Raw genomic sequence first — 40,524 nt, 5'->3', positions numbered from 1 at the left:
TTCGAAACCCTCCGCGCCCACAAAGCCCCCTCACCTTCTGATGCAGGTGAGGGGGCTTTTTCGTGCCCTCCAGATACCGCTGAAAATCGGAGGGGGACAGTTTCCGGACAGTTAGGCCGATAGAGCGCCCCGTCGCGCTCGGTCCAATGCGTCCGCCACGAGGTCGAGGTCTCCGTCGAACAGATCGGCGTAGACGTCGAGTGTCATGGCTGCCGAAGCGTGCCCGAGCATGCGTTGCACGGCCTTGACGTGAGCACCCGCGGAGACTGCCAGCGACGCCGCGGTGTGCCGCAGATCATGGGGGGTCAATTCCGGGATGCCTGTCGCCGCCGCTGCGGTACGGAACCACGACCGCTGGCGTGGTCGGCGCATGAAACCGCCGTCGGTCCCGGGGAACACGAGATCGTGCCGGTCCTTGCCCTCGCACAGTTGGGCCAGGTCGTCGACGAGGAACCGGGGGATGGGGATGGAGCGGTCCTTCGCCGACTTCGTGGTCCCTACCAATACCTGGGAGCCGACCTCGACAGCGTTGCGTGAGACAACAAGCCGTCGACGTAGAAGGTCCAAGTCGGAGACGCGCAAGCCGATCGCTTCGCCCCATCGCAGGCCGCAGTAGGCGAGGGTCAGCACCAGGGCGGATCGGTCGCCGGCGGCGTCGGCCATCGCGGCGACCTGTTCGTGGGTGAGGTAGATCTTCCGTTTGGGGCGTTTGCGGGGCAGGTTCTCGATCTTGCGGGCCTTGTTGGTAACGATCTTCCGATCGCGTACCGCCCGGTCGAGGATGCCGGCGAGCACGGCGTGCGCCCGGATCACGGTCGTAGCCGACGATGGTTTCTTGACGATGATGTCGGGGTCGTTCGGGTCGCGGATCTCGGCGGTCATGTCGGCGATCCACTCTTCGACGTCGCTGATCTCGATCGAGGCGATGGGGGTGTTGCCCCATCGGGGTTCGACGTGGGTGCGCCAGGCGGAGTCCAGGCCGACGTAGGCGGACGGCTTGAGTCGCGATTTCTTCGCGGCGAGCCAGGTCGGGGCGATCTCGGCGACGAGGGTGCGGCCGTCGCGGGGGTCGACGTACTCGCCGTCGGCCTTGCGGACTTCGATTCTCGATGCCCAGTCGCGGGCGGCTTCGACGTTGGTGAATCCGCTTTTGCTGCCTTGGCTGCCGTCCGGTTTCATGTACCGGACCTTGTAGCGGGTGCCCTTTTTCGTGGCGTACGACTTGACGGTAGCCATCAGGCCGGGTGTTCCTTCCAGGTGGTTATTCAGTTGAGGCGGCGGGCGAGCTCGCGTTCGACCCATTGCCGTTCACGTGGGGTGAGAGTGGTCAGCCGGGTTTTGAGGACGTGGAGTCCGACCCAGAGTTCCTCGGCGGTTTCGTCATCGATGCGGCCTTGGCACCACAGCACGGCGTCGACGAGATCCGGTAGAGGGATCATGCGGCGTGCGGTGATCTCCTCGACGACCAGCTCTTCGCGGAGTGCGAAGTGCGGGTGTTTGGGGACCGGGCCTCGTTCGAGGTGGCTCACTTCGTGGGTGAGTGTGGAGCGTCGTTCTCGTTGCCTGGAGTGGCGGTGGAGTTCGATTCCTCGGGAGGTCAGGCGGCCTTGGAGGCCGAGGGGTGTGAGGTCGGCGAAATGGACATCGACGTGCGGGAAGTGTTCTCGTAGATGTCTCCAGGGGTGCCATTTGCGGTGCTGGGACATACCTGGGATTAGAACACCAGTTCGATGTCTTTTCAGGCGAACACGCCGATGTGTGTAGCAGGTTGCTACACGCCGTCTTCTGGGCCGGGTGGGTCGATGCCATCCCAGCGGTCGGCTGCCTCGTCTTCGATGTCCGCTTGGGTTCGGCCTTTGTGGGCTGCGAGGGTGTGGTCGGCGTTGACGAGGAACAGCCCTGTTCCCGCCGAGGGGTCTGAGGGTTTGTCGTCGCGGCCTTCGAGCATCCCGTCGATGACGCGCAGGATCGCGTCTCGTTGGCTGCGTGTAAGGCGCTGGGCTTTGCGCGGCAGGGTGAAGGGTTCGCTGATGGGTTCTCCGCGCAGCTCCCAGGCCTTCTTTACGGGGATGCCGAGTGCGTCCGCGATGAGTTCTGCGGTGCCTTCCTCGACGCCTTCGCCCTTTACGAATCGACTCACCCGGTCGGCATAGATGCCGGCGGCTGCGGCGATCTGACGCATGCTGCGTCCGGCGAACACTTCTTCCCATTGGGGCGGTAGTCCCGCTCGCTTCTTCGTCACGTCTACGAACCCTGCCTGTAGGTGTCGGTGTTGCCCAAGTTTGCGTGTAGACAACGCGTCTACAAAATACCCGGCACAACAGACAACAACCTGGGCGTTCGATGCGCCTACGGATTTCCGACTTGTAGACACGTGGGTCTACATGTTGTACTGTCGCAGACAACGCACAACACAGCGTCTACACTTCGAAAGGACAGCGATGCAGCAGTACGTAGATGGGAGATTTTGGGTGAAGCTCATCAGCTCGAAGGCATTCGCTCAGTACGTCCAGCACCGCGGTTTCACGGCCCGGTCACTGGCTGTTGCCACGGACAAGGAGCTCAAGAGGATGAAGGCGATGCGCGGCGACAAGCCGGCCGGTTGCTCTCGTTCGCTGATCGGGCACCTGATGTCCGGGCACCGGAACACGTGCCTGCCGCACACCGCCCGCGCGATCGAAAGGGTTCTCGACGCCCCTGAAGGCTCTCTTTTCGTGCCTCAAGTGTTGCCCGTTGTTCGCAACACCGCAGCATGATTCCTCGTCCACCGCGTATTCACAGGAGCACAACGTGACCGCAACTCTCACGCGTGAGATCCCCTTGTCCGTCGAGGACACCGCTCGGATGCTCGGCTGGAAAGGCCCCGGCACCCGCACGTCGCCGTCCTACGACACCGTCCTCAAGGCCTGCCAGCGCGGAGAACTGCCCGCCTATCAGCCGGACGGCCCGAACGGGAAGCGCAAGTGCCGCTGGATGATCCTGCCCGCCGACGCCATCGCGTGGCGCATGGGCAAGCGCCCGGGCCGGAAGTCCGCCCGATGAGCGCCGGAACGACCGCGGACTCAGCAACGAAAAAGACCGCCCCGGTGCAAGCGGGACGGCCTGACATCAACCACCTGGAAGGGATCGAAGATGCAGCGACAGCTTAACAGCGACGACTTGCTCGTCGCCATCGAGGGACTCTGCGAGTTCTACAACTGCCCGGAGACCGCGCCGATGCTCACCTCGAGCCAGAACGGATCCCGGCTGGCGAACCTCGCCGTCACCCCGCAGTTCTCCGGCCCGAACGTCTTCTACGGCCCGGCGTCCACCCTGCTGTTCTCCCGCGGTGCCACGTTGCGCCAGACGCTCGAGCGTCTGCACGACGCATTCGTTGCTGCGGCTCCGTCCTTCGAGATGCTGAAGGGGGCGTGAGATGTCGATCCTGACCCGCAAGCTCACCGAACACGAGCTCGCCGCCGTCGAGAACGAGGCCACCCCGGTGGCGCATGAGACGTTCTCGCAGATCTTCTCCGTCGACCGTGGACAGCTCGAGGTCCTCGACCCCTTCTCGGCCACGATCGCCGACGAGGGCGACGAGTACAACGAGCAGGCCGACGCACTGTACGCCGAAGGTGAGCGGTGCGCCGATACCGACGCGGACGCCCCGTCCGACGAGGATGACGACACCCCGCCGAAGCCGATGGGACTCACCCCGGCCGTCGTCGCCTGGATCGCTACGTACGGCGGCACCATCGGCACGCTGATCTACCTCGCCGGCGGTGGACGATGACCATCTTCGTCGACGTCTACACCCCGCCGAAGGGTCCGCACGGTCCCTGCACGTGCGGTGGTAGCACACCCGAGTTTCCGCAGCATGAGGGCTGGTGTGGCCTGCCCGAGCCGGTCGAGTCCGGGTCGTGGTGCTGCGGTTGGACCGACGGCGTGTGCGAGGGCTGCCCCGGCCGGTCGCGGATCTGGGGTGCCCGATGAGCGATCCAACAACACCTGAACTCCGCGCCGCCGAGTTCGCTGGAATCTTCATCTACGGCGCCCCCGTCCTCGGGGAAGAACACCTCATGTCAGGGCCACCCCAGGTATTCGCATCCCGTGACTTCACCCGCGAAGTCCGCGAAGCCCTTGCCCTTACCGACGAGCAAGCCGAGCGCGCCGCCGACTGGATCGCCGACAAGATGGAGCGATTCGGAGCTCTCACGGCTCGACCGGTCTTCGACCTTGAAGGCGTCGGGCCGCAGTGCTCATGGTGCTCGATGGTTTGGCCCCTGTGTGGGCATGACCAATCGACCGGAGTGCCCACGACTCAAGGCCGGGACGGTGGGTCATGAGCGGCCCGGAGCGGTACATCGCCGAGTCTGCGATCTTCGGGGATACCAACCTCGTCGACTGGACCATCGCACCGGCCATGCGCACGGTCGCGGCCAACGCCAAGAGCGTCGAGGAGGCGCGAGGCTTGCTCGAGATGCTCGGCCTGATCGAACCTCGGCCGAAGTCCGACGCCGAGCCGGTGGTCGCCTGCAAGCGGCGCTGCGCGAGCTGCAACCGACCCGGCCGGCATTCGAGCGAGTCGCTGCGGAAGTGGCCCGGGACTGTGGCGATCGTCGGCCGTGGGATGTGCCGCGCCTGCTACGACGTCGTGCTCAAGGAAGAGAAGAGGGCACGCGATGACGTGGCGTGACTGCACCTGCGCCCGCACCGTCTTCGGGCACGAATACGACTGCGCGGCCCTGTTCGCCGACGACAGCGCCGACTACCACGCCGAGCTGCTGCTCGACACAGACCGAGAGGACGCCGAGCTGTGAAGCCGGAGAAGTTGACCCAGGCGGATGTGCTGCGCCGCGCCCGGCAGCTGCACCTGAAGTTCCGCATCAAGCACGACGAGGACCTCGGCGCGTGGGTGGTGCTGGCGACGTCGAGCAATGTCGCCGAGCTGATCCGCGTCGGGAAGGCCGACACCTACGAGAAGGCCCAGGCGTTCGTCGACGAGAAGAACCGGCAGCTGCAGTCCTTGCTGCCCGGAATCGTGAAGCAGGTCCAGGACGAGGAGTTCCCAGGATGAGTGACATCGACACCACGGTCCGCAATCTGGCGGCCATCGCAGCAGCGAAGAAGCTGATCGCCGAAGCGGAAGCCCGCGAAAAGGCCACGTTCGAGAAACTGGTCGGAGTGGGGCGAGTGAACGCCTACACCGACCAGCGCGAGAAGCTCGGTTACGTCGTCACGCCGGAGTCGAAGCCGAAGCCGGTCGTCACGATCACCGACGAGGCACAGGTGTTCCCCTGGCTTGTCGAGGAGTTCGGTCCCGACGTCATCGAGGAGCGCGTAGTCCTCACCGACCAGGGCCGCGCATCACTCGAGGCGTACGCCCTGGAGGCACACAAGACCGCCGGTTCGGAGGACTACTTCGATCTCCCCGGAGTCTCGGTGTCGGTGACGCCGGCGCGGACTCTCTCGCCGAAGTTCATGCCCGAGAAGAACGTCGTCGAGCTGGTACGCGGCATGGCACAGCGGGGCGCACTTGACCTCTCGGAGGTCCTGGCGCTCGAAGGCGGTGAATCCTGATGGCCGCTCTCAGCTTCGCTCCCGCGACCAAGGAAGCGGCCAAGGCCCGCATCGCACTCGTCGGTCCGTCCGGGGCCGGCAAGACCTACACGGCTCTTGCGATGGCGACAGCCCTGTCCGACCGGGTCGCCGTCATCGACACCGAGCGAGGCTCCGCGTCGAAGTACGTGGGCCTCAACGGCTGGGCGTTCGACACCGTCCAGCCCGACACGTACAGCCCGCGCTCGCTCGTGGAGCTGCTCGGAGTCGCAGCCGGCGCCAGTTATGGCGTCGTCGTTATTGACTCTCTCTCGCATTACTGGGAGGGCGCCGAGGGGATGCTCGAGCAGGTCGACCGCAAGTCCGGCGCGAACAAGTTCACGTCGGGCTGGAAGGAGATGCGTCCCGAGGAACGCAAGATGATCGACGCGATCATCGCCTACCCCGGGCATGTCATTGTCACCCTTCGCACGAAGACCGAGTACGTGATCGTCGAGAACGACCGAGGCAAGAAAGAGCCGCAGAAGGTCGGCTTGAAGCCGATTCAGCGTGACGGGATCGAGTACGAGTTCGACCTCATCGGCGAGCTCGACGTGCAGAACACGATGCGCGTCACGAAGTCCCGTATCCACACACTGACCAACGCCGTGATTCCCCTGCCGGGCGAGGAGTTGGCCCGGCGGATCGACGAGTGGCTCTCCGACGGCGTGCAGGTGCCGACAGCGGCCGAGTACCGCAAGCGGGCCTTGGATCTCGCCGGTGACAAGACGGGCCTCCTCGAGCTGTACGGCGAGGTGAAGAAGCACCGGATGCTCGGCGCTCCGACGACCGACTCGGAAGGACGCCCGGGCGTTCTCGGTGAGCTGATCACGCACCTCGGCTCACAGGCTGCCGCGAAGCTCACCGCGGTCCCGAACGCCGACGCCTGAAAGACCCGCCAGGGGTGGTGTGTCGACGGAGTCCTGATCCGGCGCACCGGATGTGCGCACCACGCCACCCCTGGCGCACCTACCCGACACCACCTGGAAAGGAACGGCTCGATGCGAAAGAGCCCCAACCCGGCCCACATGAGCCTCGAAGAGGTCGCCGACGCGATCGGACGACGGCCGGACACGATCAAGAAGTACCGGATGAATCCGAACTGCCATCCGTTCTTCCGCAAGGCGTTCAAGACGGGCACCGGCCGGAACTCGCCGCTGCGCTGGTGGCGGCAGGATGTCGACGAGTACCTGCGCGCCGAGACCGGGCGTGGAATCGGAGGTGCGGCGTGATGCTCTCCCGGGATGAACTCGCCGACCTGATCGCCGATCGGCTGATGCCGGCCGCGGCGGAGCTGGTGATGGGGCCGGCCATCGAGCTGGCGAACGCGATCCTCCATCGCTACGCGGTGGTGAAGCTGCCGGAGTCCAGTCACATCGACGAGCACGGTGTGTCGTGGAACAGCGCGGACGGGCGTCCGTTGGCGACGGTGGCGAACGATGACGTGTGGGTGGGGGACGACATCCTCGATGCCGATGCGGCGGAGGAGGAGGGTCTCGCTTTGTTGGCGGCTGCTCGTGCTGCCCGCGCGTTCCAGGTGAGGCTTCCGTGAGCGCCGAGAAGGTGTGCGGAGTCGACGTGTTCACTCTCGCGCTGCCGTACACGTCGCCGCCGTTGTCGATGAACGACCGGAAGCACTACATGGCCCGGGCTCGTCTCACGCGGCAGATCCGGTCCACCACAGCGTGGCTCGCGAAGCAGCAGAAGGTCCCGACGGGTCTCGCGCGGGCCGCGGTGTGCCTGCACTACCGGCCGCGGGACAACCGCCGGCGCGATTCGGACAACCTGATGCCGGTGCTCAAGGCCGCGTGTGACGGCCTCGTCGATCACGGGCTGGTGTCGGACGACACCCCGCAGTTCATGACCAAGGCGATGCCTGTCATCCATCCCGCCGAGAAGGGCTCCGAAGGCTCTCTCTGGCTCACCATTTCGATCGGAGATTCCCAGTGACCAACCCAGTTCCCGTGACCCTGTTCGCGAAGACCACCGGCTGCCAGCAGTGTGTGTGGCGACGAAGAAGCACCTCGACCGGCAGGGCACGCCCTACGAGATCCGCTACGTCGACGACGACCAGGCTGCCGCCGACGCGGTGCGCCTGCTCGGCTACCAGGCCGTCCCGGTCGTCGTGGCCGGTGCATGCACTGGTCCGGCTTCCGGCCGGACAAGCTGAACGCGCTCGGGCGGCTGCACACGGTCGCCGCGGACATCGCCGCGCTCGATGCCGCGGCGGAGGCGTACCTCGCCGAGGAATCCGAATCGAGTGCGGCATGAAGACGCTCGTGACCATCGTCGGCATCGGCACGCTGTGCACCGCTGGGTGGCTGACCGTGGCCGCCATCGTGTGCGACATGGCCGGCACCGCACTCATCCACCTCGGAGAAGACTGATGACCACGAACGAACGCGCCAAGCGGAACCTCGCCGAGTTCAAGGAGATCTTCATCGCCCCCGGCGGTACCCGGCCGCTCATGTCCGAGCCTCCACGCTTCCGAGCATCGCGATCGTTCACCCGTGAGGTGCGCGACGAGCTTGGGCTCGATGAGGCCCAGGCTGAACATGCCGCCGACTGGATCGCCGACAAGATGGAACGCTACGCCGCACTGCACTCCCGGCCCGTGTTCGACATGGACGGCAACGGCCCGCAGTGCTCGTTCTGCTCGATGCCTTGGCCGTTCTGCGGGCACCACCACTTGTCCGGAGAACTCAGCGAAGAGGAGGGCGAGTCGTGACGACCACGGATAAGGCGGTGCTCGCCACGGTCCTGCCGTTCACCATCCTCGCCGGGATCATCCTCGGCCGGTTCCTGTTCGTCGCGGCGTGCCTGGTCCTGTACCGGGCGCGCCGCCGGCGCGAGGCCGTGTCATGACCGCGGCGGCGCTCATCCCGTACACCGCGGCGATGATCCTCGACGCGATAGCGCGTAAGCACTCCGACTGCGCGCTCGTTCGGGAAGTGCTGGTAACAGACCCCGATGCCGATCGTTTCGCATCGGCGGACGCCTGGGTCGCGGCAGGTAGGCCCGGCCGGATGCCGCAGTTCGAGCCGACGGCGCGTCGCATAGACGGGCTGCTGTTCGACGGTGGGCAGTCCCGTACCGCGATCGAGGTGAAGATCAGTCGCTCCGACTATCTACGCGAGACGGACGCGAAGCGCCGCGTATGGCGGGCGATTACCAACCGTTTCGTCTACGCCACGCCCGCAGGTCTTCTCCGCCCGGACGAGATCCCTGACGGCTGCGGACTGTGGGAGGTCGACGACGCAGGCCGCGTGACCATCGTCAAGCGCGCCAAGTCGAATCGGAATCCAGAGCCAGTCCCGCACCAGGTTCTTGTGGCGCTCGCGTATCGACTCAAACGAAAGGGGACGTCATGACCGCCGCCGAGGTGGGCGGCTGGGGTGACCCTGGTGCTGATCCGCCGCACGAGTGGGAGCGCACCCGCACGAGGCTCGAGGAGGCCGAGTGCGCGCTCGCTGGGCTGGTGTCCGAGAACAACGAGCTGCGGGCGATCGTCCGCCGGGTGCGGGAGTACGGGCAGCATCTGCACTTGATGGCCGAGGAGCCGACGACGGGGGTGTATCTCGCCAACACGTACGGCGGGATCGCGACGGCGCTCGAGCGGGCGATCGGGGATGTGCAGTGACGACCATCGGATCTCTCTTCTCGGGATACGGGGGTCTCGACCTGGCCGCACTGCAGCTTGTTCCCGGGTCGCGGGTTGTGTGGCACTGCGAGTGGGAGAAGGCGCCGTCCCGCATCCTCGATCACCACTGGCCCGGCGTGCCGAACCTGCACGACGTGACCCAGGTCGACTGGACTCAAGTCGAACCCGTCGACGTTCTTACGGGCGGATACCCCTGCCAGCCGTTCAGTGCTGCCGGCCGACGACAAGGAACCGAAGATGAACGACACCTCTGGCCGTATGTGCGGGAAGCAATTCGCCACCTACGACCACGATTCACGCTCCTGGAAAATGTGGCCGGCCACCGGTCTCTGGGGTTCGATCGAGTTCTCGGAGACTTGGCCGAGGACGGGTTCGATGCGGAGTGGACGAGTATTCGAGCGTCCGACATTGGTGCCCCACATCACCGCGAACGGCTGTTCATCCTTGTCCATGCTGCCGACCCCGGTAGCCCAGCCGTCGGGGAACTCCCCGGAAGCGCATCTTCGGAAGAAGCCTGGGAGGACGCAAGTTACAGACTTGGCGATCCTGGTGGAGAACGGTCTGATCGCGACTGGCGGGAGGGTTCTCCCGACGCCCCGAACGACGGACGCGGGGAATTCGATGACTGCGCCGTCGGCGATGCGTCATGTAGCGCAGGGGTTCGGCTCGCTTCCGGAGGTGATCGGCGCGAAGTTGCTGCCCACGCCCAAGACAAGCGATGCAGTACGAGGGGACTGCCAGAGCGAGAGGAGTCGGCGGTCTCCCAGCCTGATCTCGATCGCAGGGTTGATTGGGGTGCCTACGCTGCCGCTGTTCGACGTTGGGAACGCCTAACCCGACAGGCGCCGGCGCCTACGGAGCTGAATCGGAATGGGAAGCCGCGACTGTCGGCTGCTTTCGCGGAATGGATGATGGGCCTTCCTGCGGGGTGGGTGACTGATCCGAGTATTGGGATTACCCGCGCCGAGCAACTCAAGGCCATCGGTAATGGTGTGTGCCCTCAGCAGGCCGCAGCCGCGTTCTCCGGCCTCTTCCAGCAGGTGGCTCCGTGACCACCGAGTGCCCGGTGTGTCGTCGCCAGGTGCATGCGTCCGAGTACACGGGCCGGGTGCGCCGGCACGACGACACCGCCAACCGAATTTGCCCGATGTCCGGGCACACCATCCCCATCGACCAGCTCGAAAGGAAGGCCGCCTGATGGCCCGAAGTCACGGCCGGATCGACTTCACGATCTGGAACAACCGAGAGTTCCGCGCGCTCTCCGAGAGAGCGCAGCGCACGTACATGATGCTGTTCGGTCAGAAGGACGTGAACAACGCCGGCGTGCTGCCCCTGATGGAATCCAGGTGGGCGAAGTACAGCGAGTCGACGACCGTCGAGGACGTTCGCGATGGTCTACGCCAGCTGGAGGATGCCCGCTTCGTGTTCGTCGACGACGACACGGAGGAGCTGCTGATCCGTTCGTTCATTCGTGGCGACGGTGTTATCAAGCAGCCGAACGTGTTCAAGAACGCCCTCAAATGTGCCGAGCTGGTGGATTCTCCGAAGCTGCGGAAGGTGCTTGCTGGGGAGCTTCGGGGGCTTCGTCGGAGGGATGCGGGGGAGGTCGCGGACCGTCTGGATCCGAACCCTTCCGAAACCCTTCCTGATGCCGTCTCGAACCCTTCCGAAACCCTTCGCGAACCCTTGAACCCTTCCGGAAGGGTTCGCGAACCCCGCGGGGTAGGGGTAGGGGAAGAGGAAAGCTCTTGTTCTGCAGATGGAGATTTGGGAGGTCGCGGGCGCGCGCACGCGTACACACGCGAGGCCAGCGAACCCACCCCCCACTGCTCTCGGCATCCCGGAGGGACTGGCGCGCCGTGCCGCGCCTGCGGCGACGCCCGGAAGGCTCGCGCCGAGTGGGAGGCGGGACAGGCGCTTGCGGCAGCGCGTGCCCGTTCGGAGGCGGCTCGTGTGGCGGCCCAGGATCGCCGTGCCGCGATCGATGCGTGCTCCGTGTGCGACGGGGATGGCTACATCGGCACGGACCTGTGTACGCACGCTCAGGCCTCGGCGTCGCGGCCGTCGTTGAAGGCGCTGTTCGATCAGGCGCAGGCCGAGAAAAAACCGCCGAAGGCGGGTGTTGTGTCGTTGTCCACAACGGGCAACACTCGGCTATAGTCGACTTCCGACCACAAAAAAATTGCCCCGCCAGCGCTGGAACGCTGCGGGGCACGAACACCGAGGAGATATCTCGATGTCACTTCCAGAGGTTACCGGACGCGGGGGAACATCCCCATTCGACGCGATCCGACAGACCCGCCCCGACGGATCCGAGTTCTGGGCCGCGCGCGACCTCTGCCAGGTCGTCGAATACGAAACCTGGCGCAACTTCGCAGCCGCCATCGACCGCGCGAAGCTCTCACTACAGAACTCCGGCGAGGCCGTGACCAGCCACGTTGTCGGCGCCGACAAGCTGGTGCAGCGACCCCAGGGCGGCACAGTCCGACAAGAGGACTTCGAACTGTCCCGATTCGGCGCCTACCTGGTCGTCATGAACGGCGACCCCCGCAAGCCCGCCATCGCCTCCGCGCAGGCGTACTTCGCGATCCGCACCCGGCAGGCCGAGGTCGTCGAAGCCAAGCTCACCAGCACGCTGGACGTCTCCAAGCGGCAAATGGAACTCATGCAGCTCGCTCAGGGACTCATCGACCCTCGCCACCTCGAAGCGAAGGCCCGGCTCGTCCTGGCCCGCGCACTTGGTGAAGCACCGGAGCTCGACCCCGCGACGACACCGCTCTACGCGCAGACCTACCTCGAAGAGCGCGGACTGTCACGCGATGAGATCAAGTCCGTCTCGCCCGTGTTCGGGAAGCGCCTCAAGGCGATGTACCAGCTCGAGCACGGCGAGGACCCGAAGCAGTACCCCCTCGAAACGAAGTCGGGACAGATCCGCCAGGTCAACGCCTACACCGAAGCCGACCGCGACCTGTTCGACCGCGTCTGGGCGAAGTACTACGGCGGTGCCGCATGAGCGAGCACAGGTTCCCCGTCCTGGACTTCGACCGCTTCGATGACCCGGAACTGGGCGGTAGCCGCGACGTCATCGACGAGAAGTGGATCGAGCCCGCAGTCGACGAGACCGGCGAGTGGATCACCATGCCCGTCCGAACCGCATTCGACGCCGGCGGCCCGCGATTCGAGATCGGCCCGTACTCGCTCACCGAGTCGGATATCGCGACGTTGCACAACGCCCTTCTGACGCACATTCGTACCTTCCCGGGCGGATTCCGGCGCACGAGTGGGGGTGCGGTATGAGCATCCGAAACGAACTCGCCCAGGAGTTCTTACGCGCCGAGAAAGAGATCGCGATCTACGGACTCGTGGACTGGGGCAACCAATCCGAGAACCAACGGGACGCCTACCGCGCCGGTATCCGGGCCGTCCTCGCGAAGCTCGACGAGGTCACCCGATGACCCGGCCACTCGACGGACCGGTCCGCGGCGCCGTCTTCACGTTCCCGTCCGCACTCCTGATCTGGGCGCTCCTCATCGGCGGGTTGGCACTCATACTCGCCGCCACCTGAGACCCCGGCCCCGTGCACAGCTTCCCGCGCACGGGGCCGGACCCATCCCCACCACCGCGAGAAAGGACACCCCGGATGCCCGCCGCCTACACCGACATCGACGACGCCAACGCCCGAATCGACGCCCTCGAACACGAACTCGGCCAAACCGCCGAAGCCGCCCGCCAGGCACACAAGGCCAACGAGAAGCTGCGGGCCGAACTGATGGAGGTGCGGATGACGGCGCAGGCGGACCCGAGCATGTATCGGCCGTCGCCGGAGCGTGGCACCTACGCGGCCCCGGCAGGTGGGCAGTGACCAGCCGACACGACCTCGTCGACCTCATCCTCATGGCACTCGACGACCCACGGGCGACGTCCATCGAGCACGTATCGGCAACGGCGGGGCGACGCGCACGTGTCGAGAATGGCATCGACGCGATCCTCGACCGCTACGCCGTCGTCGAGCTTCCTGAGCCGGACATCGCGGAAGGGCTGCATCCGGAATGGAGCTACGACGACAGCCATCGGAGCCGCCGCGTCGGGCTCATGTCGGGGTCTGGTCACGAGATCGCGGTCGGCTCCGGGCAGTTCCACACGGTCGAGACCGCGCGAGCGCTCGCGGCAGCCCTCCTCGCAGCAGCAGATCGAGCGGAGGCGCGACGATGAACGGCTACCTCACCAAGGCCGAACTCACCAAGCTCGACGCCATCCTCAAGACCGTGCCCTGGCTCGCCCACAGGCTCGACGAAACCATCCTCCGGCAGGACCGCATCGGCGGCGCCCCCATTCCGTCTCTCGGCGGCAACGACAGCACCGAACAACCCCTCCCGTACAACGCCCACGCATCCGCCGTCCGCGACCAGCTCCGCAATGCCCTCGTCACCTGGGCGCGCCACATGCTCGAGCAGCGCGCCATGACCTACACCGGCGACGACACCACCGCCGGCATCTCCCGCTGGCTCCGCACCAACATCGACGCCCTCGCCCTCACCGAAGGCTCCGCAGAAGCGTTGCCCGACATCGACGCCGCCGTCCGCCCCGTCTGGCGCGTCATCGACCGCCCCGACGAACGCATCCGGGCCGTCACCGAACGCGACATGGAAGAAGCCCGCCGAGCCCTGCTCACCACCCGAGGTATCGCCGCTCTCGCACGCGAACTCGGTGCCGACTTCGCTCGCCTCACCCAGGACCGTGTCGAATCCCTGCACCGCGCAGGCCACATCGCCCCGGTGTGCGCCCCGAACGCCTTCGGGCACCTGTACCTGGTGGGGGATGTGCTCGATGCTCACCAGCGCGTGAAGACCCGTCGACGCGAGAAGGTGGCAGCGTGAACCATCAAATTGGCCGCACTGGAAAATGCGCCCACTGCGGGGAGCGAATATCGATTGTCCAATCAGCGTTTTTCGAAGCAGATGACGATCTCAACCCGATCCCGGGGACTACGAGGCTGAGCGATCCGTACTGGATTCACGACGGAGGTAGGAAGTTTTGCCAGATGACAGCCGCAGAGCCGCTGTAGCGCCACCAGATGCATCGGGGTGCTGCGGGATGACACGAAATGCATCCAGATGATGCTCTTATCCGGTAGGTCCTGTTAGGCTGACGCCGTCGGCGCGAGGAATCCCCACGGGGACTTCGCGCTTCGTCGTTTCCAGACACCCCAGTCGTCCATCCTCGAGTGCCGACCCCTCGCGCCGCTCGGATGGACCCGCCCCGCGTCCGGTTTCGCTACCTGGGAGCGCGGGGCGTCAACTTCCGAAGGAGGCAACCGTGAACGGTAGACACATCGGCACACGTTTACCTCCGATCCTGCGCGCGCACGTTGTGGCTCATGGCTGCGTGGACCGATGAGGAGAGCGACCGGCTCCGCGAGCTGCACGCCGATGGGCGGTCGCTGCATTCGATCGCTGAGGAGTTGGGGCGGTCGAAGCGAACGATCTCGGTGTGGGCCGGCAAGCTCGGGTTGAGTTTCGATCGGTCGGCGACGGCGAAGGCTGCGCAGGCGAAGCACGTCGACAACAAGGCTCGGCGGGTTGCGCTCGAGGAGAGGTTGCTCGAGGAGGCCGCGAAGGTTGTCGATCAGATGTGGAAGCCGACGATCGTCTTCAACTTCGGCGGCAAGGACAACACGTACGAAGAGCGTGAACTCGATCGTCCGACGTTCGGGAATCAGAAGGACATCATGCAGACCGCGGCGATTGCGCTGCGCGAGGCGAACAAGCTGCACGAGTTGAACTCGGGTGCGGACGCGGCCGGCGCGAAGTCCACGCTCGCTCAGATGCACGACGTCCTCGTCGATCTGGCTGCTGGTGTCAGCGCTGAGGACATCGCCTCCCTTGAACCACCGGAGAAATAGCCCGTGACCGTCGAGGTGCTCGACCCCATCGACCGACTGCCCATCTCCCGCAAACAAGCCCTCTCCGTCGGACTCGCCCAGGCCGATGCAGCCAAGTCGCAGATGAACCTGTGGGAAGGCGCCGTCCGCTCCGGCAAGACCGTCGGCTCACTGTTCGCCTACATGATGAAAATGGCGAAAGGCACAGGGGAAGGCGAAGCGGTCATCATCGGCCGCACGAGAGACACCGCCTACCGCAACCTCATCAGCCCACTGCAGAACGTCACCATGTTCGGCGACTGGGCCTCACAAGTGAAGTACAACCGCGGCGCCCCAACGGCCGAGATCCTGGGCCGCACAGTGCACGTCCTCGGCTCCTCCGATGTGCGCTCCGAAGGAATCATCCGCGGCATGACCATCGAAATCTCGTACTGCGACGAGATCACCCTGATGGCCGAAGAGTTCGTCAACCAGCTCATGGCCCGCCACTCCGTCGACAACGCATGGATGGGAGCAACCACCAACCCCGACGGGCCACGCCACTTCCTCAAGAAGGACTACATCGACCGCAGGCACGAACGCGGACACCGAGTGTTCCACTTCGAGCTGGAAGACAACCGCCGCTACCTGCCCGACGGGTACATCGAGAACCTCTCGCAGCAGTACAAGGGGCTGTGGCACGACAGGTTCATTCGCGGCCTGTGGACCATGGCGGACGGTGTCATCTATCCGATGTTCGACCCCAAGGTGCACGTCGTCGACACCCTGCCCACCATGCAGCGGGTCCTCGCCATCGGCATCGACGACGGCGTCAACCACCCCGCCGCCGGCATCCTGCTGGGTCTCGGCAACGATAACCGTCTGTACGCCATGGCCGAGTTCGCACCACCCGCCGGCACACCCGCCGACCGAACCCGACTGCTGCGACGCTTCGAGACCGAACACGGCACACCCGACTACCACTTCGTCGACCCCTCAGCAGCCGCCCTCAAGATCCAGCTCAACCGCGAAGGGTTCGTCAACGTCGCCAACGCGGCGAACAGCCACAAGAACATCGGCGTCGTCGCATCCCTGTTCTCCACACAACAGCTGTTGATCCACTCGAGCTGCACGAACCTGCTCAACGAGATTCCCGGCTACGTGTGGGACGCCAAAGCCGTCAAACGCGGCGAAGACCAGCCGGTCAAAGAGAACGACGACTTCTGCGACGCCCTGCGCTATGCGGTCGCCACATCCCAGTTCATGTGGCGCCACGCACTACCCACCCTGCACATTCCTCAGACACTCGAAAGTGAGGCAGCCGCGTGAGCAGCATCCGACCCGGCGTGGCATGGCCGCCCAAAGACATGGCGCCACTGTTCGCCCGAGTCGCCGAATGCCGCGTCCAATGGGAAGGCGCACCCGACCGCCTCGAGGACTTCTACGCGCAGCACCCCAACGGCAGCAACCCCGGCCGCATCCGGGCCGCCTGGAACGCCCTCTGGGGAAAGCCCATCCAGGCCGGACAGGACACCCCCGAACGGCTCCACGCACCCATTCCTGCCGACGTTGCCAGCCTGTCCGCGACCGCCCTGTTCGCCAAGCCGCCCACCATCCTCGCCACCCCCGAAGCGGGGGAGCAGGTGCAGGAGCGCATCGACGACATGTTCAACGCGCCGCGCTTCCACTCCGACCTGTACGCCGCCGGCGAATCCGCCTCCGCCCTCGGAGGCGTGTACGGGCGTGTCGTCCGTGACCGCAAGGTGCAGGACGATCCGTGGATCGAATGGGTCGACGTCGACCGCGCCATCCCCGACTGGCATCGAGGACGGTTGCGCGCCGTCACATTCTTCACCGAACTCGACGGCAGCGACTCACAGGACGTGTGGCGGCACCTCGAACGGTACGAGCGGGGCCGGGTCGTGCACGAGCTGTACCGCGGCACCAGCGGCAGCCTCGGGCGCCCCATGCCCCTCAACGAGCATCCGGCCACCGCCGGCCTCGATGTGAACCTCGCCGCCGACGGCGCATCCTTCGTCGACGTAGGGATCGATGAACTGCTCGTCGAATACGTGCCGAACAAGATCCCCAACCCGGAATGGTCCGCAGACCCCGCCCTGCGCAACATGGGCGCCTCCGACTGCGGAGCCCCAGACCTCGTGCCGCTGTACCACAGCATCGACAGCGTCTGGTCCTCCCTGATGCGCGACGTACGCCTCGGCAAGACCCGAGTGTTCGCCTCTGCCGACGTGCTGCAGCATGGCGGCGCCGGCACCGGACTGACGTTCAACGAGGATCAGGAGATCTTCACCCGCGTCGGCACCGGCATCGGTAAGGAAGGCGCTGCGGAGTCGATCTTCGAGTTCCACCAGCCCGAGATCCGTGTGCTCCAGCACGACCAGGTCGGCGAAATGCTGCTGCGTGAGGTGCTGCGCAAGACCGGCTACAGCCCCATGTCCTTCGGGCTGTCCGATCAGGTCGCGCAGACGGCGACGGAAGCGTCGGGCAAGAAGGAATCGACGGTCACCACGACCGAGGGCAAGGCCCGCCACTTCGGCGTGGCGTTGCAGCATCTGACGACGGCGTGCGCTCGCCTCGCCGGGGTGAGCCTGGTCGACCCCCTCGATATCGATTGGCCTCCGTTCGCTCAGGAGTCGGGTCTGGCGCGTGCGCAGACGGTACAGGCGTGGGAGACCGCGCGGGCCGCATCGACGCGCACCAAGGTTCGTTACCTGCACCAGGACTGGACGGAGGAGCAGGTCGACGAGGAGGCCGCTCTGATCGAGGCCGCGGGCGCGGTGGAGACGCCGGTGTTCGGTGGCGACGCACCGCCGTTCGGTGGTCAACCTGCCGGCGACGAGCAGCCCGAGGAGGAGCGGGAGACCAAGGAGACGACCGAGGAGGAGTAGTGGCGGCCGAACTTCCACCCGGCTTCAAGCTGAAAGTCCTGTACACCGGCAAGGTCGACGGACGTAGATGCGGGCTAGTAGGACTCATGAAGCCGAGGCGGTTCTGGCGCGGCTACAAGGCGGTAGCTCAGACCTCCACCGACGGCACCGAGCCGGACGGCGCCATCATCGAGCGCCTTCTCCGCGAGTACCGAGGCGAATCCAACTGGATCTGAGGAGGTGTAGCAGGTGGCACTCAACCCCGAAGACGCCCGCAACATCCCCGACGAACTCATCGCCCTCTACACAGCCGCCGAACTCGAACTCCTCACCGCCATGGCCCACGCCATCGCCAAGGGAATCGACACCGACGACTGGCTCACCATCCAAACCGAGCAGCAGCTCCTGTTCCGGCGGCACGCCGAACAACTCGCACGCCGACTGCAGAAACGAATGCCGCGGCTGCTCGAACAGGCCGTGCAGAACGCGGCCGAACTCGGTGAGGAGGCAGCCGATGCCGACGCCGACGAACCCGAGACGGACCGCACGCCGACGGCTACCGCGGTCGGCGCTGCTGGCGCGGTCGGGGCGCCAGCAGCACGCCGGCGCAACGCTGCCCGCACCGTCGCGCAGACGCAGCAGGCATGGACAACCCTGGCCCGAGCCACCCAAGCCCTCCCCGCGAACGCAGGAGCCCTGTACTCGCAGGTGGTGACGGAGGTTCAGGTCCGCAACCGCGAGATACCGCGCGCGGGCAGACCGACGGGCGGGATCCTCGGCGCACCGACAGCGACCGGAACGAGGCTCGATGCCGCGCAGCAGGCCCTCGACATCCTCACCAAGCGCGGCATCACCGGCTTCCGGGACAACCGGGGCCGCAACTGGTCACTGACCACCTACGTCGAGATGCTCTCTCGCACCGTAGTGAACGAGGCGATGCGCGAGGCCCACATCGAACGGGCACTCGAGCACGGCCACACGCTCATGGTGGTGTCGTCGCACTCGAAGCCGGCACCGCAGTGTCAGCCGTTCGAAGGGCAGGTACTCAGCTTGGACGGCAGTACGGGCACGGTCACGCTCGTGGACGCGACCACCGGACGGCCGATCCGCGTGCGCATCAAAGCCACGATGGACGAGGCCATCTCGAAAGGCTTCCGGCATCCGAACTGCGGACACGCCCTCAGCCGGTTCGTGCCGGGCGCATCCCGGACGTTCAAGACCGAGCCAGACCCCGAGGGCTACGCCGCCACCCAGAAGCAGCGAGCGATGGAACGCGCCATCCGCGACACGAAGCAGCGTGCCGCCGTCGCCATCACCCCGCAAGCCAAACGCGAGGCGAACGCCCGCCTCGGAGCGCAACGTGAAGCCATCCAGCAGCACGTCGATCAGCACGGCCTCGCCCGCCGGCCGCGCCGCGAGCAGATCAGCCGCGCTCGCTAGCCGGAGCTGCAGTTCGGGCAGGCATCGACCGTGTCAACGAAGCAGGAAATCCGCTTCACGCCGCGGGCCTCCTGCTCAGGGTTCGACCAGAACCCGTCGCATGTCCGACAGAAGACCACTTCCAGTTCCTCCGTGCCGCGCACCGTACGTGCCGGACCTGACACTTCCGCCCCTGGGCGGACACCCCGACACCGCGACGGTGCTCGGGGCGAACACGCAGCGCGACGCTGCACACCCACAAGGAGCCCACCAATGCGCCGCACCACCGCACTCGCCCAGATCCTCGGATCCGGACACGGAATCGACCCCTTCGCCACCACGGGCCGCTGGCCCAACCGAATGCACCCCCGCCGCGACGGCGAGGGACACGACGGCGGCGACGGCGGAAACACCGGCCAGGGTGACACCAGCGGAGGCGCAGACAACGAAGGCGACGGCAAGCCCGACGCCGACGGCGGTGACGACGAGAAGCTCGGCGAAGGCGGCAAGAAAGCCCTCGAACGCGAACGCGCCGCCCGCAAGGAACTCGAGAAGAAGCTCGCCGAACGCGACAAGGCTGACGAGAAAGCCCGACTCGCCAAGCTCGACGAGAAGCAACGAGCCGAAGCCGAACGCGACAAGGCCGCAGAAGAAGCCGAGAAGGCCCGCGCCGAACTCGCCGTCGAACGCGCCGCACGCAAGCACGGCATCACCGACGACAAGGACCTCGAACTCCTCGCCGGCGTCCCCGCCGACAAGGTCGAGGCCCTTGCAAAACGACTCGCCGCAGCGTCCAAAGGCAAGGACTTCGGAAGCGAAGCCGGAGGAGGCCGCAGCAACAGCTACGAAACCGACCCCCGCAAGCTCGCCGAAGCCGCAGCCCAACGCCGCGGCACCTTCTACTAGGAGACAGCCACCATGGCAAACACCATCCTCAAGGCCGCGCAGATCGTCGCGTCCGGCCTCGGCGTCCTCGAACGCGAGATCGTGCTTCCGCGCCTGATCGCCTCCGACGCCAACGTCTACTTCTCGCAGCGCTCCCCGGCCAACGACACCGTGTCGCTGCGCATCGCCGGACGCACCGTCGCCCGCGACTACGGATGGCGCAACGACCGCTCGACCGCCATCCAGGTCGACGACCTCAACGAGTTCAAGGTCGACGTGAAGCTCGATACGCACATCTACAACGCGATCGGCCTCACCGACGAAGAGCTCACCCTCGACATCGAGGACTTCACCAACCAGGTCCTGCTCCCGCAGACCCGCGCTGTGGCCGAACGCCTCGAGGGGAAGATCGCCGACAAGATCTCCGGCGCGGCCTACCCGACCGGCTCGGTCATCGACATCGCCACCTCGGGAGGGTTCTACAACGCTCTCGTCGACGGCCGGAAGGTCCTCAACGACAACAACGTGCCCGTCGCCGGCCGCGTGTGCCTCGTCGGCACCGGCGTCGAGCAGGTCGTCCTCAAGGATGACCAGTTCAAGAAGTTCGACCAGGCAGGCGACCAGAGCGCCCTCCGCGATGCAACCATCGGCCGCGTCGCGGGATTCACCGTCGTCACCTCGAACAGCATCCCCGAGGACGAGGCGTACGTCTTCCACCCCTCGGCATTCCAGGCCGTCTACCGCGCCCCGCAGGTGCCGCGCGGTGTCGCCTTCGGCGAGGCGCAGTCCTACGCCGGCCTCGCGATGCGGTGGATCCAGGACTACGACTCCGACCACCTGCGCGACCGCTCCGTGCTGTCGACGTTCTTCGGCATCTCCGTGGTGACCGATCCGGACGACTACACCGACGCCGCTTCCCCGACGTCGCTCAAGCGCGCCGTGAAGCTGACCCTGGACGCGACCCCGTGAGCGGGCGCGTAGAGGTGCCCCGGTTTACGAAGGGCGAGCCGGGATTCACCGCGAAGCTCAACCAGCTCGCCGACGCGGTCCGTCAGCTCCAGGACGCCATGCTCGAGCTCGGCGGCAACCCTGACGTCGGCGACGAGGCCACCGGCGACGCGTTCGATCCGTCCAAGCACGACGTCGACGAGGTGAACGACTACCTCGCCACCGTCGAAGACAGCGACGAGCTGAACCGCGTCCTCGAAGCAGAGAAGGCAGGCAAGGCCCGCAAGGGCATCCTGTCCCGCTGAGCCGGTGACGGTGCACCGCGCGTGCACCGTCACCACCAGGAGGCCACCGTGCTGATCTACGCCAACGACAGCGACTACTACGCCTGGGCCAAGCGTCCCGCCCCAGACAACGTGGACGCCCTCCTCCGGGAAGCATCCATCCTCGTTGCCGATGCCTGCCTCGCCGACCGCTACGACACCACCGATGCGGGGATGCCCACTGATACGAAGCTGCGTGACGCGATGCGCGATGCAACGTGCGCACAGGCAGAGCATTGGGCAGCCGCCGGCACCGACCCCCTCAAGGGGCCGGGCGGGCAGGACCCGCGCATGACGGTGTCCGCGATCGACGGGGCGTCAGTCAGCTACGACACGTATCTGACGGCTCCGGACCGGTTGAACTCGGTGAAGTCGCTGGCTCCGAATGCGCTGCGGATCCTGCGGTTCGCTGGGCTCGCATCGAACATGGTGCGGTCATGGTGAGTGATCCGCTGGCGGCGTGGTGGGCGTGGCCGGTGATGGTGGCCCGCAAGGTCGGCGATGGTCCATACAACCCGGAGTACGCCGATCCGGTGCGGGTCATGGGCAAGGTCACCGCGAAGCGCAAGAAGGTGCTCGCACCGGACGGCTCCGAGGTGATTTCCGAAGCTCGCGTCTCCATGCCGGCAACTACGCCGCTCATCCCACCGGGATCGCTGGTAACCCTCCCGCCGGAGTTCGGTGGCCGTGAATGCGAGGTGCTCGCCGAGCAGCTGCACCACGACGGCCTGGGCCGTACGCCGAACTTCTACTCGATCGACCTCACCTAGGAGGTGTCGTGTCCCTGAACTTCAACCTGGCGGCCATTCGCGCCGCAGCACAGCGGGGCCTCGACGACGCCGCCGAGGTCGTCAAGCAGGAGTCCATCGAGCGGACGCCGAAGGAAACCGGGGCGCTGCGCAACGACTGCTCCACGGCGTCCGGTGACGGTGAGGCGGCGGTGTTCTACTCGCTGCCGTACGCCGCTCGCCAGCATGAGGAGTTGGGCTACCAGCACGAGCACGGTCAGGCGAAGTTCCTCGAGAACGCCTGCATCGCCAAGCGGCAGGTGGTCGGGCAGGTTATCGCCCAGGCGATCAGGAGCGCACTGTGACCGATCTGTGTAAGCACCTCGTTCGGGAGTGCACCAACGCGATCGACGAGTACGAGATCGGCGGCAATGGGTTCCGGCTTCGGGAATGGACCTGCACTCACTGCGGGGTGATCGAGTACGACACCGTCGAACTCCCGGCGAAACGGATGGTCGCCTCATGACCACCGCCCGCGCGCCCGCCACCACCGCAGTCGAGGCAGCCCTCGCCGAGCACCTCGCCGCACTCGGCCTCGCCCGCTACACACCGAACGGCGTCTACACCGGCACCGGGCCACCCGCGGTCTTCTTCGGCGCGATGCCGGACAAGCCCGACGACGCCCTCGTCATCAACACCTACAACGACGACCGCAGCCGCGACGACCACAACCCCGACATCTACATCCAGATCCGGGGCCGACGCGCCGGCCGCGACCCGAGAGCCGTCGACGACCTCATGGACTCGCTGTTCGACGCGCTCCACGACGCCACCCACCAGCAGTGGGGGAGCGTCCGTGTCCTGCTCTGCCGCCGCACCGTCCGCGCCCCGCGCGACCCCGATGCGAACGGCAGATGGACCAGACCCGACAGCTACGTCATCACCCTCAATCCGTCCTAGGAGGACGACACCATGACTACCCCCACCCCGGTTGCAGCACCCCCGAACAGCTCCTCGCTCGCGACCGCACTGGCCCGCGACTGGGTCCTGCGCGTCCGCGAAGTCGGCGACGCCGACGGCGACTGGCTGTTCGTCCGTGGCCTGTCCTCGGTCTCCCCGATCTTCGAAGGTGCCGCCCAGGACGCCTCCGACATCGACGGCGAAGGCTTCGGCGCCCAGGTCGTCACCGGCCTCAACTGGCGCGTCGAAGGCTCCGGCAAGCGCAAGGGCGAGAACACCACCGGCTTCATCGACGACCCCGGACAGAACCTGCTGCGCCGCAAGGGCCGCCGCACCGGCATCGACAACATGGTCGAGTTCCAGATCTACCGGCGCGACGAACTGCCCGACGCCTACCAGGGGCAGGGCCCGGTGATCTGGACGGACACCGCAGCCGGCGACCCCAACGCCCTGCAGGAGTTCTCCTTCCAGCTGATCGGCAACGGCAAGCCGGAAGAGATCACCAAGCCCGCCCCGGCGACCCCTTAGTCGGCCCGGCGGCATACGTCACCACCACTGACCTCGACCCCGAACCGGACGCACCGGTCGGGGTCGAGGCAGTTGACACCGACACGATTGCCGACGGGCCCGAGACCACCGAGGAGGCGTAGGTGCAAGACCTCGACGCGCTCATGGATCCCGACCTACACCTGCCCATCGCCGGCACGGACTACCGGATCACCTGCAGCGCATGGCAAGGCTTACGCCTACACCGCCTCATCGCCTCCGGAGCAGTCCTGTCCGACGACGAGGAACGCGCCGAGATCCTCCTCATGCTCGGCGACACCTACCAGCAGATGGTCGACAACGACGTCCGCTGGCCCACCATCGTCCACGCCGCCCGCACCGCCATCCTGTGGTTCGGCCACTCCGAAGCCGCAGGCGCCGCCCTGTGGGAACGGCTCGGTACGCCGGGAAATCCGATACCCCCATCCCCGAAGCAGGCACGGATGGGGGAGCGGATCCGAACGATCTTTCGGCGCCCGGCACGTACGGACCGGATGATCCTGGCGGCGGCCCGTACGACCCCGCCACCGGCCTGCGCGAGTGGTACCGCGTCGAACCCGAGAAGCTGAAACCGGCCCGGGTCGAACGCAGCATCAACGACTGCCTGAACCACTGGAACCTCATCGAGCTCGACCTGCAGGACCTCGGCATCGACATCGAATCCGGGGTCCTGCAGGCCCGCTCCTGGCGATGGCTGCGCCTGCGCATCGAAAGCCTCGCCGCCGAACCATCCTCCCGCCTGCACAAGGCCCTACTGAGAGGCGTGTGAGTGGCGCTCAAGGACCTCACCGAAACCGGGTTCGACCCCGACCTGCACCTGCCGATCCGCGGCAAGCAGTACACCGTCCCGGCCCCGGACTACGAGACCGCCAAGGCGATGCGGGAGCAGACCACCGCGGAGGGCCTGCCGCCGGTCGAGCAGATCAACCAGGCCATCACGGCCCTGGGTCCGGCGTTCGACGAGATGGTCGCCGACGGCATCCCGTGGCCGATGATCCTGCACGCCGGCCGCACCACCATCCTGCACTTCGGGTTCTCCCCGGATATGGCCGAAATCCACTGGGCGATGGCTCACCTCGGCCGAATGGTCGACCTCGAACAGGTCTCCGAGCAGCTCGGGAACCTCGAGAAGGCGCGCCGCGCCGCACGAAAGCAGCAACCGAAGGAGTAGCCCCGTGGCATTGGACGTCGGCGAGCTGGTCGCCCGCCTCACCCTCGACGACTCCCGATTCATCCAGGGCACCCAACGCTCCGAACAGCAGTCCCGCCAAGCCACCCAGCGGATCTCGAGCAGCTTCCAGGACATCACCCGCGCCGCCCAGCGCGCAGGCCAAGCCGCGCAGGCCGTCGAGATCAACGACCAGCTGGAGCGCGAGGCCCGGCGGATTGCCCAGCAGATCCAGGAGCTCGAGCGCAACGCCCAGCGCGCCGACCAGTCCGTCGATGACATCGTCATGAACGCCAACCTCCTCAGCGAGGCGCGGCGGGCAGCGGACGAGATCGAGCAGATCCGCACAGCCGCACGCCAGGCCGCGGGCGCCATGGACGATATCGAGCTCGGCAACCGTCTGCAGGAGGACCTGCGAGCTGCGCAGAACGAACTCGACGACCTCTACCGGCAGGCAGGACAGGGCGGAGGCCCCGCGGGCGAGCAGGGCGGCAGCAACTTCCTCTCCGGGTTCTCCGACGCCATCGGCAACCTCGGCTCCAAGGCCGGCCCGATCGCAGGCTCGCTCATCGGTGTCGCCGCCATCGGCCTCGCCGCCGGTGCCGCACTCGCGGGGGCGATAAAAGACGGCATGGAAGCCGAGCTGCAGCGCGACCTTTTCCAGGCCCAGACCGGCGTCACGACCGCCCAGGCCCGCAAGTTCGCCCAGGCCGCGGGCGAGGCGTATGCCAACGTGTTCGGCGAGTCCGTCGAGCAGAACCTCGACACCGCCCGCATGGCACTGTCCACCGGACTCCTCGACCCAGGCGCCACGCAACGTGACGCCGAGGCGATGATTCAGTCCCTCGACGGCGTCTCCACCATCCTCGGCGAGGAGATCCCCGCCGTATCCCGCGCCGCGTCCCAGGCCATCAAGACCGGATTCGCTCAGGACGCCAACGACGCCTTCGACCTCCTCGTCAAAGGCTCCCAGATGGGCCTGAACGTCTCCGAGGACTGGCTCGACACCATCACCGAATACGGCACCCAGTTTCGGCAGCTCGGCCTCACCGGCGCCGAGGCGATGGGGCTCATGGGGCAGGCTGTGGCGGCCGGTGCGCGCGACACCGACACCGCTGCGGATGCACTCAAAGAGTTCGCGATCCGCGCCATCGATGGATCGACGGCCAGCCAGGAAGGTTACGAAGCCCTCGGCCTATCGGCGTCGGAGATGTCCGAGCAGATCGCCAAGGGCGGCGAGGATGCCCGCAACGGACTCGAACTCGTACTCACCAAGCTGCGCGAGATCGAGGATCCGGTCGAGCGCAACGCCGCCGCGGTCGCCCTGTTCGGCACCAAAGCCGAGGACCTCGGGCAGGCCATGTACGCCATGGACCTGACCACCGCGGTCGAGCAGCTCAACGACTACGAGGGCGCCGCCAAGCGGGCCATCGACGTCATGGGAGGTAATGCTTCCACCTCGGTCGAGGGTGCCATGCGCGCCATCTCCCTCGCCGCCGACGGACTCAAAGCCTCCCTCGCGGAAGCTTTCGGCCCCTACATCCAGCAGTTCGCCGACACCATCTCGAACAATCGGGCCGGCGTCATCCAGTTCTTCATCGACATCGGAAACACCGCCTTCGATGCGGCGGAGAAGGTTCTGCAGTTCGTTTCCGGCGGGATGCGCGGGCTCGGCGAGTTCGCCGAAGCGGGCTCACAGATGGCCGCCTCGTTCCTCGAATCCATCGCCGGGATGGTCGCCGGACTCGACGCCTTCATGGGCCCGTTCGACGAACTCATCCCCGGAATGCCCGACTTCGGGGACATGGCGGGCGATATCGCGAAGTTCGCCGACACCGCCCGCAGTGGCGGCACGTCGATCTCGGAGGCGATGAACGCCGGCGCCGACGCCATCGACACCAAGCTGATCCCGGCGCTCGAGTCGGGGCAGATCCGGTTCAACGAGTTCGCCGGGGATATGAAGCTCTCGGCTGCCTTCAACGACGAGATCCAGAAGGTGAACAACTCCATATCATCGTTTGGCGTCACAGCCGATGGCACACAGCTCAAGATCCAGAACTGGACGGGCTCGCTCGACCAGGCGAACTGGGCGCACAAGCAGATGCACGACACCCTCACAGCGATGCCCGCCGCGTTCGAGGCACAGAACCGCACCGGCCTCGAGGCGGGCGCCACCGTCGAGGAGTTGACCCGGCAGTACGCGGCGAACCGGGACCAGTTGATCCAACAGGCCATGCAGATGGGGCTGACGAACAAGGAAGCCGTGACGCTGATCAACAGCTACGGCCTCGTCCCTAACCTGGTGCAGACGCAGATCAGTCAGCCGGGGATGCCCGAAGCGCACTACGCCCTCGACGTCCTGCAAACCAAGGTGATCGACGTCCCGGACAGTAAGACCATCCACACGGAGGCGCTGACCCAGGACTCGATGGACAAACTGGCAGCCCTCGGCTTGAAGGTGGAGACCCTGCCCGACGGTACCGTCCTGGTCACCGCGGACACCGACGACGGCCAGAGCGCCATCGACAACTTCATCGCCCGGAACAACGGCAAGTCCGTCGACATGTACGTCGAGATCCAAGCGCGTCGGCGTGCCGGGGGCGTGGCGGATGACTTCGTCGGGCCGAGCATCTATGACGCAGGCATGGCCGACGGTGGAGTCCGGCAGCGCGCGAACGGTTCTCTCGATCAGGCGCACATCGCGCCCGGCCGCGGGAACGGCACCCTCGCCACCACGCCGCTCGGTCCTGTTCGGTACGCCGAAGGGGAGACCGGCTGGGAGGCGTACATCCCCGGCGCACCATCCAAGCGGGCCCGGTCGGAGCGCATCCTCGCCGAGACCGCGAAGCGGATGGGGTTCGGGCTACTCAAGCTCGACGACATCCTGCACATGGCCGACGGCGGCATCAACGAGGGTGGGTTCGACTCTCAGGCCGCGGTCGCGAAGGCCATGGCGCACGACGGGCAGCCGTACATCTATGGCGGCCTCGACTGCTCCGGATACCTCTCCGCGGTGTTCAACGCCGGCACCGGGCAGAGCGTCCGGTTCACCACCGACTCCGACTTCGAAGGCATGGGGTGGGTGCCCGGGTTCGATCCGGACGGGTTCTCGATCGGCACGAACAAGGGCTCCGGCACCAACGGGCACATGTCGGGCTACCTGTACGGCACGAACATCGAGTCGGACGGGTCGAACGGCATCCAGTACGGGCGCGGCGCGGACAGTCCTCTCGACTTCCCGTACGTGTACCACTGGCCCGGCGCCTCGGCCGCGGGGAATCCGCCGCGTGAGGAGATCGAGCGGTTCGGTGAGCAGGACCTGATCGACGACCTGAACGGCAACAAGAAGCCGCGGGTGAAGGGCTCCACCTCGACCGGGGTGGCGATGTCCACGGACGGCCAGCGGGTGTTCGTCACCAACTGGCCCGACAGCCTCGGTGGGAAGGCCGCAGAGAAGCCGGCAGAGGAGCGCCAGCCGATCTGGTCGGCGTCGATCCGGGCGTTCGATCAGGGCGGGTTCCGGGACGCGCACATCGCCGCGGACGGCGCGGACCTGATCCGCTACGCGGAGAAGGGCACGGGTGGGGAGGCGTACATCCCGCTCGCCCCGGCGAAGCGGGGACGGTCGGTGGGGTTGACCCGGGAGGTCGCGCACCGGTTCGGGTTCGAGCTGGTGCCGATGGAGAACGGCGGCCTCACCGGCTTCGGTGGGTACATCGGCGACAAGGGCTCCACGTTCGATGTGCCCCTCACTGCTGAGGGTTGGGCGGCGATGTCGCCGAACAAACGCCGGGCCACGATGTACAACCTCGCTGCCCTCGGGATTGGTGGGGCGTTCGCGATCGCGTCCGGGTTCGACGAGAACGGTGCGTTCACCGGCCAGTTCGACACCGGTGCCAACTCTCACCCCGGCCTGGAGAAGGCGTTCGGGGCGTGGGCGGACCAGATCAATGAACAGCTCGAGGCGATCAAGAAGGCCGCCGAGAACCCCGATCCGCTGCAGGTGCAGGTCGACATCGACAGCGGCTCCCGCACAGCACAGATCGAGATCACGAAACGAGGTTTGTAGATGGCGGGGAGGCGGTACGTCCTCGAATGCTGGGACGGGCAGGTGTGGGACTTCAATGACCCCACCTGCCCGCTCTCGTTGCGCACCGATCCGACCGGCATCGAGGGCGCCGGCTTCGCTTTCGACGACCAGAAGAACGTCGACCAGGCGGGCGTGACGATGCGCGCGCGCATGGACGATCCGAACCTCGTCGGCCTCGACGTGAAGATCGGACCCGTCCGCCCGGGCACAGGCGCTGTGGAGCTGCTGCGCAAGTGGCGGCACTCCCTCGGCCGAGGCAAGCAGATCCACCGCTTCCACACCATCACCGACTTCGGCGGTGACCGCTTCCAGGACGTGCGCCTCGGCAGCAAGCTCGAGCCGCCGAACCTGACCCTGATGAAGGACGCCGGGGTGATCCTGTCCGACCCGGTGACACTGCGGTCGGACGAATCCTGGTGGCGGCGCCGCCCCGTCGTGAAGACGTTCACCCCGGCCGAGTTCGCAGGCGCGTCGATCGACACGGACAGTGACGAGCCGGTGTGGCCGCACATCGTCATCACCGGCCCCATCACCCTGCCCACGATCGGCTGGCAAGGCGAAGCGGTTCCGCTGCCGACGATCGCGGCGGGAGATCGCTGGACGATCGAGACCGACCCGGACTTCTTCCAGATCAACGACAGCACCGGCGCGGACCGATCGTGGATCGGGCGCCGCTGGTACAAGCAGATCCCCGCCGGCCGTAGGACCGTGCCGCTCACCATCGCCGGCACCGGCACCTCCTCAGCAACGAAGGTGGAGATCACTGTGCCTCAATTGCACTGGGCGGCCCTATGACCATCGTCTACGAGCCCGGGTACGCCCGCCCCAACGCCGACGCTCCGGTCGGGTTCGACATCGAGATCGGCAACCCGATGGCGACGGCGTGGCGGCCCCTCGGCGGCTACATGTACGCCGATTTCGAGTGGGACTGGAACAAGCCGACCTCTGCCACCATCCGCATCAAGGGTGACCACCCCATGGCGGGGTATCTGGTGAACTGCCGGCGCACGGTCATCCACATCCGCACGGAGCGCAACGGCATCCCCTGGGATGGGCGCGTCCTGCGCGCGAACGTCAAGGGCAAGCCCGGACGCGAGATCATCACCCTGACCTGCATCTCGAACCTCGTGTGGCTGATGTCCGGACTGGTGTGGGTGAACAACACCCTGCCACCCGAGTTCCAGATCAACATCACGGGCAAGCAGAACGTGAAGTGGGGACCGTTCGACATGGTCTCCAAGCTGTACCTCGCCGAGGTGATGACCCGCCTGCGCAAGCCGGTCTACGGGAAACTCCCGGTGCGCCGGACCGTGCCGGAGCTGCCGGACCTCGACGACATCGACACCCTCGACGACCTGCTCGACATCGCCGCCGAAGCGCTCGACGAGATGTGCGTCCTGCAGGCCCGGGCGACGCAGCTCGACGAGCTGTTCGAGCAGACGGTGCAGATGCAGGAGATCGGCCTGTCCTGCCACCTGTGGTCGGTCGCCGACGGCAAGCCCTCGCCGAAGGTGTTCAACACCGACACGATTGCCCAGCTGCGCTCGGTCATGGACTACACGTCGGACAACTTCCTGAACTTCACCAACCCCGGGAACATCCTCGGCCTGCAGGACCCGTCGACGTGGAACAAGCTGACCCGCTCCGGGTACGTCTTTGACACCCACGCCAAGCGGGACATGCGGAAGATCCAGTTCCGCACCGACTCGACGCAGGTGGAGTACTACGAGCGGGACGTCGCGCACGCCACCGCACATAAGGTGCTGATCGGCGGCAAGGCGCCCGAGATCATGAACCAGGTCATCGAGTGGGGCGCCAACTTCGCACTGCAGCTCCTGCTCAATGCCCTGTTCCCGGGACTGAATCTCGGAACGATTCTTGTCGGTGACCTGTTCGACGATGTGTTCTTTGCCTTCCAGCAGTTCTGGGACCCCGACCTCGAGGCAGAACTCGGCGAGCACGGCCTCGGTGAGAAGTTCGGCGACAACACCGCAGCCTGGTCCCTGGACGCCTGGGCGAACGGGCAATCGACGCTCAAGGAGAACTCCGGCTCCGACGCCGTGAAGATCCAACTCTCCTCCGGCACCCCGGACGGCCGCGGCTACTGCATGGGCGTCGACAACGGCACCGGCCGGCGGTATCAGGTCGGCGACATCGTCACGCTCTGGGATCGCGGCACCACGGTCGAGCAGTGGATCTCGAACGTGCGGGTGGCGGACAACGGTGAGCGGATGGTCGAGACGGTGACGCTCGGCCAGGACCGCGCGAAGGACGGGTGGGAGCACGTGTTCGCCCACCTGCAGAACTACGCGGGCATCTTCCGCGGCATCGCCAACAGCCTCTAGGAGCACCATGGCATCCCGATATTGGCCGCTCAAACGCGGCCACATCGTCACGTCCGGATTCGGCGCCCGATGGGGCGGAATGCACTTCGGCGTCGACTTCGGATGGAACGGCGGCTCCGGTGGCCTACCCATCTACGCCGTCCAAGGCGGCACCGTCGTCAACGTCGGACCCGCCTCCGGATTCGGGCAGTGGATCGTCCTCGACCATTCGACCGCCGACGGCTCAGGCACCACGGTCTACGGGCACATCATCCCCGAAGTCCGGTACGGCCAGCGCGTCGAGGCAGGGCAGCGGATCGGGCACATCAACCCGGACTCGCGCACGAACGGCGGCGTCGCTCCGCACTTGCACCTCGAGTGGCACCGGGCCGTGTGGTCACCTCCCGGCCCGAACCGACTCGACCCACTCCCACTCCTCGCCGGGGCGCTGTTCCCGGATGAGGCACCCCCTACGCCGGCGCCCACTGCGCAGCGTGAGGGTTATTCCGACTACGTGCGGGAAGGGTTCGCGCAACTCATCCCACCGAAGGGAAACCGATGACCCTCTACGGCATCGACGTCAGCAACCATCAGCGTGAGTTCGATTTCGCCGCGGCCAAGCGCGAAGGATTTGTCTTCGCCACCCACAAGGTCACCGAGGGCGACGGCTACCGCGACCCGTACTGGCCCCGCGCCCGCGACCAGATGCGCGAGCACTTCCCGGGCCTGTTCGGCGGCTACCACTTCGCACGCAACAACGTCGACGTGAACCGCCAGGCCGACGCGCTCCTCGCCCACCTCGGGGACCCGTTGATCCCGGTGCAACTCGACTACGAGGACACCAGCAACCGCGGCTCCATCGACAACATGAAGGCCCTCATCCGCGCCATCGAAGAGCGCGGAATGCGGGTGTTCTCGAACTACCTGCCGCGCTGGTACTGGACCGGCCACATGGGCGCACCCCGACTCGATGGCACCCCGCCGATCTGGAACAGCCACTACGTCAACGGCACCGGCTACGCCTCCGTCCTCTATCCGGGCGACCAGCACGCCGGGTGGGCGGAGTTCCACACCGGCGCACCACCGGTCGTGCTCCTGCAGTTCTCTGAACGCGGCCAGGTCGCCGGCCAGTCGATCGACGTCAACGCCTTTCGAGGCACCGAAAACGAGCTTCGCGCGCTGTTCGGCAGCGCCCAACCCAAGGGGGAACCCGTGGCAGACATCGTCGAACAGGGAGCTGGGCAGCTACATCCACAGCCTGGACGCCTGCGTCCGATCAACCGGCAGCAGAACGTCAACCCCTCGACCCGCACCCCGGACGAGCCGTGGCCGTACGACACGTGGTGCGACATCTGGAACGAGGTCGTCTGGGACGGCTTCACCATCCCGCCAGAGGCAGCCGACGTGCCCGACGACGTGGGGCGCTCCCTCGTCGCGCTGGTGCAGACCATCGCCGCCCGGCAGGCCCGCATGGAAGCCCGACAGATCCGCATCGAATCCGCGCTCGACCAACTCCTCGGGGGGAAGCAGTGAAGAACATCGCGAAGAACTACCCGGCCATCCGTCAGGTGATCTACGGCATCCTCACCGTGCTCGGCGCGATCGCAGTGGGCGCCGGACTGATCACCGAGAGCGAATCGGCGGAGTATCTCGGATACGCCACGCTGGTGCTGACCACCCTCGGCAACTTCCTCGCCGGATTCTTCGTCGACCGAACCTCGCCCGCGCAGGAGCAGAAGATCGAGCAGGCCGTCGAGGTGGGATTCGAACGAGTTGCGCAGCGTGTGCAGCCCCATGTGCAAGTGGACATCGACCACGTGAACGATCTGCGGGAGCGGTACGTCGACCCGTTCATAGTCCGCCCGCCCGGGAGCCGCTGATGCTGGGCGCCCGGCTCACGGCGGGCGCCGGCGGACTGATGAACTGCTCCGTCGGGCTCCTCTACGTGCTGCCCGAGTCACTCGTGCGCCGACCCCTGCAACCCGGCCAGGTCTCCGCTGTCGCACTCATCGAATCCGTGGGCCCGTCGTGGACCATCCTGTTCGCGATTTCCGGCGTCGTACTCCTGGCGGCCGCGATCCGACGTCGCGGGTTCATCCGTGCCCACAACCTCGCGGTGTTCGTGTGGGCGCTGTACGGCGGCGCGGTCCTGTTCTCGGCGGCCCTGACCGAGCCGCCCGCTCCCATTATCACGGGGGTGATCGGCTTCTTCGTCGCGCTCATGCACGGCTGTATTTCGCGCGGGTGCGCAGAAAGAGGACTGAGGTGAGTGCGGATCCGAACCTGTTTGCCGGTATCGCCAGTCTCATCACCGCGACCGGTGGCGCGCTCGCCGCGTGGTTCGGTTCCCGTTCGAAGGTGCGACTCGACGACACGGCCGAGCTGAAACGCAAGCTCGACCGGGCCGAGGCTGAGCTCGAGGAGAAGGAGCGGACGTGGGAGGAAGCTCTCGCGCACGCCCGGACCGCGCACAGCACGCACGTCGACGAGCTGCAGAGCCGCCACGACGCGGACATCGCCCGGCTGCAGGGCCGGATCGATGCGTTGCTCGAGCAGCTCGATGCGCGCGATCGGCAGCTGACCAAGCTCGACCGCCTGGTCTTGGTGATGCGCGGATACATCGGCAAGTTATCCCGGGTGGTGCTCGACCTCGGTGGCGTGGTCCCTGACCGGCCTCGTGAAATGGACTAGGGGAGTAGATGGAAAAGCTTCCACGTCGGCGCCCCTCTGGGCACGCGGAGCGTACGCAGCAGACCGGCAACATTCCTGGGCTGATCATCGACTACGCGATCCAGCAGGTGAACAACTTCATCGGCGACCTACTCGCGGCGCTCGATGGGATCACCTTCGGCCTGTTTAACCTCGATGCTCTGGCTGGCCGTTTCCGTGGCACCGAGACTCGCCTCGACCGTGAGGTGGTGCGTCTCGACAATCGCATCGACCAGATCTCCGACGAGCTCGGTGTCGTGCAGATCGCCACGTACGGATACTCGGATCGCTGGTGGAAGCCGCCGGGCGCGTACGGCGACATCATCCTCGACGCCATCGGTGGGGCCTCGGGGGGTGGCCGGTCGAACAACGGCGGATCCGGCGGCACCTACCGCGGTGGCCTCGGCGGCTGGTCGGGCGGCTGGGACAAGAAAGTTCTTCAGCACGACCAGTGCCCGCCGTACATCGACATCGTCGTCGGCGAGACCGCGGCCGGCGCATCCAGTGACGGCGGGCACGGCAGCACCGGAAAGACCACCACGTTCTACGCCCCGGACGGCACGATCCTCGCGCAGGCCACCGGCGGCAGTTCGATCAACAAGCAGTACGGATCAGGATCCAACACCTATCGAGTGCGCGGTGGCGCCGGCGGCATGAGCGGTACCACCGGAGGCGACGGTGGGGCGGGTTCATTCGATCCAGGCGGCAAAGGCAACCCCGCGACCGGTGGTGGCGGCGAAGGCGAGAACGGTCTCAGTGTCCAGGCCGGAAAGATCGGCGTCGGCTCCGGTGGCGGAGGCGGCGCGCAGGCCAGCATTAGCGGCAGCGGCGGTAAGGGTGGCGACGGTGGCTGGCCCTCGGGTCCCGGCGGTGGTGGTGGCGCGTACATCAGCTTCGGTTTCGCAGGTAACGGCGGAACCGGATCCGCGGGCGCCGGCTACATCTCGACCCGGATCAGCGAAACGCGAGTCACCCCGCCCTCGGTGCCGTCCGGTCTCGCCGCCTCAGCGGTGACCGCGACGTCCGCCACGATCAACTGGGCTGCCTCGACCGACGACTTCGGTGTCGACCAGTACGAGGTCCTCGTCAACAACGTCGTGCGCGGCTACACCGAGGCGACCAGCTTCCCGCTGACCGACCTCACCCCATCGACCGCGTACGCCGTGAAGCTGCGCGCCGTCGACGACAACGGCAACTGGTCGGCGTTCTCGTCCGTCCTGAACTTCACCACGACCGCATAGGAGAGCAATCGATGCCTACCGCACTACAGGTCGCCGACGGCCTCGGCGGATGGGCGGGTCCGGCGACCCTCTACCGCGTCGACCCGCCGATCAACGGGTGCGACCACCTGCTCCTGTTCCACCAGAAGTCGATGTACGGGCAGTCGGGCCAGATGGTCGTGATGCTCGCGGATGAGAACGCGCAGGTGAAGGACGCCCGCCCGACGTTCGGCTCGCACGCGACCGATGATCCGAATCATCCGTTCACGTTGCAGATGGCGGGCGGGTATCGGTTGGTGCAGTCTGTCGACGAGATGGGGGCGTGATGACGCGCATTACCGGCACGGTCGTCGACATCTCCGGCCGCCCCGCCGACGGCATCCTCACCGTTTCCGCACCCGCCCTCCGGCACAGCGCAGACGGCAAGGTCGTCGACCGCATCCGCGTCGACATCGGCATCAGCAACGGCGCCATCGCGGCCCACGCACTCGACCCCGGTCCCGCGAAGCTCGTGCTCGACACCGGCGGCGGATGGCAGGAGTTCGAGGTCGTCATCCCGGACGTCGCCACGATCGACCTGTACGACCTCGTCTCGCAGTACGTCGCCTACGACCCGCCGGTCGTGTCGGAGGTTGCGGAGCTGGTGCGTCGCGCCGAGGAGGCCGCTGACCGCGCCGAACAGGGTGGCGGGGGTGGAGGTGGTGGCGGGATCTTCCTCGACGCCGACGGCGTGCCCTACTTCGACACGACCGCCACCGGTGGCGGCTCTATTGCACTCGACGCTGACGGCGTCCCTTACGTGACGGGAGTCTGATTCATGACATCTCCAGGAACTCAGCCGGCGTCGAAGCGACTCGTCACCGAAGAGCGCGCTAATGCCACTTATGCCCCGGTCTCCGTCGCCGACGACGTCGAGGCTCTCGGCGGCGAGGTGGCAGGAAAGCTGGACCAGGCCGAGGCTGATGCGCGCTACGTTCCGTCGGTCGATTCTCGAGTGCCTGCCGAGAACCTGCCCGCGTTGTTCCGCACCACGGACTCGCAGCCGTTCCGCGCCGATTCGATCTGGAACACCCCCATCGGAACGGAAGCAGTGTTCGAAGATGCTTCTGCTGCGCCGACGGCAAGCCTTCTCGCTGCAACGCCAGTCATCAATGACACCCTCAACGGTTACGGCTTCTACCTCAACATCGCTCGCCCCACGGATCCGCTCGGAACCGGCACTTACCAGGGGGAGAACGGGCCGGTGTCGTTCACCCATCGAATCCCGTACGACCCAGTGATTTCGGCTGGTACAGACGGCTCGATGCGCATCATCGACGGGCGGTTCGCCTATGACTACTGGAAGACCACCAAGGTTGATGACGTCACCTACACCGCCCAGTTCATCACCCGCACAGATCTGCTCGGAACAGGACAGAACGCAGGAACACGGGCGGCACGGTTCCCCACGTCGGGTGGCCTGATCCGCTCCCATGAGCTGTCGAAGTGCTACATCCCGCACGCGTTGTGTATCTCAATCCCGCCGTCGTCGCTGAAACGCGGCTTCGAGTGGCCGGCCGCTGCGGAGGACGCAGCTGGCGTCATCTACTCGGGTGAAGTGCCGATGGGGTCGTTCCTCGCAATTCCTCCGAGCGTCGACATCAACACGCTCGGGCTCAGCCAGGAAGGCTATGCGCTCGCCGAATGCCTCCAGAACTACGGGATGTACGTCGGCGATGCGTCCGGTTCTGCCGCTATCAGCGTCGATGGCGAAGCCGCGGTCGTGATGCGTTCCGCGCTGGATCGGATGCGCGCCGACTGGTCGAGCAAGATCTTCCCGCAGGTGCGGAGAGTGACCAATGTCGGAACCACGGCAGGCGGCCCCGGTCCGCGTCGCGTGCCGGCGTCTGGCCCGGTGGCGATCAGATCCGACTATCAGGAGACGATACTCGACGTCCTGATGACTCAGCAGCGTGCGAACTCGGGCATGATGCAGACTTCCGAGAACGGCGCTACCGACGTCGACCCGCTCGTCTCCACCAATGCAGGCAGTGGTGGACGTAGCCTGCCTTGGACTGGCTGGGCCCAGCAGTACCGGATCTCGAACAAGGCGATCAAACGTGTCGCGGCGCCGGATGGGCAAACCCGCCTTCTACTGCTGGACCCCGGCATGCGCAACGTCCGGATCGAGGTCACGATCGAGGCGATGCATGCCTCCGGCTGGGCGTATCTCGTCGCCGCAGCAGAGGGGTCGGCCAACCATTTCCGGCACGCCTTCGCTTCGCAGGGTGCATCGCAACTCCAGAAGGTAACGGGCGGCGGGGGTGGGATCATCCTGCCGGGAACGTCCCGCCCGAACGGCACAGTAGGGGCGTTCAAGCGGATCGGATTGATGATTTACGGCGCGAGAATCTTCGGTCTCCTCGATGGCGAGATCATCTCGGAAGCTCTGGATCCTGCGAACCAGGGCTTCCGTCTCTGCGGTTTGTATTTCCCGTCCGACACCAATATCGCGGTGAGGGACCTCACCGTGCGGTCGGTTCCTCGTCTGTTCCGGAAGCCGCTGCCTGAGGTGTAGCCCGACGGATCGGCTTCTCGCCGAGAACGAAGGTGCGCACGATGTTCCACCTGCCGAACAGCAGCTGGAACACGATCGGCGCCCCAACGCCGACCGCGAGGCCAACCACGAACACGGCCGGCAGCCATCCGATTCCCGCTTTCTCGAGCGCGATTCGGGTGGCTGCCGAGCCGAAGACGTGCAGCAGGTAGATGCCGAATGCGAACGGTCCGATTGCGGCGAGCCACTTCCAGGTGAATGCCTTTCGAGCTGCGAAGATCAGTACGATTCCGGACACACCCACGGCGACACTGACGAGCCGGCGGACCACCTCGTTCGGCTCCCAGTCGCCGATCAGGGAAGCGAGCTTGAGGGTGTAGATACTGGCGAACAGGGCGGCGGCACCGACGAGGCCCCACCGGTTCAGCTGGAACAGTTCGAATCGGTACATCCCGTAGCCGAGCAGGAAGAACGGGAGCAGCCGGATCGCCCCGTTGATGCTGAACACGTTGGCAGCCTCGGGGACGCTGACGAGGGCGTACAGAACGAATGCGGCCCCCGTAGTTGCACACCACTTCGGCAGGGTGCTTAGCGCGCCGGCGATGCCGAGCAGCGCGACGGCAAGGAACACGAGGAAGATCGCCTCGAGGAACCACAGATGTTCGTAGCCGTAGACGTAGGTCTTCCAAAAGTCACCCAGTTCAGGACGGGTGTTCGCCGCGGGAATCAGCAGTTTCATCGCGAACAGCAACGCCCCGACAGTCAGCAGGGGAAGCAGGAGGCGCCGCGCCTTGCCTCGGACGAGCTGCGGGAAGTCGTCGCGTTGTTCCACGGGGCGCATGGCGTAGACGTAGCCGGAGATGACCGTGAACAGTGGCATCCGGATGTCCTCGAGTCCGAGGTAGAACAGGCGCCAGACGGAGTCGTCGGCGACGCCCATGCCTCGGTCTGAGGTGTTGCCGATGACGTGGCCTGCCACCATGAGCAGCGCAGCCAGGCCGCGGACGGCTTCTACCGATAGATCCTTGGGGCGCTTTCGCTGCCGCGGAACGTAGGGGGTCTGGCTACGAGTTGTGTCCACCCTTACAACATCGCAGAAACAGTCCACTTGTTACGGGACTTTGGTCCGCACTTCCCGGTCACGCCAACTGGGGCAGGTTCGTCGCTACCACGATAACGACAGCTGCGATTGCGCCTCCGCCGAGGCCCCACAGGATGTCACGCATCGATTCGCTCATGGCGCGATTGTCTCCCACGCCTGTCGTATCCGCATCCGCCAGCCGCCCGTAACGCATCCTTATGCCCCCGAAAGAACGCTCCCGTCCTCCTTGAGAGGGCGGGAGCGTTTCTGCGTTCAGGCACTAGTGGAATGTGTAGTCGATTTGTCCGATCCACCTACCCCGAAGGCCTGACCTCTTGAAGCGGCCCGGAGACCAATTCAAATAGTTGTGCTCTCGGGCGTACGCCTCGGCGTCCCGTGCCAACTCTCGTTGCATCTGCTCTGCCGAAATCGGTCCTGTGTATATCCGGCGGAAGTTTTTCTGATGCATAACGCCCCTTGTCTCGCGAATCCCGACCCGATGTAACCGTACGAGCCATAGGGACTGACGCCGAGAAGGACACGAAATCCTGGAACCGATCACGCGCCGGACGCGTCCAACCTCACATGACCGTTGACGAAGTCCGCGACCTACTGCAACTCATGGGGATGCTCGAGCACGCTGAGATGAGGAGCGCGGGCGGTGCTTCCCGGGACCTTAGTCCCCACCGCCCGCGCGCTATCCACGGTACTCAGGACGCGACGCTCGCCGCCAACCATCGACGCACCGTCGCCTCTGACCGCCCGACCTCCGCTCCGATCGCGTAGTTCGACCAGCCCTCAGCGTGGAGCTGGCGCACGCGATGTCGCAGTGCGTCACGCTCGTCGACGGGTGCGTCATGCTTGCATTCAGATTCTGGCTCGATTCGCTCCTGCACCACCGTGAGCTGCGCAGATGTAGGCGACGCAGACGCGTCATCCATCGCGACTCCGATCGTGACCGGCATATTTTCTGGCATATTTTCATCCGCAGAATGCGTCCGTCCGAGTGCTCGGGCGTGCACGATCGCCAGGTGCGTCAACGCGAGCGCCGCCACCGGTGGCACCACTGCGACGACCGTGGCGACACCCGGGTGCACCGGCCCCGGCTGCAGCAGGAGGTGGGCTGCGTTCCCGGCGATCGACACCGCGACGGCGCACCACAGGAGGAGCCAGGCGTAGCGACGCGCTGGCCCGTCGTCGAGCGTCACCACGGTGCGGGTCGCCGCGACGATCAGTCCGTCGACGACGAGGGGCCACACTGCGGACTGCCACTGGCCGAGTCCGGCGCGGGCAGCGAGGTCGGCGAGGGCTGTGTAGGACAGGGCGAGGGCGGCGGCGCCGAGGCTGTAGATGAGGGCCGCGTCGGTGCGCGAGACGGCGAGTGTTGTCATGGGTGCCCCTGTGTTCGACGGCTGGTGTCGAACGGAGGCTAGGTGGGGAGTCGGACAGATTCCGGACAGTTGCACCCTCGGATGCCACCGGAACGGATCGGATGAAGTCGGATGGGGTCGGATCGATAGTCCAGGCCATCGGGACCGCACATCACTGACCTGGATGAACTACCAGGTCACGAGTGGTTTCGAAACCCTCCGCGCCCACAA

General features: G+C 66.2%; 59 protein-coding genes. 54 read left to right on the top strand and 5 right to left on the bottom strand.

What is annotated here, in order from left to right; genetic code table 11:
• Positions 1–111 precede the first annotated feature (111 nt).
• The 3 genes from ACQR3U_RS21960 to ACQR3U_RS21950 all read right to left on the bottom strand — a co-directional run bounded on the left by ACQR3U_RS21960 (position 112) and on the right by ACQR3U_RS21950 (position 2,242).
• A complete protein-coding gene (locus ACQR3U_RS21960) occupies positions 112–1,236 on the bottom strand; it encodes a tyrosine-type recombinase/integrase (RefSeq protein WP_230810187.1) in 1,125 nt (374 codons plus the stop codon).
• Positions 1,237–1,265: 29 nt separating this feature from the next.
• Positions 1,266–1,529 (bottom strand): hypothetical protein, encoded by a 264-nt coding sequence (locus ACQR3U_RS21955; protein ID WP_230810188.1) that lies wholly within the window; start codon positions 1,527–1,529, stop codon positions 1,266–1,268.
• Between the two features lie 242 nt (positions 1,530–1,771).
• Positions 1,772–2,242: a hypothetical protein gene (locus ACQR3U_RS21950; protein ID WP_230810189.1), complete on the bottom strand. Its 471-nt coding sequence runs from the start codon at positions 2,240–2,242 to the stop codon at positions 1,772–1,774.
• A 199-nt stretch (positions 2,243–2,441) separates the two neighbouring features.
• Between ACQR3U_RS21950 and ACQR3U_RS21945 the strand changes: the two genes are divergently transcribed.
• The 54 genes from ACQR3U_RS21945 to ACQR3U_RS21680 all read left to right on the top strand — a co-directional run bounded on the left by ACQR3U_RS21945 (position 2,442) and on the right by ACQR3U_RS21680 (position 37,863).
• A complete protein-coding gene (locus ACQR3U_RS21945) occupies positions 2,442–2,756 on the top strand; it encodes a hypothetical protein (RefSeq protein ID WP_121209097.1) in 315 nt (104 codons plus the stop codon).
• 34 nt (positions 2,757–2,790) lie between these two features.
• On the top strand, positions 2,791–3,042 hold the full coding sequence (locus tag ACQR3U_RS21940; RefSeq protein WP_230810190.1) for a hypothetical protein: 252 nt from the start codon (positions 2,791–2,793) through the stop codon (positions 3,040–3,042).
• Between the two features lie 90 nt (positions 3,043–3,132).
• Positions 3,133–3,414 carry a hypothetical protein gene (locus tag ACQR3U_RS21935; RefSeq protein WP_230810191.1) on the top strand — a complete coding sequence of 94 codons (282 nt, stop codon included), beginning with the start codon at positions 3,133–3,135 and terminating at the stop codon, positions 3,412–3,414.
• Between the two features lies 1 nt (position 3,415).
• On the top strand, positions 3,416–3,772 hold the full coding sequence (locus ACQR3U_RS21930; protein ID WP_230810192.1) for a hypothetical protein: 357 nt from the start codon (positions 3,416–3,418) through the stop codon (positions 3,770–3,772).
• 549 nt (positions 3,773–4,321) lie between these two features.
• Positions 4,322–4,675, top strand: coding sequence for a hypothetical protein (locus ACQR3U_RS21925; RefSeq protein WP_033097123.1), 354 nt, complete (start codon positions 4,322–4,324; stop codon positions 4,673–4,675).
• Positions 4,662–4,799: a hypothetical protein gene (locus ACQR3U_RS21920; RefSeq protein ID WP_230810193.1), complete on the top strand. Its 138-nt coding sequence runs from the start codon at positions 4,662–4,664 to the stop codon at positions 4,797–4,799. Before ACQR3U_RS21925 ends, ACQR3U_RS21920 begins: the two co-directional genes overlap by 14 nt.
• On the top strand, positions 4,796–5,056 hold the full coding sequence (locus tag ACQR3U_RS21915; RefSeq protein ID WP_230810194.1) for a hypothetical protein: 261 nt from the start codon (positions 4,796–4,798) through the stop codon (positions 5,054–5,056). Before ACQR3U_RS21920 ends, ACQR3U_RS21915 begins: the two co-directional genes overlap by 4 nt.
• A complete protein-coding gene (locus ACQR3U_RS21910) occupies positions 5,053–5,559 on the top strand; it encodes a hypothetical protein (RefSeq protein WP_230810195.1) in 507 nt (168 codons plus the stop codon). Before ACQR3U_RS21915 ends, ACQR3U_RS21910 begins: the two co-directional genes overlap by 4 nt.
• The gene (locus ACQR3U_RS21905; RefSeq protein WP_230810196.1) at positions 5,559–6,467 is read left to right on the top strand and encodes an ATP-binding protein; all 909 of its coding nucleotides are present in this window, start codon (positions 5,559–5,561) and stop codon (positions 6,465–6,467) included. The genes ACQR3U_RS21910 and ACQR3U_RS21905 overlap by 1 nt, the downstream gene beginning before the upstream one ends.
• A gap of 111 nt (positions 6,468–6,578) precedes the next feature.
• Positions 6,579–6,809: a hypothetical protein gene (locus ACQR3U_RS21900; protein WP_230810197.1), complete on the top strand. Its 231-nt coding sequence runs from the start codon at positions 6,579–6,581 to the stop codon at positions 6,807–6,809.
• Positions 6,809–7,129: a hypothetical protein gene (locus ACQR3U_RS21895; RefSeq protein WP_230810198.1), complete on the top strand. Its 321-nt coding sequence runs from the start codon at positions 6,809–6,811 to the stop codon at positions 7,127–7,129. The genes ACQR3U_RS21900 and ACQR3U_RS21895 overlap by 1 nt, the downstream gene beginning before the upstream one ends.
• Positions 7,126–7,527 carry a hypothetical protein gene (locus ACQR3U_RS21890; protein ID WP_230810199.1) on the top strand — a complete coding sequence of 134 codons (402 nt, stop codon included), beginning with the start codon at positions 7,126–7,128 and terminating at the stop codon, positions 7,525–7,527. Before ACQR3U_RS21895 ends, ACQR3U_RS21890 begins: the two co-directional genes overlap by 4 nt.
• Before the next feature lie 55 nt (positions 7,528–7,582).
• Entirely contained in the window at positions 7,583–7,747 is a 165-nt protein-coding gene (locus ACQR3U_RS21885) for a glutaredoxin domain-containing protein (protein WP_308251505.1), read from the top strand.
• A 216-nt stretch (positions 7,748–7,963) separates the two neighbouring features.
• Positions 7,964–8,305, top strand: a complete 342-nt coding sequence (locus ACQR3U_RS21880) for a hypothetical protein (protein ID WP_230810200.1) — start codon at positions 7,964–7,966, stop codon at positions 8,303–8,305.
• Positions 8,302–8,442, top strand: coding sequence for a hypothetical protein (locus tag ACQR3U_RS21875; protein WP_230810201.1), 141 nt, complete (start codon positions 8,302–8,304; stop codon positions 8,440–8,442). The genes ACQR3U_RS21880 and ACQR3U_RS21875 overlap by 4 nt, the downstream gene beginning before the upstream one ends.
• A 32-nt stretch (positions 8,443–8,474) precedes the next feature.
• On the top strand, positions 8,475–8,948 hold the full coding sequence (locus tag ACQR3U_RS21870; RefSeq protein ID WP_230810202.1) for a hypothetical protein: 474 nt from the start codon (positions 8,475–8,477) through the stop codon (positions 8,946–8,948).
• Entirely contained in the window at positions 8,945–9,217 is a 273-nt protein-coding gene (locus tag ACQR3U_RS21865; RefSeq protein ID WP_230810203.1) for a hypothetical protein, read from the top strand. Before ACQR3U_RS21870 ends, ACQR3U_RS21865 begins: the two co-directional genes overlap by 4 nt.
• Positions 9,214–10,290, top strand: coding sequence for a DNA cytosine methyltransferase (locus tag ACQR3U_RS21860; RefSeq protein ID WP_372477553.1), 1,077 nt, complete (start codon positions 9,214–9,216; stop codon positions 10,288–10,290). Before ACQR3U_RS21865 ends, ACQR3U_RS21860 begins: the two co-directional genes overlap by 4 nt.
• On the top strand, positions 10,287–10,436 hold the full coding sequence (locus ACQR3U_RS21855; RefSeq protein WP_230810204.1) for a hypothetical protein: 150 nt from the start codon (positions 10,287–10,289) through the stop codon (positions 10,434–10,436). Before ACQR3U_RS21860 ends, ACQR3U_RS21855 begins: the two co-directional genes overlap by 4 nt.
• Positions 10,436–11,398, top strand: coding sequence for a hypothetical protein (locus ACQR3U_RS21850; RefSeq protein ID WP_230810205.1), 963 nt, complete (start codon positions 10,436–10,438; stop codon positions 11,396–11,398). Before ACQR3U_RS21855 ends, ACQR3U_RS21850 begins: the two co-directional genes overlap by 1 nt.
• A 76-nt stretch (positions 11,399–11,474) precedes the next feature.
• Positions 11,475–12,251, top strand: a complete 777-nt coding sequence (locus tag ACQR3U_RS21845) for a BRO family protein (protein ID WP_230810206.1) — start codon at positions 11,475–11,477, stop codon at positions 12,249–12,251.
• Entirely contained in the window at positions 12,248–12,535 is a 288-nt protein-coding gene (locus tag ACQR3U_RS21840) for a hypothetical protein (RefSeq protein ID WP_230810207.1), read from the top strand. Before ACQR3U_RS21845 ends, ACQR3U_RS21840 begins: the two co-directional genes overlap by 4 nt.
• Entirely contained in the window at positions 12,532–12,693 is a 162-nt protein-coding gene (locus tag ACQR3U_RS21835; protein WP_230810208.1) for a hypothetical protein, read from the top strand. Before ACQR3U_RS21840 ends, ACQR3U_RS21835 begins: the two co-directional genes overlap by 4 nt.
• Positions 12,694–12,878: 185 nt before the next feature.
• Complete coding sequence (locus ACQR3U_RS21830) at positions 12,879–13,100, top strand: hypothetical protein (protein ID WP_230810209.1); 222 nt, start codon at positions 12,879–12,881, stop codon at positions 13,098–13,100.
• Positions 13,097–13,450 carry a hypothetical protein gene (locus ACQR3U_RS21825; protein WP_230810210.1) on the top strand — a complete coding sequence of 118 codons (354 nt, stop codon included), beginning with the start codon at positions 13,097–13,099 and terminating at the stop codon, positions 13,448–13,450. Before ACQR3U_RS21830 ends, ACQR3U_RS21825 begins: the two co-directional genes overlap by 4 nt.
• Positions 13,447–14,115 carry a hypothetical protein gene (locus ACQR3U_RS21820; protein WP_230810211.1) on the top strand — a complete coding sequence of 223 codons (669 nt, stop codon included), beginning with the start codon at positions 13,447–13,449 and terminating at the stop codon, positions 14,113–14,115. The genes ACQR3U_RS21825 and ACQR3U_RS21820 overlap by 4 nt, the downstream gene beginning before the upstream one ends.
• Positions 14,116–14,615: 500 nt before the next feature.
• A complete protein-coding gene (locus ACQR3U_RS21815; protein WP_230810212.1) occupies positions 14,616–15,140 on the top strand; it encodes a GcrA family cell cycle regulator in 525 nt (174 codons plus the stop codon).
• A 3-nt stretch (positions 15,141–15,143) separates the two neighbouring features.
• A complete protein-coding gene (locus ACQR3U_RS21810; protein WP_230810213.1) occupies positions 15,144–16,427 on the top strand; it encodes a terminase large subunit domain-containing protein in 1,284 nt (427 codons plus the stop codon).
• Positions 16,424–18,007, top strand: coding sequence for a phage portal protein (locus ACQR3U_RS21805; protein ID WP_230810214.1), 1,584 nt, complete (start codon positions 16,424–16,426; stop codon positions 18,005–18,007). The genes ACQR3U_RS21810 and ACQR3U_RS21805 overlap by 4 nt, the downstream gene beginning before the upstream one ends.
• On the top strand, positions 18,007–18,222 hold the full coding sequence (locus tag ACQR3U_RS21800; protein ID WP_230810215.1) for a hypothetical protein: 216 nt from the start codon (positions 18,007–18,009) through the stop codon (positions 18,220–18,222). The genes ACQR3U_RS21805 and ACQR3U_RS21800 overlap by 1 nt, the downstream gene beginning before the upstream one ends.
• Positions 18,223–18,235: 13 nt before the next feature.
• Positions 18,236–19,426, top strand: coding sequence for a phage minor capsid protein (locus ACQR3U_RS21795; RefSeq protein ID WP_230810216.1), 1,191 nt, complete (start codon positions 18,236–18,238; stop codon positions 19,424–19,426).
• A gap of 252 nt (positions 19,427–19,678) precedes the next feature.
• Complete coding sequence (locus ACQR3U_RS21790; RefSeq protein WP_230810217.1) at positions 19,679–20,311, top strand: hypothetical protein; 633 nt, start codon at positions 19,679–19,681, stop codon at positions 20,309–20,311.
• A 12-nt stretch (positions 20,312–20,323) separates the two neighbouring features.
• Entirely contained in the window at positions 20,324–21,259 is a 936-nt protein-coding gene (locus ACQR3U_RS21785) for a P22 phage major capsid protein family protein (protein WP_230810218.1), read from the top strand.
• The gene (locus ACQR3U_RS21780; protein WP_230810219.1) at positions 21,256–21,543 is read left to right on the top strand and encodes a hypothetical protein; all 288 of its coding nucleotides are present in this window, start codon (positions 21,256–21,258) and stop codon (positions 21,541–21,543) included. Before ACQR3U_RS21785 ends, ACQR3U_RS21780 begins: the two co-directional genes overlap by 4 nt.
• A 48-nt stretch (positions 21,544–21,591) precedes the next feature.
• Positions 21,592–22,005: a hypothetical protein gene (locus ACQR3U_RS21775; protein ID WP_230810220.1), complete on the top strand. Its 414-nt coding sequence runs from the start codon at positions 21,592–21,594 to the stop codon at positions 22,003–22,005.
• The gene (locus tag ACQR3U_RS21770; RefSeq protein ID WP_230810221.1) at positions 21,999–22,331 is read left to right on the top strand and encodes a hypothetical protein; all 333 of its coding nucleotides are present in this window, start codon (positions 21,999–22,001) and stop codon (positions 22,329–22,331) included. The genes ACQR3U_RS21775 and ACQR3U_RS21770 overlap by 7 nt, the downstream gene beginning before the upstream one ends.
• A gap of 8 nt (positions 22,332–22,339) precedes the next feature.
• Positions 22,340–22,654 carry a minor capsid protein gene (locus ACQR3U_RS21765; RefSeq protein ID WP_230810222.1) on the top strand — a complete coding sequence of 105 codons (315 nt, stop codon included), beginning with the start codon at positions 22,340–22,342 and terminating at the stop codon, positions 22,652–22,654.
• The gene (locus tag ACQR3U_RS21760) at positions 22,651–22,815 is read left to right on the top strand and encodes a hypothetical protein (protein ID WP_230810223.1); all 165 of its coding nucleotides are present in this window, start codon (positions 22,651–22,653) and stop codon (positions 22,813–22,815) included. Before ACQR3U_RS21765 ends, ACQR3U_RS21760 begins: the two co-directional genes overlap by 4 nt.
• Positions 22,812–23,249 carry a minor capsid protein gene (locus ACQR3U_RS21755; protein WP_230810224.1) on the top strand — a complete coding sequence of 146 codons (438 nt, stop codon included), beginning with the start codon at positions 22,812–22,814 and terminating at the stop codon, positions 23,247–23,249. Before ACQR3U_RS21760 ends, ACQR3U_RS21755 begins: the two co-directional genes overlap by 4 nt.
• Before the next feature lie 12 nt (positions 23,250–23,261).
• Positions 23,262–23,777 (top strand): phage tail tube protein, encoded by a 516-nt coding sequence (locus ACQR3U_RS21750; protein ID WP_230810225.1) that lies wholly within the window; start codon positions 23,262–23,264, stop codon positions 23,775–23,777.
• Positions 23,778–23,899: 122 nt separating this feature from the next.
• Positions 23,900–24,364, top strand: coding sequence for a DUF7426 family protein (locus tag ACQR3U_RS21745; RefSeq protein WP_230810226.1), 465 nt, complete (start codon positions 23,900–23,902; stop codon positions 24,362–24,364).
• A gap of 200 nt (positions 24,365–24,564) precedes the next feature.
• A complete protein-coding gene (locus ACQR3U_RS21740; protein ID WP_230810227.1) occupies positions 24,565–24,966 on the top strand; it encodes a DUF7426 family protein in 402 nt (133 codons plus the stop codon).
• 4 nt (positions 24,967–24,970) lie between these two features.
• Positions 24,971–29,032: a phage tail tape measure protein gene (locus ACQR3U_RS21735; protein WP_230810228.1), complete on the top strand. Its 4,062-nt coding sequence runs from the start codon at positions 24,971–24,973 to the stop codon at positions 29,030–29,032.
• Positions 29,033–29,848 carry a hypothetical protein gene (locus ACQR3U_RS21730; protein ID WP_230810229.1) on the top strand — a complete coding sequence of 272 codons (816 nt, stop codon included), beginning with the start codon at positions 29,033–29,035 and terminating at the stop codon, positions 29,846–29,848.
• Positions 29,845–31,398, top strand: coding sequence for a hypothetical protein (locus ACQR3U_RS21725; RefSeq protein ID WP_230810230.1), 1,554 nt, complete (start codon positions 29,845–29,847; stop codon positions 31,396–31,398). Before ACQR3U_RS21730 ends, ACQR3U_RS21725 begins: the two co-directional genes overlap by 4 nt.
• A gap of 7 nt (positions 31,399–31,405) precedes the next feature.
• Positions 31,406–31,939, top strand: coding sequence for a M23 family metallopeptidase (locus ACQR3U_RS21720; protein WP_230810231.1), 534 nt, complete (start codon positions 31,406–31,408; stop codon positions 31,937–31,939).
• Complete coding sequence (locus tag ACQR3U_RS21715; protein ID WP_230810232.1) at positions 31,936–32,910, top strand: glycoside hydrolase family 25 protein; 975 nt, start codon at positions 31,936–31,938, stop codon at positions 32,908–32,910. Before ACQR3U_RS21720 ends, ACQR3U_RS21715 begins: the two co-directional genes overlap by 4 nt.
• The gene (locus ACQR3U_RS21710) at positions 32,907–33,257 is read left to right on the top strand and encodes a hypothetical protein (RefSeq protein ID WP_230810233.1); all 351 of its coding nucleotides are present in this window, start codon (positions 32,907–32,909) and stop codon (positions 33,255–33,257) included. The genes ACQR3U_RS21715 and ACQR3U_RS21710 overlap by 4 nt, the downstream gene beginning before the upstream one ends.
• Entirely contained in the window at positions 33,257–33,646 is a 390-nt protein-coding gene (locus ACQR3U_RS21705) for a hypothetical protein (RefSeq protein WP_230810234.1), read from the top strand. The genes ACQR3U_RS21710 and ACQR3U_RS21705 overlap by 1 nt, the downstream gene beginning before the upstream one ends.
• Positions 33,643–34,068: a hypothetical protein gene (locus ACQR3U_RS21700; RefSeq protein WP_230810235.1), complete on the top strand. Its 426-nt coding sequence runs from the start codon at positions 33,643–33,645 to the stop codon at positions 34,066–34,068. The genes ACQR3U_RS21705 and ACQR3U_RS21700 overlap by 4 nt, the downstream gene beginning before the upstream one ends.
• Positions 34,069–34,076: 8 nt before the next feature.
• Positions 34,077–35,327 (top strand): fibronectin type III domain-containing protein, encoded by a 1,251-nt coding sequence (locus ACQR3U_RS21695; RefSeq protein WP_230810236.1) that lies wholly within the window; start codon positions 34,077–34,079, stop codon positions 35,325–35,327.
• 11 nt (positions 35,328–35,338) lie between these two features.
• A complete protein-coding gene (locus ACQR3U_RS21690; RefSeq protein ID WP_230810237.1) occupies positions 35,339–35,632 on the top strand; it encodes a hypothetical protein in 294 nt (97 codons plus the stop codon).
• Positions 35,632–36,120: a hypothetical protein gene (locus ACQR3U_RS21685; protein ID WP_230810238.1), complete on the top strand. Its 489-nt coding sequence runs from the start codon at positions 35,632–35,634 to the stop codon at positions 36,118–36,120. Before ACQR3U_RS21690 ends, ACQR3U_RS21685 begins: the two co-directional genes overlap by 1 nt.
• 3 nt (positions 36,121–36,123) lie before the next feature.
• Positions 36,124–37,863, top strand: coding sequence for a hypothetical protein (locus ACQR3U_RS21680; RefSeq protein WP_230810239.1), 1,740 nt, complete (start codon positions 36,124–36,126; stop codon positions 37,861–37,863).
• On the opposite strand, the gene ACQR3U_RS21675 is transcribed toward ACQR3U_RS21680, so the two are convergent.
• Positions 37,811–38,923 carry an acyltransferase family protein gene (locus ACQR3U_RS21675; protein WP_230810240.1) on the bottom strand — a complete coding sequence of 371 codons (1,113 nt, stop codon included), beginning with the start codon at positions 38,921–38,923 and terminating at the stop codon, positions 37,811–37,813. The two genes, ACQR3U_RS21680 and ACQR3U_RS21675, sit on opposite strands and share 53 nt — an antisense overlap.
• Before the next feature lie 710 nt (positions 38,924–39,633).
• Positions 39,634–40,314 (bottom strand): DUF2637 domain-containing protein, encoded by a 681-nt coding sequence (locus tag ACQR3U_RS21670; protein WP_230810241.1) that lies wholly within the window; start codon positions 40,312–40,314, stop codon positions 39,634–39,636.
• Between the last annotated feature and the right edge of the window lie 210 nt (positions 40,315–40,524).

This window comes from Rhodococcus sp. IEGM1339 (genome assembly GCF_050321925.1).
Classification (GTDB): domain Bacteria; phylum Actinomycetota; class Actinomycetes; order Mycobacteriales; family Mycobacteriaceae; genus Rhodococcus; species Rhodococcus pyridinivorans.
Note: the sequence above shows the minus strand (reverse complement) of the source record. Positions and strands in the feature narration are given on the sequence as shown.

Coding starts and splice junctions, on each gene's coding strand:
- ACQR3U_RS21680 (WP_230810239.1), top strand. CDS start 36,124: ATGACATCTCCAGGAACTCAGCCGGCGTCGAAGCGACTCGTCACCGAA.
- ACQR3U_RS21880 (WP_230810200.1), top strand. CDS start 7,964: ATGACCACGAACGAACGCGCCAAGCGGAACCTCGCCGAGTTCAAGGAG.
- ACQR3U_RS21690 (WP_230810237.1), top strand. CDS start 35,339: ATGCCTACCGCACTACAGGTCGCCGACGGCCTCGGCGGATGGGCGGGT.
- ACQR3U_RS21705 (WP_230810234.1), top strand. CDS start 33,257: ATGCTGGGCGCCCGGCTCACGGCGGGCGCCGGCGGACTGATGAACTGC.
- ACQR3U_RS21835 (WP_230810208.1), top strand. CDS start 12,532: ATGAGCATCCGAAACGAACTCGCCCAGGAGTTCTTACGCGCCGAGAAA.
- ACQR3U_RS21770 (WP_230810221.1), top strand. CDS start 21,999: ATGGTGAGTGATCCGCTGGCGGCGTGGTGGGCGTGGCCGGTGATGGTG.
- ACQR3U_RS21750 (WP_230810225.1), top strand. CDS start 23,262: ATGACTACCCCCACCCCGGTTGCAGCACCCCCGAACAGCTCCTCGCTC.
- ACQR3U_RS21790 (WP_230810217.1), top strand. CDS start 19,679: ATGCGCCGCACCACCGCACTCGCCCAGATCCTCGGATCCGGACACGGA.
- ACQR3U_RS21905 (WP_230810196.1), top strand. CDS start 5,559: ATGGCCGCTCTCAGCTTCGCTCCCGCGACCAAGGAAGCGGCCAAGGCC.
- ACQR3U_RS21715 (WP_230810232.1), top strand. CDS start 31,936: ATGACCCTCTACGGCATCGACGTCAGCAACCATCAGCGTGAGTTCGAT.
- ACQR3U_RS21945 (WP_121209097.1), top strand. CDS start 2,442: ATGCAGCAGTACGTAGATGGGAGATTTTGGGTGAAGCTCATCAGCTCG.
- ACQR3U_RS21910 (WP_230810195.1), top strand. CDS start 5,053: ATGAGTGACATCGACACCACGGTCCGCAATCTGGCGGCCATCGCAGCA.
- ACQR3U_RS21840 (WP_230810207.1), top strand. CDS start 12,248: ATGAGCGAGCACAGGTTCCCCGTCCTGGACTTCGACCGCTTCGATGAC.
- ACQR3U_RS21695 (WP_230810236.1), top strand. CDS start 34,077: ATGGAAAAGCTTCCACGTCGGCGCCCCTCTGGGCACGCGGAGCGTACG.
- ACQR3U_RS21670 (WP_230810241.1), bottom strand. CDS start 40,314: ATGACAACACTCGCCGTCTCGCGCACCGACGCGGCCCTCATCTACAGC.
- ACQR3U_RS21830 (WP_230810209.1), top strand. CDS start 12,879: ATGCCCGCCGCCTACACCGACATCGACGACGCCAACGCCCGAATCGAC.
- ACQR3U_RS21895 (WP_230810198.1), top strand. CDS start 6,809: ATGCTCTCCCGGGATGAACTCGCCGACCTGATCGCCGATCGGCTGATG.
- ACQR3U_RS21785 (WP_230810218.1), top strand. CDS start 20,324: ATGGCAAACACCATCCTCAAGGCCGCGCAGATCGTCGCGTCCGGCCTC.
- ACQR3U_RS21935 (WP_230810191.1), top strand. CDS start 3,133: ATGCAGCGACAGCTTAACAGCGACGACTTGCTCGTCGCCATCGAGGGA.
- ACQR3U_RS21685 (WP_230810238.1), top strand. CDS start 35,632: ATGACGCGCATTACCGGCACGGTCGTCGACATCTCCGGCCGCCCCGCC.
- ACQR3U_RS21725 (WP_230810230.1), top strand. CDS start 29,845: ATGACCATCGTCTACGAGCCCGGGTACGCCCGCCCCAACGCCGACGCT.
- ACQR3U_RS21845 (WP_230810206.1), top strand. CDS start 11,475: ATGTCACTTCCAGAGGTTACCGGACGCGGGGGAACATCCCCATTCGAC.
- ACQR3U_RS21930 (WP_230810192.1), top strand. CDS start 3,416: ATGTCGATCCTGACCCGCAAGCTCACCGAACACGAGCTCGCCGCCGTC.
- ACQR3U_RS21870 (WP_230810202.1), top strand. CDS start 8,475: ATGATCCTCGACGCGATAGCGCGTAAGCACTCCGACTGCGCGCTCGTT.
- ACQR3U_RS21900 (WP_230810197.1), top strand. CDS start 6,579: ATGCGAAAGAGCCCCAACCCGGCCCACATGAGCCTCGAAGAGGTCGCC.
- ACQR3U_RS21960 (WP_230810187.1), bottom strand. CDS start 1,236: ATGGCTACCGTCAAGTCGTACGCCACGAAAAAGGGCACCCGCTACAAG.
- ACQR3U_RS21820 (WP_230810211.1), top strand. CDS start 13,447: ATGAACGGCTACCTCACCAAGGCCGAACTCACCAAGCTCGACGCCATC.
- ACQR3U_RS21850 (WP_230810205.1), top strand. CDS start 10,436: ATGGCCCGAAGTCACGGCCGGATCGACTTCACGATCTGGAACAACCGA.
- ACQR3U_RS21755 (WP_230810224.1), top strand. CDS start 22,812: ATGACCACCGCCCGCGCGCCCGCCACCACCGCAGTCGAGGCAGCCCTC.
- ACQR3U_RS21815 (WP_230810212.1), top strand. CDS start 14,616: ATGGCTGCGTGGACCGATGAGGAGAGCGACCGGCTCCGCGAGCTGCAC.
- ACQR3U_RS21920 (WP_230810193.1), top strand. CDS start 4,662: ATGACGTGGCGTGACTGCACCTGCGCCCGCACCGTCTTCGGGCACGAA.
- ACQR3U_RS21865 (WP_230810203.1), top strand. CDS start 8,945: ATGACCGCCGCCGAGGTGGGCGGCTGGGGTGACCCTGGTGCTGATCCG.
- ACQR3U_RS21730 (WP_230810229.1), top strand. CDS start 29,033: ATGGCGGGGAGGCGGTACGTCCTCGAATGCTGGGACGGGCAGGTGTGG.
- ACQR3U_RS21720 (WP_230810231.1), top strand. CDS start 31,406: ATGGCATCCCGATATTGGCCGCTCAAACGCGGCCACATCGTCACGTCC.
- ACQR3U_RS21925 (WP_033097123.1), top strand. CDS start 4,322: ATGAGCGGCCCGGAGCGGTACATCGCCGAGTCTGCGATCTTCGGGGAT.